Source organism: Actinomadura sp. NPDC049382, from assembly GCF_040677125.1.
Taxonomy (GTDB): Bacteria; Actinomycetota; Actinomycetes; order Streptosporangiales; family Streptosporangiaceae; genus Spirillospora; species Spirillospora geliboluensis.
The window spans coordinates 1-51,454 of the sequence record NZ_JBFARO010000054.1 but is presented as its reverse complement, the minus strand read 5'-3'; the positions used below and the strand labels follow the sequence as shown (position 1 = coordinate 51,454).

The following is a 51,454-nucleotide window of genomic DNA, read 5'->3' as shown; positions in this document are numbered from 1 at the left end:
GGGATCCCGGTGTTCAAGCTGACCGAGGAGGAGTCGACCCGGCTGCTGCGCATGGAGGACGAGCTCCACAAGCGCGTCATCGGCCAGGAGGACGCGATAAGGGCGCTGTCGCAGTCGATCCGCCGCACCCGCGCCGGGCTGAAGGACCCCAAGCGTCCCGGCGGCTCGTTCATCTTCGCCGGCCCGTCGGGGGTGGGGAAGACCGAGCTGTCCAAGACGCTGGCGGAGTTCCTGTTCGGGGACGAGGACGCGCTGATCCAGCTGGACATGTCGGAGTTCATGGAGAAGCACACGGTCTCGCGGCTGTTCGGGTCCCCGCCCGGCTACGTCGGGTACGAGGAGGGCGGCCAGCTCACCGAGAAGGTGCGGCGCAAGCCGTTCTCGGTGGTGCTGTTCGATGAGATCGAGAAGGCGCACCAGGACATCTTCAACAGCCTGCTGCAGATCCTGGAGGACGGTCGTCTCACCGACGCCCAGGGGCGTGTGGTGGACTTCAAGAACACCGTGATCATCATGACCACGAACCTGGGGTCCAAGGACATCTCCAAGGGCGTGTCGATGGGGTTCGCGCGGCAGAACGACGAGCAGGGCTCGTATGAGCGGATGAAGGCCAAGGTGTCGGAGGAGCTCAAGCAGCACTTCCGGCCCGAGTTCCTCAACCGTGTCGATGACACCGTGGTGTTCCACCAGCTCACCCCGAAGGAGATCATCCAGATCGTGGATCTGATGATCGCCAAGGTCGACGAGCGGCTCCGCGACCGCGACATGGGCATCGAGCTGCGGCAGGAGGCCAAGGACCTGCTCGCCCTCCGCGGGTACGACCCGGTGCTGGGGGCGCGGCCGCTGCGGCGCACGATCCAGCGGGAGATCGAGGACACGCTGTCGGAGAAGATCCTCTACAGCGAGCTCAAGCCCGGCCAGATCGTGATCGTGGGCACCGAGGGCTTCGACCCCGACAACCCCGACACGGCCGAGAACGCCAAGTTCACCTTCAAGGGCGTGCCCAAGCCCACCGGCGTCCCCGACAGCCCGCCCCCCATCGAAGGCGCGGTCAACTTCAACAAGGACTGACCCACAATCGCATAGCCCAACGCGCAGGGGCCCGTAGCCGGAACCAACCGGCTGCGGGCCCTTCCGCATGCAGTCTGTCAACGGCCCGCATGTACGGAGGCCGCGCGGGAAGAAGTACCCGCCTAGCCGGCAGATCCGAGACATGCAGGAGCAGTCGTGAGCCCCTCCCCAGGCATAGCCTTGTCCGCCCCCGTCCTGGACGCCCCGGACCCCCACGCATTGGCCGGCTTCTACCAGCGCCTCCTGGGCTGGACGGTCGTCCAGGAGCACGCGGACTGGGTGAAACTGCGCCCGCCCGGCGGAGGCACTGGCCTGTCCTTCCAGACGGAGCCGATCTACCGGGCTCCCACCTGGCCGGCCGCCGATGGCAGCCAGCAGATCATGGCCCATCTCGATTTCGAGGTCGACGATCTGGAGGCCGCCTGCGAGCGCGCGAAGGCCGCCGGTGCCGTCCTGGCGGATTTCCAGCCCGAGGACGACGTCCGCGTCTTCCTGGACCCGGTCGGCCACCCGTTCTGCCTCTTCCTCCCAGAACCCGAAGCCCCACCGGCGCCCGCCTGAGAACGCGCCCACCGCCTCGGACGGCCTCCGGCCCCACACCGGCCGCATGACGAGAAGCCGCAGGCGCGGACGAACACCGACACCCGGCCCATGTCCCCGGTCTCGGCCGCTGCTCGTCCACCGGCTGTCCACAGAATCCGATTCCACCTCCCGGCGCTCCCGCCGTCCCGGACGATTCCAGTGGACGCCCGGAGATGTCGGAGGCGAGGCATAGTGTTCGAACATGCGATCGAATATGGTCGGGGCGGCGGCGGAGTTCCGGCGGCGGCGAGCGCAGGCGCCGACCGCCGAGGCGCGCATGGCGGAGGCGTTCCGGCGCGACGTGCGGGCACGAGCGCCGGACCGCCTCCCGATCTTCCGGTCTCGGCTGCAGGGCGAACTGCTCGCGCGCCTGCTGCTGGGGCCGGTCCGCGAAATGTCGATGCTCGACCTCGCGGTGATGCTCCGCACCGACCTCGCGTCCGTGATGCGCGAGGTCGAACGCCTGGCGCGAGCGGGCATCCTCACCCTCCGCCGCACCATGGCCGGACGACTCGTGACGCGCGACACGACCAGCCCCCTCTACCAGCCGCTCGCCCACCTCCTCATGCTGACGTTCGGGCCGGCGGCGGTGGTGGCGGAGGAGTTCGGCAAGCTCTCACCCGTCCGGGAGCTCTACCTGTTCGGCGCTTGGGCCGAGCGCTACGAGCACCCGGCCGGTGAGCAGTCCGGTGACGTAGAAGTACTGGTGATCGGCGACCTTCAGCCGGACGCCGCATTCGACGCGGCCCAGGAGACCGCCGCCAGGCTCGGCATCCCCGTCCACCCGGTCGTCCGCACTCCCACCCAGTGGGCGGACGACACCGACCCTTTCCTCCGCGAAATCCGCACCGGCCCCCTCCACACGATCCCGACCGAACACTCCCCGTCCCGTCCAGGCCCCACCCCCTGACGACGGCCCCAGGCGTCGACCCACCAGCCGTCCAACCACCACATGACCCCAGATCAGCCGACCGTGAGCAGACGACGCCGCCGGGCATGTTGTGCGAGAACGGCAGGTCAACCGGTGCCCCCCTCGCGCCTGCCGAGACGGTGAACCAGCGGGCGGCGAGCCAGGGCCTGCTGGGACGGGGCCTGTGAGCGGCGGTGTCGGGAGGTCATGGCGTGTCGTGCCCTGGAGCGGGGCGGCGGCCGGTGCGCCAACAGATAGTGCGGGTTCGGCGGGTGGTGGGTTGACGGGCGGTGGGACGGCGCTGGTAGGGGCAGCGGTCGGCGAGCGGCGGGGCCGGGAGGCCAAGGCGTGCCGTGCCCGACGCGGTGGCGGTGGCGGTGGCAGGGCCGGGGGCAGGTCTGTGCGTGGATGGTCGCGTTCCGCGGCTTGTTGGAGTGAGCGCCTCTATGAGACAGGTCTCATCGCCCAGTCGGGTCATCGCCTGCCACGCACCGGTGGTTTCCCCTGCGGGGCGGTGGTTTCTCCTGCGGGGCGGTGGCTTCCCCGCTGGGGTGCGGGTGTTGGGAGGGGGTGGTTAGGGGGGTGTTAGCCAGGTGGTGATGGCCTGGTGGAGGTCGGTTTTGGTGGTGGGTGGGGCGAAGGATGCGTCTACGGCTGCTTTGGCCAGGTCGGCTAGGGCGTGGTCGTTGTAGGCGAATGTGTCGCGGACGTGGGTGTACTCGGTGGTCAGGGAGGTGTCGATCAGGGCGGGGACGTCGGTGTTGAGCGTGACGATCAGGCCCGCGTCTCGGAGGCGGGGGAGCGGGTGCTCCTCCAGGGATGGGGCGAAGCCCAGGGCGACGTTGGAGGTCGGGCACACTTCGAGGGGGATTCCGCGTTCCCTGACCTCGGCCACGAGATCGGGGTCGTCCAGGATCCGGATGCCGTGGCCCAGGCGTTCGGCGCGGCCGGGGCCGAGGGCCTGGCGGATGCTGGCGGGGCCCTCTCCCTCGCCGGCGTGGTGGACGACGTGCAGGCCGGCGTCGTGGGCGGCGGCGAACACCTCGGTGAACGGGTCTCCCGGGTGCGCCTCGTCGCCCGCCAGGCCGATGGCGACCACGCGGTCGTGGCGCCGGGCGAGGTCGAGCGTCCGCCAGGCGCGCTCGACGGAGCGGCGCCGGGAGTGGTCGAGGATGAGGCGGCACTCGATTCCGAATGCGTCCTCCCCGGCCTCCAGGCCCTCCAGGACGGCCTGGAGCGGCATGGCCAGGTCACCGAGCCGCTCGCCGTGTCCGGCGGCCGTGAACGAGACCTCCGCGTACCGGACGCCCTGTGCGGATTCGTCCGCGCAGAACTCGTAGGCGATCCGCCGGAAGTCGGCGGGGTGCCGCAGGCAGGCGCGGACGAGATCGTTCTGCGCGAAGAAGGAGGTGAAGTCGCCGAGCGCCGCCGTCTGGTCGGGAACGTCCACGCCGTTGGCCGCGCCGATCTCCCGGAGCGTCCCCCACCGGACGGTGCTCTCCAGGTGGACGTGGAGGTGTGCTTTGGGAAGGCTCAGCAGATCGCGCACGGCGGTACGCTACGGCCCCCCACGGCGAGCTGACCAACGATTATCCGTGGGGTGGCGGGGAGGCTGGGATGTCCGGTCCTTGCTCAGGTGCGCAGGTGAGCTGGTGGTCTCGTTGGGGTGGTTGGTTCGTGGCTAGGCTTGCGAGGTGAAGGTCCGATCTCTTGCGTTTCGCACGGATCTGTTGATCCGCCGCTTGGCCGGCTCCGTCATCGTTGATCACCCGTCCCACCAGGTGGTGCGGACGCCCGCTAACCCGAATTTCTGGTGGGGCAACTTCGTGCTCGTCGCTCCCGACGCGCTCACGGAGGCTCCCGAGATCTTCGCTGCGGAATTCCCGGAGGCGTCTCACCTGGCGATCGGTGTGGACGGGACCGAGGGCGAGGCGGGCCGTCGCCCGGAATGGGAGCGGTTCGGGATCGGTGTCGAGGCCGATGCGGTGCTCACGGCTTCCTCGCTTCGAGCCCCCGGATCGGTGGCGCCAGCGGTTCTGCGTCCGTTGATCGATGACGACTGGAAGCAGGCGGAACGGCTGCGGCACGCGTGCGATGAGTCGGAGCCGTCGGAGGAGAACGCGGCGTTCGTGATGGCGAAACTCGCTGAGGAACGGCGCATGTGCGAGGTGGGCGACGCCACCTGGTTCGGCGCGTTCGTGGACGGCGAGATGCGCGCGGGGTTGGGTGTCGTCCTCGATGGCCGAGGGCTCGCCCGGTACCAGCATGTCGAGACCCATCCCGAGTTTCGTCGACGCGGTCTGGCCTCCGCGCTCGTCCACTTCGCCGGGGTGGAGGCCATGTCCAAGGGAGCACGGACGCTCGTGATCGTCGCAGATCCGGAGGGCGAGGCGATTCGGATCTACCGATCACTCGGATTCGTCGAAACGGAACGCCAAGTCAGGCTCCAGCGCGCGGCTGATGATGCGACATAGGGTCTTGGTGCGTTGACTTGAGTGGCCGATTGGGTGCCGTGCTTGGAGCTTTAGTGGGTTCGATGTGAGTGTTGGTCGGCCATTGTTGTTGACCGAGGTGGGCGGCGGGCAATCGTGGTCCGGCTCGTGAGGTCGGTCTTTTTGTTTCGGGTGTTCGCCCTTGTTGGTGGCGCTCGGGCTCAGCTTGTAGTTGAGGAGTTCTTGAGGTGCAGCGGATCTATCGGGTTGAGGACGGGCGGCGCATCGATGGTGTTGCGCGGCCCGTTTTCATCCACAACATGTCGTACCACCTGACCGACCTGCTCGTGTTCGCGGACGGCGCGATCAACTGTTGGGACTGGGTCGATCTGGACGGCCTGCGGGAGAAGCTCGACTCCGGCTGGGTGGTGACGGAGGTTCCCGAGGGCGGCGAGATCAGCGCGTTCGAGCTGGGGCGCTGGAAGGCCGCCGAGCCGATGTTCGGTCTCACGGCGGAGATGCTGCTCGGCGAGGTGGCGGACGACATCGAGCGGCTGAACGGACGTCCCGACTCCACCGGCCGGTGCCTGGCCGTGCTGGACCGGTATCTGGAGTCGCGTGACGAGGCCGATCGGCTGGCGTTGCGGGAGGCTTACCTGGCGATCCCCGCGCACAAGCGGCACTACTCGCTGGGGGACATGGACAACAAGGATCGGCCGCTGGTCTACCTCTGCACCGATATCGGTGAGTCACCGATAGGCGGGTGGTTCAGCGATGACGAGGTCACCGAGGCCAAGCGAGAATGGGCGCTGGAGTATTTCGCCAGAAGGGGCCGTGATCGCGCGGAGTATGCGGCCAAGCGGCCGGCGGACGACCCGGTGGAGCCGGTGGCGGGGCCGTTGCACTTCGGTGGGCGCGTGTATCCGAAGGGGTTCCCGGAAGACGCTGGAATTGATGTGCTCCAGAACGATTACCCGCGCCCGATCGAGGTCGGCGGTGTTGTTTATCCGTCTGTTGAGCATGCATACTGGGCACTTTCCACCGACGATGCTGGTGCTCGCGAGCTGATTTGTGCGGCTGAGCGGGGTTATGGTGCCCGGAAAGCCGCTGAGGAGGCGCCGCGCGTCCAAGGGTGGGCGCAGGCGCGGACGGCGGTGATGGCCGGTCTCCTGCGCGCCAAGTACGCGCAGCATCCGGATCTCGCGGAGATTCTGGTCGGTACCGGTGATGCGCCCCTGGCCTACAGCGGGACGGATTCCGACCACTGGAACACGCGCGGCGGGGCAGGCCGCAATTGGGTGGGGCGGCTGCTCGAACTCGTCCGGTCCGAACTGCAGGCGGAGCGGGCCGGGATCGGGCTGCCCTGACGCTCAGTGGGGCAGGGCGTAGCGGCCGTCGTCCAGGGGGTCGACCAGGCCGTCGGCGATGAGGGCGTCCAGGGCGCGTTCGCGTTGGACGGCGTCCGACCAGACGACGTCGAGGGCCGGCTTCTCGACCGGGCCCTCGGCGTCCCGCAGGACGGCGAGGATGCGGCCGCGGCATTGGCGGTCGGTGCCGGCGTACGTCTGGCCCCGGCGCGGCGGGCCGTCGTAGGCGGGGCGTCCGGCCGCGTGCCAGGCGCACTGGTCGAGCACCGGGCAGTCGACGCAGCGGGGCGTGCGGGCGGTGCAGACGAGCGCACCGAGTTCCATGGCGGCGACGGCCCAGCGGGCGGCGGTCGGCGCGTCGGGCGGCAGGAGGCTCTCCGCCAGCTCGACCTCCGCCCTGGTCTGCGACTTCGGCGGGTACTCGGTGCCGGAGACCAGCCGGGCCAGGACGCGCCGGACGTTGGTGTCGAGGACGGCGTGCCGCTGCCGGAACGCGAAGCTGGCGACGGCCGCGGCCGTGTACGCGCCGATGCCGGGCAGTGCCAGCAGGTCGGCGTGGGAGGACGGCACCTCGCCGCCGTGGCGTTCGGTGATCGCGCGAGCGGACTCGTGGAGGCGCAGGGCCCGGCGCGGGTAGCCGAGCCGCCCCCACGCCCGGACGGCCTCCCCGGACGGTTCGGCGGCCAGCGCGGCGGGAGTGGGCCAGCGGGCCATCCAGGCGTCCCAGACGGGCAGGACGCGCGACACCGGGGTCTGCTGGAGCATGATCTCGCTGACGAGGACGCCCCACGGGGTCGCGTCCGGGGCCCGCCACGGGAGGTCCCGGGCGTTCGCCTCGTACCAGGCGAGGATCGGGGCGGTGTAGACGGAGTTCAGGTTCATGGCGCGCGGCCATTGTGGCATGCGGCGGGTCGTCCCCTAGTTCTGGTCTCGCGAATGCATACTGCCCGTATGTTTCCGAATACTGGGCGTCACTCGGGTGGTTCTGGGTTGGACCAGTACTGGCGGCGTCGGGCGGTGGCGTTGGCCGCCGTTCTGGGCGCGGTCGGCCTGCTGGCCTGGGCGTGCGCCGGGACGGGCGGGAGCGAGCAGGTCCGGAACGCGGGCGCGGCGGAGAGCGCGAGCCCGCCGCCCCCGCCCACCGCGATGCCGACGGTCACGGTCACCACGACGACCACGCCCGAACCGGACCCCGAGAAGGACGGCGGCCCCTGCGACGACGATGACCTGGTCATCAACATGTCCGCCTTGCAGAGCACCTACAGCGGCTCCGCACGGCCCGAGTTCAGGGTCACGGTCGTCAACACCGGCCAGGGTTCCTGCAAGTTCGACACGGGTGGGCTGGACGTCCGCATCACGTCGGGCTCGGATCGCATCTGGTCGTCCGCCGGCTGCCGGCGAGGCGCCGCCCCGAAGGAGACGCTCCGCCGCGGCATCCCGTTCGTCGACAACGTCACGTGGGACCGCACCCGGGGCTGCAAGGGCAAGGTCAGCGTACGTCCAGGCACCTACGTGGCCCAGTTGAAGGGCACGAAGGTCGAGAAGCAGATCTTCCGGCTGCGCTGAGGCGCGCGGGTCAGACGTAGCGTTCCAGGATGGAGGATTCGGCGAGGCGGGACAGGCCCTCGCGGACGCTGCGGGCGCGGGACTCGCCGACGCCGCCGACGGCCTGGAGGTCGTCGATGCTGGCGGCGAGGAGCTTCTGCAGGCCGCCGAAGTGCTCGACGAGGCGCTCGACGACCATGCTGGGCAGCCGGGGGACCTTGGCGAGCAGGCGGAAGCCCTTGGGGCTGACGGGCAGGTCGAGGGCGTCCGGGCCGGCGAAGCCCATCACCTCGGCGACCGTGGACAGGTCGAGGAGCTCGTTGGCGGACAGGGTGTCGAGGGACGCCAGGATGGCCCCGACGCCGCGGGCGCGGGTGTCGTCGGACGGGTAGTCGCGGACGATCAGCTCCCGGTCGGCGTCGACGCCGGAGACCAGCTCGTCGAGCTGGAGGGACAGCAGCCGGCCGTCGGTGCCGAGCTCGACGACGTAGCCCTCGATCTCGTCGGCGATGCGGCGCACCATCTCCAGGCGCTGGACGACGGCGCTGACGTCGCGGACGGTGACGAGGTCCTCGATCTCGAGGGCGGAGAGCGTGCCGGACACCTCGTCGAGCCGCAGCTTGTAGCGTTCGAGCGTCGCCAGGGCCTGGTTGGCCTTGGACAGGATGGCCGCCGAGTCTTCGAGGACGTAGCGGATGCCGTCGAGGTACAGCGCGATGATGTGCATCGACTGGCTGACGGAGATGACGGGCAGGCCGGTCTGCCGGGCGACGCGCTCGGCGGTGCGGTGCCGCGTGCCGGACTCCTCGGTCGGGATGGTCGAGTCGGGCACGAGGTGGACGGCGGCGCGGACGATGCGGCTGTGGCTGTCGTCGAGGACGATGGCGCCGTCCATCTTGGCGAGTTCGCGCAGGCGGGTCGCGGAGAACTCGACGTCGAGCTCGAAGCCGCCCGTGCACAGCTCCTCGACCGCCTTGTCGTAGCCGAGCACGATCAGGCCGCCGGTGTGGCCCCGGAGGATCCGCTCCAGTCCGTCGCGGATCTGGGTGCCCGGGGCCACCGCTGCCAAGGTGGCGCGGCGTCGTTCGTCATGACCCTTGTCGTGTGATGGCACCTGACCCCCGGAGGTCGCTGGACGGCGTCAGTTTACCGAGGAGGGCCGCGCACTGGTTCCTCCCCAGGTCGCAAGCGTGCGTTGTGTGGAGTAATACTCTGGCGTGACCCGTTTCACGGGGCCGTAAACGCGACCTGGAGCGCCTGTTTCAGGCTGTCGACCTCCATCACCTTCATGCCCTCGTAGCTGCTGAGCTGCGGGTCGGCGCGCTTGAGCGGGGACCCGTCGGCGAGTTCGAGGGAGCCGCGCGGGACGACGGCGTGCTTGAACCCGAGCCGGGCGGCCTCGGCGAGCCGCCGCTGGACGCCGGGCACGACGCGGACCTCCCCGGCGAGGCCGACCTCGCCGAGCGCGATCAGGCTGGTGGACAGGGCCTGCTCGACGGTGGAGCCCGCGACGGCGAGCGCGAGGGCGAGGTCGACGGACGTCTCGTTGAGCCGCACCCCGCCGACCGTGGAGACGTACACGTCCTGCTCGTGCATGGAGATCTTGCAGCGCTGCGCGAGGACGGCGAGGACCATCGCGACGCGGGAGGTGTCGAGGCCGGACGTGGCCCGGCGCGGCGCGGGCAGGTGCGACTTCGCGACGAGCGACTGGACCTCGGCGACGAGGGGGCGGCGGCCCTCCAGCGTGACGGTGACGCAGGTGCCGGGGACGGCCTCGTCGCGGCGGGTGAGGAACAGGCCGCTCGGGTCGGGCAGCCCGACGATGCCGACCTCGGAGAGGTCGAAGCAGCCGAGTTCGTCGGTCGGCCCGTAGCGGTTCTTCACGGCGCGGATCATGCGGAGCCGGGAGTGCCGGTCGCCCTCGAAGTACAGGACGACGTCGACGAGGTGCTCCAGCAGGCGCGGCCCGGCGATCGCGCCCTCCTTGGTGACGTGGCCGACGAGGACGACGGTGATGCCGCGCTCCTTGGCGACCCTGATCAGGTTGGCGGCGACCTCGCGGATCTGGGTGACGCCGCCGGGCGCGCCGTCGACCTCGGACGTCCCGATCGTCTGGATGGAGTCGACGACGAGCAGCGTGGGCTCGACGGCGTCGATGTGCCCGAGGATCGCCGACAGCTCGGTCTCGGCGGCGAGGTAGAGCCGGTCGGTGATCGCCCCGACCCGGTCGGCGCGCAGCCGCACCTGCTCGGCCGATTCCTCGCCGGTCACGTACAGGACGTTCTTGGCGGGGGTGTCGCCGTTGCCCTCGGGGCCGGTGGAGGCGAGCGCGGCGACCTCCAGCAGCAGCGTCGACTTGCCGATGCCCGGCTCGCCCGCGAGCAGCAGGACGGCGCCGGGCACGATGCCGCCGCCGAGCACCCGGTCGAGCTCGTCCAGGCCGGTGGGGCGGGTCTTCGCGGACCGGACGTCCACCTGCCCGATCGGCCGGGCGGGCGCGCTGACCGGCCCGGCGGTCACGACCCGCGCGGGGGTGGCGGACGCCGCCTCGGTGACCGTCCCCCACGTCTGGCACTCGCCGCAGCGCCCCACCCATTTGGACGTCTGCCAGCCGCACTCCGAGCACCGGTAGGCCGCCTTGGCCGTCTTCGCCTTCGCCATGGGACGGAAGCGTAGAGCCCGCCTGCGACAGCGGGCCCGCGGCGGCGCGGGTCAGGTGTTCTTGCGGGCCCGTTCGATCAGGTCGCCGAGGTGGTCGGAGACGACGCCGGGGCGCTCCATCATGGCCATGTGCCCGGCGGTCGGGACGACCTCCAGCCGGGCGGACGGCACGCACGAGGCGATCTTGAGGCTGTGCTCGATCGGGGTGAGCATGTCGTTCTCGCCGCCGAGGACGAGGGTGTCGGCGCCGCCGAGGGCGGCGCAGTCGCTGATCACGTCGGTGGTGATCATCGAGCGCAGGAAGGCGGCGAACGCGTCCATCCGGGTCTCGGTCATCATCTGCTCGGCGAACGCGACCGCGGCGGGGCTCGCGTCGGGGCCGAACGCGACGAGGTCCTCGACGAGGGTGGCGGCGTCGCGGCCGAGGTGGCGGACCCGCTCCACGGCGCCGGAGCCGGCGCCGAACGCGTCGAGGGCGCGCGGCAGGACGCGGTGCGTGGTGCGCGCGAGCAGCGCGGGCATGCCGAGGGTGATCTCGCCGAGCCCGCCGGACGAGGTGCACAGCAGCCCGGCGGCGAGGATCTTGCGGCCGACCAGCTCCGGGTGCTCGTCGGCGTACCGCATGATCGTCATCCCGCCCATCGAGTGGCCGACGAGGACCACGGGCGTGTCGGCGGGGACGGTCGCCTCGATGACGGCGGCGAGGTCGGCGGCGAGCCGCGGGATGGCGTAGCCGTCCCGGTCGCCGCCGTCGGAGCGGCCGTGGCCGCGCTGGTCCCAGAAGACGAGCCGGCCGAGGCCGCGCAGCGCCTTGCGCTGGAAGTGCCAGGAGTCCTGGGTGAGCGTCCAGCCGTGCGAGAACACGACGGCGAGGTCGGTGCGGTCGTCGCCGTCGATCTCGGCGTACAGCCGGGTGCCGTCGTCGGCGCGGACGGGGACGGGCCGCCCGCGCAGGGAGCCGAACGGCTCGCCCGCGAACGGGTCGGGACGCAGCTGGAGGCGGCGCATCGCGCGGCGCTGGGCGACCAGCCCGGCGCCCGCGCCGGCGGCGCCGGCGGCGGTGGCGGCCAGCAGCCCGCCGAAGGCTCTCCCGGCAGTGACACGGCCCATGTCGGTCCTCCCGTATGACCAACTAGTCAGTAACTCAGGGGCAACGCCACCACAAATTCACGGCATAGTCCACCTCCAGGCCCGGATGCTCGCGCAGGCAGGCGTCGGCGAGGCCGGGCGGGAACTCGATCCGCAGCACGGCGGCGAGGTCGTCGCGGCTCTGGAACGCCCACCGGATCGTCAGCGGCTCGCGGGCGTAGCCGCGGCGCGTCCAGAACCGCTCGACGGCCTCCGGGTCGTACTTCGGCAGGCTCCGCCGGAACCAGCGGCCGAACGTGGAGCGGGTGGCGTCGTTGTCGATGATGAACACGGCCCCGCCGCGCCGGACGACCCGGTCGAGTTCGGCGAGGCCCGGTTCGCAGCCCGGCCCGAAGAAGTAGGCCCACCGGGCGTGCACGACGTCGACGGAGGCGTCCGGGAGCGGCAGCGCCTGCGCCGCGCCCACCCGCACGGTGACGTTCGGCAGGTCCCGGGCCCGGCGGGCGGCGGCCGCGGCGAGCCGGGCGTGCGGCTCCACGCCGACCACCCGGTGCGCGTCGGCGGCGAAGAACGGCAGGTGGAAGCCCGTCCCGCAGCCGACGTCGAGGACGTCGGCGCCCTTCCACGGGCGGATCGCGCGCATCGCGTCGGCGAGGACCCCGTCCGGGTCGACGGCGCGGTTCTCCAGCTCGTAGACCTGCGGGGAGTTCCAGATGTTGGGGCTCGGCACGGCGCCCGGCGCGATATCGGCCACGGAGACAGAGCGTAACCGCCGCCGGGCGGGCGATGCGGGCCGTCGCGCGGCGACGCGTCCAGGATCACTCCGGCCGGTTGTTTCATCGGCGGCGCCGCCGCATAGGCTTTGCCTTGCGAACCTGATGAACATCGTCGAGCGATCATTCCTGGCGAGGAAGCCTTGACCCCGCAGCACAACGGCGTCAGTACACCGGCTCTTCGGGTACCGGACGCGCCGATCACGCTCTCCACCGCGTCGGTCTACCCGGAGAAGGTACCGAGCGCGTTCGAGATCGCCGCGCTGCTGGGCTACGACGGCATCGAGGTCATGGTCTCCACGGACGCCTCCTCCCAGGACCTGAACGTCCTGCGCCGGCTGTCCGACTACCACCAGGTGCCGATCAAGTCGATCCACGCGCCCTGCCTGCTGCTGACCCAGCGGGTGTGGGGGCGCGAGCCCTGGGGCAAGCTCGTCCGCTCCAAGGAGGTCGCCGAGGAGCTGGGCGCGGAGGTCGTCGTCGTCCACCCGCCGTTCCGCTGGCAGCGCGACTACGCCAAGGAGTTCGTCGAGGGCCTCGCCCGCATGCAGGACGAGACGGACGTCCTGTTCGCGGTGGAGAACATGTTCCCGCTCAAGGCGCGCGGCGCCGAGGCCGGCATGTACCTGCCCGACTGGAACCCCGTCGACCAGGACTACCCGTACGTCACTCTCGACCTGTCCCACACCGCCGTGTCGGGGTCGGACGCCATCGACATGGCCGGCAGCCTGGGCGACCGCCTGCGGCACATCCACCTCGCCGACGGCGTGGGCATCACGAACAAGGACGAGCATCTCGTCCCGGGGCGGGGCAACCAGCCGTGCGGGCCGATGCTGGAGAACCTCGCCGAGGGCGGTTTCCGTGGGCACGTCGTCCTCGAAGTGAACACGCGGCGCGCGTCCAGCCGGGTCGAGCGGATGGAGGACCTCGCCGAGGCCCTGGCGTTCGCCCGGCTGCACCTGGCCGCCTCCGCGCACACCTGGGAGGTCACGCCGGCCGGGGAGATCACCCGCCGGGGCGTGCGGTGACGGAGGCCGCGCGGCGCGGCGGCCGGGGCCCCGGGCGGCGCCCCGGCCCGACCGAGACGCGGGAGAAGATCCTCGCCGAGGCCCGCGAGCTGTTCGCCGAGAAGGGCTACGACGGCGCCTCGCTGCGCGCGATCGCCCGCGCCGCCGGGGTGGACCCCGCGCTCGTCCACCACTTCTTCGGCAACAAGGAGGGCGTGTTCATCGAGGCGATGCGCTTCCCGGTGGACCCGTCCGTCATCCTGCCGCGCATCATGGCGTCCCCCCGCGACCGGCTCGGCGAGACGATGGTCCGCATCTTCCTGGACGTGTGGGGCGACGACGAGCGCCGAGCGCCGATGCTGGCGATGCTGCGCTCGGCGATGACGAACGAGCGCGCGGCGGCGCTGGCGCGCGAGTTCGTCACGGTCGCCCTGTTCGGGCGCGCCAAGCAGGCCACCCAGGCGCCGCCGCTCGGCATCCAGGCGGCGGCCGGGCAGATGATCGGCCTGATGATCCTGCGCTACGTGCTGCGCATCGAGCCGATGGCCTCCGCCACGGAGGACGAGCTGATCGCCCTGGTCGCCCCGACCCTCCAGCGCTACCTGACCACCTGACCGGCCGCCTCCGCGCTTCCCGCTAGCCTCCGCGCTTCCCCTGGCCTGCGCGTTTCTCCCGGCCTCTGCGTTCCCTTCGGGCCTGCGCGCTTCCGCCTCGGCGTTCCCTCGCCTTCGCCTTCCCTTCGGCCGGCCCGTCCTTTCGCCGTACGTCTTGACCGGGGGACGGTCGCGCGCCTAAATTCAACACATGATGAGTTTCAGCCCGGAGGGCGCGGCCGAGCCGGCGGTGCGGGTGCGGGACCTGCGGGTCGTGCGCGGCGGCCGGGAGGTGCTGCACGGGCTCTCCTTCGACATCCCGCGCGGCTCGATCGTGGGCCTGCTCGGCCCGAGCGGCTGCGGGAAGACCACGCTGATCCGGACGCTCGTCGGCGTCCAGATCGTGGCGGGCGGCACCGTGACCGTGCTCGGCGAGCCCGCCGGGTCGGCGGGGCTGCGGCACCGCGTCGGGTACGCCACGCAGTCGCCCGCCGTGTACGCCGACCTGACCGTCGCCGAGAACCTGCGCTACTTCGCGTCCGTCCTGCGCGCGCCGCGCTCGGACGTCGACCGCGTCATCGACGAGGTGGGGCTCGGCCGGAGCCGCGACCAGACGGCGGGGACGCTGTCCGGCGGGCAGCTCAGCCGCACCAACCTCGCCGTGGCGCTGCTCGGGTCGCCGGAGCTCGTCGTCCTGGACGAGCCGACCGTCGGCCTCGACCCGGTGCTGCGGCAGGAGCTGTGGGAGCTGTTCCGGGAGCTGGCCGACCGCGGCGCGACCCTCGTGGTGTCCAGCCACGTGATGGACGAGGCGGGCCGCACCGACCGGCTGCTGCTGATGCGCGAGGGCGTCGTCCTCGCCGACGGCACCCCGGACGGGCTGCGCGCCCGCACCGGCGCGCCCGACCTCGAGGCGGCGTTCCTGCATCTGATCACCGAGAAGGCCGGGAGTCCGACATGAGCACGGCGATCACCCTCGCCACGACGCGGCGCATCCTGGCGCAGCTCAAGCACGACCACCGCACGCTCGCGCTGCTGATCGGCGTGCCGACGCTGCTGATGATCCTGCTGCGGTACGTGTTCGACCAGCCGATGGTCTTCGACCGGATCGGCCCGATGCTGCTCGGGCTGTTCCCGTTCACCGTCATGTTCGTCGTCGCGAGCGTCGCCACCCTCCGGGAGCGGACGAGCGGCACCCTCGAACGGCTGATGACCATGCCGCTCGGCAAGCTGGACCTGCTGCTCGGCTACGCGCTCGCGTTCGGGCTGATCGCGCTGGTGCAGGTCGCGGTGGTGCTCGCGATCTCGCTGACCTGGCTCGGCCTCGACCTGAGCGGCTCGCTCGGCTCGCTGGTGCTCGTCTCCCTGCTGGACGCGCTGCTCGGCATGGCGCTCGGCCTGTTCGCCAGCGCGTTCGCGCGGACCGAGTTCCAGGCCGTGCAGTTCATGCCCGCGTTCGTGCTGCCGCAGACGCTGCTGTGCGGGCTGATCGTCCCGCGCGAGGACATGGCGTCCTGGCTCCGGGCCATCGCGGACGTCCTGCCGCTGTCGTACGCGGTGGAGGGCATGCAGGAGATCAGCGCCCGCCCCGACTTCACCGGCACCCTGGGCGTGGACGTGGCCGTCATCGCGGCCTTCACGGTCGCCGCCCTGGTCCTGGGCGCCGTCACGCTCCGCCGCCGCACGGCCTAGCGCCCGGCGCCGCACGACCCCCCGCGCCGCCCCACCTGGTCCAGCCTCAACCGGACAGGTGGGGCAAAGTGGTCTATCCCCGGTCGATCCTGCTGATAGCTTCTGCGCCATGACCGCGCCAGAACATCCCGGGTCGCACGGGCCCCACGCAGCGCCGCCCGCGCCGCGGGGCGAGGGTGCGCCGCCGCAGGCGGGCAAGGGCGAGAGCGACGACGCGTTCTGGGCCGGCCAGGACGGCACGGAGCGCAAGCGCAAGCGGCGGTGGCCGCGCGTCCTGATCGCCGTGGGCGTGTTCTTCGCGCTGCTGGCGGCCGGGATCGCCGGCCTCGCATGGCAGCGCCAGTCGTCCTACCTCGGCAACATCGACCGGGCCAAGGGCGTCATGCCGGGCGAGGGCGCGAACCGGCCGGGGCCGAACGTGGAGGGCACCGAGAACTGGCTGCTCGTCGGGTCCGACTCCCGCGAGGAGGGCGCCACGACGGGGGAGGGCGGCGACGTCTGGAAGCCGGGGCAGCAGCGCACTGACACGATCATGCTGCTGCACCTGCCGGCGGACCGGAAGAAGGCGTACATCGTCTCGTTCCCGCGCGACTCGTGGGTCGAGATCCCCGGCTACGGCAAGCAGAAGATCAACGCGGCGTTCTCGTACGGCGGGCCGAAGCTGCTGATCGAGACGATGGAGAGCCTCACCGGGATCCGGATCGACCACTACGGCGCGATCGACTTCGAGGGCTTCAAGACGATGACGGACGCGCTCGGCGGCGTCACCGTCAACATCAAGCAGAAGGTGTACGACCCGGCCCGCAAGAAGGCGTGGGAGGCGGGCCCGCAGAAGCTGAACGGCGAGGAGGCGCTGCTGTTCGTCCGGCAGCGCTACAACCTGCCGAACGGCGACTTCGACCGGATCAAGCGGCAGCAGGCGTTCCTCGGCGCCCTCGCCAGGCAGGCCACCGACCGCGGCACGCTCACCAACCCCCTCAAGATGGACCGGTTCCTGTCCGCGCTCACCAAGTCGATCAGCGTGGACGAGGGCGTGTCGGGCGGCCACCTGCGGTCGCTGGTGCTGAGCATGCGGAACGTCCGGGCGTCGGACGTGAAGTTCATGACGCTGCCGTTCAAGGGCACCGGGACGCGCGCCAAGCAGAGCGTCGTGCTGCTGGACGGGGCCAAGTCGAAGCAGCTGTTCGAAGCGGTCAAGACCGCTCGCATGGCCGATTACGTGCGGCAGCACGGGGGCGGGAACAACCTCGGCACCGTGTCGTGATCGCCGGGCGGCCGCGGGCTTAACCTGGGACGCGGGGGCACGGACGAGAACCGGGGGTGCGCAGAGTGCTTCGTCAGGCGTTGCTCGCCGCGTCGCGCAGTGGCGGCGCGCGCAGGGTGGTGGAGACCGCGCCGTTCACCGGCGACGTCGTCCGGCGCTTCATCGCGGGCGAGACGATCGAGGACGCGGCGCGCGTCACCGAGCGGCTGACCGGCGAGGGCCTGCTCGTCACCCTGGACGTCCTGGGGGAGTACACGCACGACAAGGGCCGCGCCGAGGTGAACGTCCAGCGCTACGTCGATCTGCTGGAACGGCTGGGCGACGCGGCTCTCGGTGTACGTGCCGAGGTGTCGCTGAAGCTGTCCGCCGTCGGGCAGACCCTTGACGAAGACCTTGCCTTGGAGAACGCCAGGCGTGTCTGCGCGGCCGCAAAGGACGCCGGTACGACGGTGACGCTCGACATGGAAGAGCACACCACCGTCGACTCGACTCTCCGGATCGTCCATGAACTGCGGCGCGACTTCCCGGACGTGGGCGCCGTCATCCAGTCGTACCTGCGGCGGGCAGAGGAGCACTGTGCGGAACTGGCCTACGAGGGGTCGCGCGTAAGGCTGTGCAAGGGCGCGTACGCGGCCCCTGCGGCGGTGGCCTTCACCGACAAGGAAGAGATCGACAAGTCGTACGTCCGCTGTATGAAGGTCTTGATGGCGGGCAAGGGCTACCCGATGCTCGCCAGCCACGACCCCCGGCTCATCGAGATCGCCGAGGCGCTGTCGGTACTGCACGACCGCGACCCGGGCACGTTCGAGTACCAGATGCTCTACGGCGTGCGCTCGCAGGAGCAGCGCCGGTTGGCCGCGCAGGGCGCGCAGGTGCGCGTGTACGTCGCCTACGGGCCCGAGTGGTACGAGTACTTCATGCGCCGCCTGGCGGAACGTCCCGCCAACCTCCGCCTCTTCGTGCGGTCCTTCACCCGGCGGTCCTGACCCGGCTCGCCGGGCGGTCCTGACCGGTCCGCGGCGCGGGCGCGCCGCTAGGCTGGACCGGTCGTTACGTCCCCACGTCAAGGTTTGCCGATGATCGCGATTCTGGGTGCCGGGAAGATGGGCGAGGCGCTGCTGTCCGGGGTGCTCCGGGCCGGCCGCCGCCCGTCCGAGCTGATGGCGACCGCGCGCCGGGAGGAGCGCGGCGCGCTGCTGCGCGAGCGCTACGGCGTGGCGGTCGTGCCGAACGCGGAGGCGGCCGCGACGGCGGAGACGCTGATCCTCGCGGTGAAGCCGCAGGACATGGGTGCCCTGCTGGAGGAGATCGGCGGGCACGTCCCGGCCGGCCGGCTGGTGATCTCGATGGCGGCGGGCATCACCACCGGGTTCATCGAGGCCCGGCTGCCGGAGGGCGTCCCGGTCGTCCGGGTCATGTCGAACACGCCGGTGCACGTGGACGAGGCGATGAGCGTGATCTCGCCCGGCTCGCACGCGGCGGAGGAGCACCTGAAGCTGGCCGAGGAGTTGCTGTCCCCGGTCGGGAAGGTGCTGCGCATCCCCGAGTCGCTGCAGGACGGCGCGACGGCCCTGTCCGGCAGCGGCCCCGCCTACTTCTACTACCTGGTCGAGGCGATGGTGGACGCCGGCATCCTGCTCGGCATGCCGCGCGCCGCCGCGCTGGAGATGGTGATCCAGTCGGCGGTCGGCGCGGCGGTGATGCTGCGCGACTCCGGCGAGCACCCGGTGCTGCTGCGCGAGGCGGTCACCTCCCCGGGCGGGACGACGATCTCGGCGATCCGGGAGCTGGAGCGGCACGGCGTCCGCGCCGCGGTGCTGGAGGCCATCGAGGCGGCCCGCAACCGGGGCCGCGAGCTCGCGAGCGGCTGAGGACGGCCGCCTCCGGGCCCCTTCGGCGGCTTTCTCATGGAAAGTTCATCTTTGAACATTGAGCCGGCGGCGGGGGTGCGCTCGTGTTAGGGGTATGGGACTCCTACTCCGCCTGATCGTCGCCGCCGGGCTGGCGGCCGACGCCGTCGTGCACTGGATGTTCGCGCCCGACATGGCCTACGTCGAGGGCGGGTCCCTCGGCGGCGACGACCTCTTCCGGATCCAGGCGGCGGTCGCCGCCGTGGCCGCCGTCATCGTCCTCACCTACGCGTCCCGCTGGGCGTACGCATTGGCGTTCCTCGTCGCGGCGAGCGCGGCCGGCGCCGTCGTCCTCTACTACTACGTCGACCTCGGGCCGGTCGGCCCGCTGCCCGACATGCACGAGCCCGTCTGGTACCTCGACAAGACGATCAGTCTGGTGGGGGAGGCGGGCGCCGCGCTCGCCGCGCTGGCCGGGTTCTTCGTGGCGGGCGGCCGGCGCCGGCCGGAGGAGGAGGCCCTGGAGCGCGAGTCCGCGGGCCGCCTCTAGCCGGGCCGCCCCGGACGATCAAGATCGTCGTTTCCGCCGCGACGCCGCCCCCGCCCGGTTACCCTCCAATTGATCTTGGAACTCGGGGGAGGAACAGGATGGAACAGCGGCGCGAACGTCCGGCCGGGACGCCGATCCCGGCGTTCGCCCTGCACAGGGCCCTGCTGAAGGCGCGTGTCCCGCGCTTCATGGCCGACCACGCGGCGGCGCTCCTCGCCGGGCTCACCCGGCGCGGCGGCCGGCGGGACGGCCGCGACTAGGCGGCCTTGGTGCGGCCCTTCGACCGGCCGGTGACGGACTGGATGAAGCGGGCCGCGTCGGTCATCGCCTCGCCGGCCTCGGGCAGGACGCGGTTCAGGATCTGGAAGACGTGCATCTGGCCGTTCCAGACCTGGAGTTCGCAGTCCCCGCCGGCGTTGCGCAGGGCGTCGGCGAACGCCTCGGCCTCGGTGCGCAGCACCTCGGCGCCGCCGACCTGGATGAGGACGGGCGGCATGTCGGTCCAGGCGCAGGTGAGCAGGGCGAGCCGCGGGTCGTCGAAGCCGGCCGGGCCCACCACGAGCCGCGCGATCCGGCGCGCCGACGCGGCGCTGATGTAGGGGTCGCGGGCGCGCTCCTGCGCCTGGATGGACAGCTCGCAGGTCAGGTCCACCCAGGGCGAGAACAGTGCGATGCCGGCGGGGTTCGGCAGGTCGAGCCGGCAGATCTCCCCGGCGAGCACGGCGGCGAGGTGGCCGCCGGCCGAGTCGCCCGCGATGACGATGCGGGACGCGGGCACGCCCCGCGCGAGCAGCCACCGGTAGGCGGCGACGGCGTCCTCCAGCGGCGCCGGGAACGGATGCTCGGGGGCCAGCCGGTACCGCAGCGCGAGGACGGGCAGCCCGGTGTCGTGCGCGAGCCGCGACGTCATCGGCCGGTGGGTGCGCGGCGAGCAGGCCACGTAGCCGCCGCCGTGCAGGTAGAGCACGGCTCCGCGGGGCCGCCTGCTCTTCGCGGCGGCGTCCCGAGGGGCGACCCACTCGCCTCTGACCTGGCGCTCCTCGCCGTCCTCGTCCTGCCGCTCGTCCAGTCCCTCGATCCGCACACCGGGGTGGGGCCGCATCAGTAATGACGCGGCGTCCACGGTGGAACGGGCGGTCCGGAGCCCGGTGGTGTGGCCGGGGAGGTACTGCAGGAGAGGCCGGACGCCCAGGCGCAGAGCGCTGCTGATCGCTCGGCTGCGAACGCTCGGGCTGTCCATGGACCCCCCTTTGATGTTTTCGTGTCGTGTGATCGGTATGCCCGTTTTTGGCGGGTAACTCACGTCACAGTGCCGGAACCGGGCCGGGAGCGCCCGGCGGGCGTCCCGGCGGACGGCGGACATGTGAGCCAGGCCACGTGATGCTCGCGATACCGTGAGGTCATGAGCGGTCCCGATTCGTCCCCATCCTCCGATCCCGAGAACTGCGGGCTGGCGGTCTTCTGGGACGAGCGGCTCATCTCCTACGACTTCGGTCCCGGGCACCCCATGAACCCCGTGCGCGTCGAGCTGACGATGGCGCTGGCGCGCGAACTCGGCGTCCTGGACCGTCCCAACGTGCGGGTGTCGCCGTTCGAGGCGGCCGACGACAAGCTGCTGCGGCTCGTCCACGAGGAGTCCTACATCGCGGCGGTCAAGCACGCCGGCGCGACCGGGCTGCCGGACGGGCGGCACGGGCTCGGCACCACCGACAACCCGATCTTCCTCGGCATGCACGACGCGTCCGCCCTGGTCGCGGGCGCCTCGGTCGCCGCCGCCGAGGCCGTGTGGACGGGCGCGGCCGAGCACGGCGCCAACATCTCCGGCGGCCTGCACCACGCGCTCCCCGGCGCCGCCAGCGGCTTCTGCGTCTACAACGACCCGGCGATCGCGATCGCGTGGCTGCTGGAGAACGGCGCCGAGCGCGTCGCCTACGTCGACATCGACGTCCACCACGGCGACGGCGTCCAGGCCGCGTTCTACGACGACCCGCGGGTGCTGACGATCAGCCTGCACGAGTCGCCGCGCACGCTGTTCCCCGGCACCGGCTTCCCGGACGAGACGGGCGCCGAGGGCACGGCCGTCAACATCTCGCTGCCGCCCGGCACCGGCGACCGGCCGTGGCTGCGCGCGTTCGACGCGATCGTCCCGCCGCTGCTGCGCCGGTTCCGGCCCGACGTCCTCGTCACCCAGCAGGGCGCCGACGGGCACGCGCTCGACCCGCTCGCGCACCTGATCCTCAGCGTGGACGGGCAGCGGACGGCCTACGAGCGGCTGCACCGGCTGGCGCACGAGACCGCCGGCGGCCGCTGGGTGCTCACCGGTGGCGGCGGCTACGAGCTGGTCCAGGTCGTCCCGCGCGCGTGGACGCACCTGCTCGCCGAGGCGGCGGGCGGGCGGATCCCGCCGGACACCGCGACCCCGGAGACGTGGCGCGACTTCGTCCGGCTGCGGACCGACGAGATAGCCCCGCGCCGGATGACGGACGGGACCGACGTGGTGGAGTACGGCAGGTGGGGGGACGGCTACGACCCGGCGAACCCGGTCGACCAGGCGATCCTGGCGACGCGGCGGGCGGTCTTCCCCGAGCACGGCCTCGACCCGATGACCGACGAGTGAGGCCGAGGACCATGGAGACGGCACCGAGCCGGGGCGAGCTGCGCGCCCATCTCGTCCGGACGATGATCGCCGGCGAGGTGGCGACGCCGCGCCAGAACAACCTGCTGCACTACCGGCGGATGGCCGCCGGGAACCCGTACTACCAGTTCGGCCTGGAGCTGAAGCCGTCGTGGACGGAGCGGACCGTGCTGGAGATGATGGTCGAGCGCTGCGGCGTCGACCCGGACCCGGCGCACCTGTTCGGGGACGACACCATCGATCCCGACATCACGATCGACATGCTGGAGGCGATGGGCGAGCGCATCGGCCTCGCCGCCCGCCGGCGGGAGAACGTGGTCGTCGCGACGGGCCATCCGGCGACGCTGACGCCGCTGTACCAGGCGGTCGCGCGGGCGCTGGCGGCGGCGGGCTGCCGGGTGCTGACGCCCGCGGCCGGCTGGACGTACGAGATCGAGACCGGGTACGGCGGCTCGGACCTGCGCCGCATCGTGTACGCCGAACCGGGCGTCGCGATGCTGGAGGGCGACGACCGGCGGACGCACCACACGCACGACCCGCACCCGATGGAGGCCATGCTCCGGGAGCTCTCCTCCGGGGCCGCCACTAGCGCTTCCGCGGGTCCTGCGGAAGCTAAACCTGATATCTGGCCGGATCTGGCCATCGCCGATCACGGCTGGGCCGGCGCCGCCGGCCAGGCGGGCATCGACACCGTGGGGTTCGCGGACTGTAACGACCCGGCGCTGTTCGCCGGCGCCGCCGAGGGCAAGATCGACGTGGTCGTGCCGCTCGACGACGGCGTCTCCCCGCACCACTACGCGCCGCTGACCGCCTACATCCTTGATCGCGCCGGCCTTCTCCCGCCGGCCTGAGTCCCCTTACCAGCGGGCTGGACGGAGCTGGCGCCCGCTTCACCTGTCACGCGGTGTGACAGGGCGGCCGTAGCGGGGCGCATGGGCTTGCGCGGCGCCATCGGTGACTGCGGAACCGCAGGTCAAAGCGTGGTCCTGGTTGACAACCGTTCGTCGTGACACGGTCAGTGCCGTCGCGTCCACGCTGCGTGCGGGAGCAGCACTGTCACCCGGCGGTCAGGTCGGGGACGGAAATGTGCGGAACTCCCCTCTTGCGACTCCCGATACGCGATTTACGCTGGAGAAGTACACGTGCGTGATCAAAGTCACCCGAAGGGCCGGTGCGCGGCACGTGTGGAAGAGGGCGTCCGATGACCTCAGGCGAGCGACCTCTGAGCGAGGTCAGGTTCCTGACCGTGGCCGAAGTGGCGGCGGTGATGCGGGTGTCCAAGATGACCGTCTACCGCCTCGTCCACTCGGGCGAGCTTCCCGCGATCCGCGTGGGCCGCTCGTTCCGGGTTCCCGAGCAGGCCGTCCACGACTACCTGCGCGACGCGTACATCGAAGCCGGATAGCGGGTAAGGGCGGGGCATGAGCCACGACCCCGCCGCGAACTCGACACCCGGCCGCGCAGGGGGCGTCGGGGCGATCCTCGCGGATCGTCCCGGAGCTGGGGAAGCAGGACGAGGACCGGCCGGCGGCCGCACCGCGGCCACCGGAGCCGGCGTCCGGGGAACGGGGGCGAGCGGCCCCCGCGCTCCGCGATCCGGCGAGACGGTCCGGACACCGAGCGGGACGGGCGGCAGGTCCGCCCGCCCCGGCGGAACGGTGCCCGGCGCCGTGCGACGCGCGGTGCCGGACGCCGCGGTCGCCGCGCCACGCACGCGACACGTCCGCGACGTGCCGTGCGTCCGACACATGCCATGCGTTCGACACGTGCCATGCGTTCGACACGTGCCATGTGTGCGGGAGAACGGGGCGCCGGCGTGCGCCGCGGCGGGGCCGGCGGGACCGGTCCCGGGCATCGCGGCCCGCGCCGCGGGTGGGGTGCGGCATGATCTCCATCTGTTCGGCGGTACCCTTGGGCGGCGGACCGTGCGCGCTCACCGAGCCATGCTCGCTTGCGGCGCGGTCGCCTCCTGCACAATCCCGATACGCCGAGCGAGGTCCCGTGGGCTCTGTCATCAAGAAGCGTCGCAAGCGCATGGCGAAGAAGAAGCACCGCAAGCTGCTGAAGAAGACGCGCATCCAGCGCCGCAACAAGAAGTGATCACACCGGCAGCTCAGCCGTAAGGGGTGGGGCGCACAGTGTCCTCCATGCCCACCGCCGCGGCCCGTGTCGTCCTCGTCACGGGCGTGTCCCGTTTCCTGGGGGCGCGGGTCGCGAACGCGCTCCAGGCGGACCCGGGCATCGAGCGCGTCATCGGCGTGGACACGGTGCCGCCCACCGAGGGCCTCGGGCGCACCGAGTTCGTCCGCGTGGACATCCGCACGCCCGGCATCGCGAAGATCATCGCGTCCGCCGGGGTGGACACCGTGGTGCACCTCAACCTGGTGACCTCCTCCTCCGCCTCCCGGGCGAAGGCCAAAGAGCTCAACATCATCGGCACGATGCAGCTGCTCGCGGCGTGCCAGCGCTCGCCCGACATGCGCAAGCTCGTCGTGCGGTCCTCGGCCGCCGTGTACGGCTCGTCGCCGATGGACCCGGCCGTGTTCACCGAGCGGGACGAGCCCGCCGAGCCGCCGCGGTCCGGCTACGCCAAGGACGCGGTCGAGGTGGAGGGCTACGTCCGCGGGCTGATGCGGCGCCGCTCCGACCTGACCGTGTCGGTGCTGCGGTTCGCGAACTTCCTCGGCCCCGGCGTCGACTCGCCGCTCACCCGGTACCTGCACCTGCCGGTCGTCCCGACCGTGCTCGGGTTCGACCCGCGGCTGCAGTTCGTCCACGAGGACGACGGCGTCGAGGTGCTGCGCCGCATGACCACCGAGGACCACCCCGGCTGCTTCAACGTCGCCGGGGAAGGGGTGCTGCTGCTGTCCCAGGCGCTCCGCCGGGCGGGGCGGCCGTACCTGCCGGTCCCGTCGCCGTCCATCTCGGTGCTCGGCGACATGGGGCGCCGCTTCGCGGGCCTGTCCGGGTTCTCGCCCGAGTTGCTGCGCTGGCTGACCTACGGCCGGGTCATCGACGTCACCGCCCTGGAGACCGAGCTGGCGTGGCGTCCCAAGTACAGCTCCGAGGCCGCGTTCGCCGACTTCGCCGCCGCGCAGGGCCTCGGCCACGGCCGCCTCACGCATCTGCTCGGACGCGCCTGAAAGGGAGGCCCGGATGATGAACGCCCGCCACCTGGACGACGACGACGAGGGCGCGCAGGTCATCCCCCTCGACACCGGCCGCCGCGACACCGGCGACGGGCCGGCGGGCGGGACGGCCGACGGAGCGGCCGGCGGGGCGGACGCCGGCTCCGGCGGGAACCCGCTGGAGCGCGGCATCACGTCCGGGCTGGCGTTCCTGCGCCGCCGGCTCGCCGGCGAGTACGAGGTGGACGAGTTCGGCTTCGACCCCGACTTCAACTCCACCGTCCTGCTGCCGTTCGCGCGCGCCCTGTACGAGCACTGGTTCCGCGTCGAGCTGGTCGGCCTCGACAACGTCCCGGACGGCGGCGCCCTGCTCGTCGCCAACCACTCGGGCACCGTCCCGGTCGACGCGCTGATGCTGTCGGTCGCGCTGCACGACAACGTCGACCGCTGCGTCCGCCTCCTCGGCGCCGACCTCGTCTACCAGATCCCGGTGCTCGGGCACCTGGCCCGCAAGGCGGGGCACACCCTCGCCTGCCAGGCCGACGCGGCGCGCCTCCTCGCCAAGGGCGAGCTCGTCGGCGTCTTCCCGGAGGGCTTCAAGGGCGTCGGCAAGCCGTTCAGCGAGCGGTACAGGCTGCAGCGCTTCGGCCGCGGCGGCTTCGTCGGGACCGCGCTGCGCGCCGGCGTGCCCATCGTGCCCTGCGCCATCGTCGGCGCGGAGGAGACCTACCCCAAGATCGCCGACCTGCGGCCGCTGGCGCGGCTGCTCGGGCTGCCGTACTTCCCGATCACGCCGACGTTCCCGCTGCTCGGGCTCGGCGGGCTCGTCCCGCTGCCGTCCAAGTGGGTGATCCAGTTCGGCCCGCCGATGGCCTTGGACGAGTACGGTCCGGACGCCGCCGACGACCCGATGACGGTCTTCGAGATCACCGACCACGTCCGCGAGAAGATCCAGCACATGCTGTACGAGGCGCTGCTGCACCGCGGCCCCGCGTTCCTCTAGCCAGGGCTCGACCCGAATCAGCCGACCGGGGTCAGCCGGTCGTGAACCCGCGCAGCTTGCCCGGGTTCAGGACCCACAGCAGCCGGTCGACGCCCGCGTCCGACGCGCTGATCGCCAGCAGCGCGAACGGGGTGCCGTCCCGCGACACGAGCGCCGCCGGGCGGCCGTTCGCCTCGACCCACGCGACCGTCGCGCCCGGCCAGAACCGGGGCGCGAACGCCACGACGAACTTCGCGACCCGCGCGCGTCCGGCCACCGGGATCCGCGCGGCGCCGCGCACCGCGCCGCCGCCGTCGCTGTAGCTGACCGCGTCCTCGGCGAGCAGTTCCTCCAGCGCGTCGAGATCGCCGGTGCGGGCCGCCGCGATGAACGCCTCCAGCAGCCGCCGGTGCTCGGTCCGGCTCACCGGGGTGCGGCGCTCCGCCGCGATCCGCCGCCGCGCCCGGCTGGCGAGCTGCCGCGCGTTCGCCTCCGTCACCCGCAGGATCGCCGCGATCTCGGCGAACGGGTAGTCGAACGACTCGCGCAGCACGTACGCCGCCCGCTCCGGCGGGGACAGCCGCTCCAGCATCAGCAGGACGGCCAGCTCCACGTCCGCGGCCTGCTCGGCGCCCGCCTCCGGGCCGCCGCCGGTGTCCACGGGCTCGGGCAGCCACGGGCCCACGTAGTGCTCGTGCCGCTTCCGCGCGGACCGCACCACGTTGATCGCCAGCCGGGTCGCCACCGTCACCAGGAACGCGGCCGGGTCGCGCACGTCCGCGCGCTCCACCGTCTGCCAGCGGAGCCAGGTCTCCTGGACGACGTCCTCCGCCTCGGTGACGCTGCCGAGCATCTGGTACGCGATGCCGAACAGCCGGGGCCGCATCTCCGCGAACACCGACGCGGCGTCGTCGAGCGAATCGTCCGTGGTGGTCCCCTCCGCCGCTCCGGCCCCGACCGCCCCAGTTTATTTCGCCCGGCTCCGGGAGCACGCCCGGCCCGCTCGATTCTCCGGCGCGGGCGGGCCGCCGCTCTAGGGTGAGCGGATGCCGTCGATCCGCACCCGGATGGTTCCGCGCGACCTGGCCGAACCGCACCGCGCGTCCAGCCCGCTGGAACTGCTCTTCGACCTGACCTTCGTCGCGGCCGTCTCGCAGGCCGCCGGACGGCTCGCCCACGCGATCGAGCAGGGCCACGCGGGGGACGCCGTCGCGCCGTTCCTCGCCGTGTTCTTCGCCATCTGGTGGGCGTGGATGAACTTCACCTGGTTCGCGTCCGCGTACGACACCGACGACGTCCCGTACCGGGTCATGACGTTCGTGCAGATGGCGGGCGTCCTGCTCCTCGCGGCGGGGGTGCCCGCCGCGTTCGACGGCGACTTCGCCACGGTCACCTTCGGGTACCTCCTCATGCGGGTCGGCCTGGTCGGCCTGTGGCTGCGCGCAGCGGCCGCCCATCCGGAGGGGCGCGCGACGGCGCTCCGCTACGCCGTGGGCGTCTCGCTCGTCCAGGTGCTGTGGGTGTCCCGGCTCGCGCTGCCGGGCGGAGGGCCGTGGTGGGTGTTCCTCTTCCTCGTCCTGCTCGACCTGTCCGTGCCGCCGATCGCCGAGCGCAGCGGCATGACGACCTGGCACCCGCACCACATCGCCGAACGGTACGGGCTGTTCACGATCATCCTGCTCGGCGAGAGCGTCCTCGCCGCGACGAACGCCGTGCAGGACGTCGTCGCGCACGGCCTGCACGCCGACCTCGTCACGATCGCGCTGGCGGGCCTCGCCATCCTGTTCACGCTCTGGTGGATCTACTTCTCCGAACCCGCCGGCGAGGGGCTCGCGGCCCGCCGCGACTGGTGCTTCGTCTGGGGCTACGGCCACTACCTGATCTTCGCGGCGCTGGCCGCGCTCGGCGCCGGGCTGGAGGTCGCGGTCGCCTCGGCCGGGGAGGCGCACGTGGACGAGCAGACCGCGGTCGCCGCCGTCGCCGTCCCGATCGCCGTGGTCCTCGTCATGCTGTGGGCCCTGCACGCGCCCATGCGGCGGACCGTCCTGCGGCCCGAACTCATCGGGATCACGGCGGTCCTCGTCCTGCTCACCGCGTTCGCCGCCCCCGGCATCGGCGTCGCCGGCGGCGTCATCGTGATCGCGGCCCTGCTCGTCCTGCTGCTGGCCGCCACCCTGGCGCGGCGCGCACAATGAGGAGTCCGTGCATGATCGAGCGGCCCTGAGGTGGAGGCGCCATGGACGTCCCGTTCGACCCGTTCGCCGGTCCGGGACCGGCCGGGCAGGCCCATCCGCGCCTGGACGAGCTGCGCGAGGCGCATCCGGCGTTCCGCAGCACCGCCGGGCGGGGCTTCTGGGTGCTGACCCGCCACGACGACGTCCTCACCGCGTTACAGGACCCGGCGACGTTCTCCAGCCGCGCGATCGCCGTCAGCGACCCGAACCCGCCGTACCAGTGGATCCCGGTCATGCTGGACCCGCCGCTCCACACGACCTGGCGGCGCCTGCTCCGCCCGTTCTTCACCCCGGTGGCCGCCGCAGCCCTCCGCGACCGCATCACCCGGCACTGCGCCGGCCTGATCGACGGCCTCGTCGCCAAGGGCTCGTGCGACTTCGTCACCGACTTCGCCCGGCTGTATCCGACGACCATCTTCCTGGAGCTGATCGGCCTCCCGATCGAGCGGTTCGAGGAGTTCCTGGCCTGGGAGTACGCCATCCTGCACGCGCCGCCGTCCAGCGGCGGGCGGGCCGCGGCCATGGCGGAGGTGGCCGCCTGCTTCACCGAACTGATCGCCGACCGCCGGGCGCACCCCCGCGACGACCTCGTCAGCGCCGCGACCTCCTTCACCGTCGACGGGCGTCCCGTCACCGACGAGGAGCTGCTGCAACTCTGCACGCTGCTGTTCCTCGCCGGGCTCGACACCGTCGCGGCGCAGCTGTCCTACATCTTCTGGCACCTGGCCGGGCACGACACCGACCGGGCCCGCGTCACCGCCGACCCGGACGCCGTCCCCGACATGATCGAGGAGATGCTCCGCGCCTACGCCATCGTCCTGCCGGCGCGCAAGCTCACCCGCGACGTCGAGCTGCACGGCTGCCCGATGAAGGCCGGGGACATGGTCATGCTCCCGCTCGCGATGGCGAACCGCGACCCCCGCGCCGTGCCCGCCGCGCCGTCGTCGGTCGACCTGGACCGTCCGCCGACCCGCCACCTGGCCTTCGGAGCCGGCCCGCACCGCTGCCTCGGCACCCACCTCGCGCGCCTCGAACTGCAGGTCGCGCTGACCGAGTGGCACGCCCGGATCCCCGACTACCGGATCACGCCCGGGGAGCGTCCGCTCGAACACGCCAGCCTCGTCCTCGGGCTGGACACGCTGCCGCTCAGCTGGTGAGGCCCGCCTCAGTAGGGGAAGTCCTCCGCCTCGTCGACGTAGCGGGCGAGCCACGGCGCCACGTTCGGGCGGGGGAACGCCTCCAGGTCGTTGAGGTAGTGCTCGGGCGCGAGGAGCTGGTCGTCGGGGAACGGGCCGTCGCCGTAGTCGTAGCTCACGGTCGCCTCGCCGCGGTCGGTGACGGTCAGCACCAGCCGCCACCAGGGCCCGGCGGGCATCTCCGCCGCGGCGAGCCGCTGGTCGCGGACGAGCACGGCGACCGGCTCCGGCACCGGCGCGACGACCGTCCGCCGGCGGGACGTGAACCGGAGATGGGCGATCTCGGCGGACACCGTGAACGCGAACTCCGCGCGCAGCCACTCCCATCCCGGCGGCCCGAGCATGGCCAGTTCCTGCACGATCGGCTCGATCAGCCGCGCGGCCCGCGCCGCCTCCGCGCCGCCCGCGCCCGCCGCGCCGCCCGGCTCGGGGCCGACGACGGTGAACTCGCCGGCGGCCGGCCCGTCCTGGTCGCCGTCCTGCTCCAGCCAGCGCACGAACTCGGCCATGTACTCGTCGGCGTCGAGCCCGGCGCGCGGGGGCCACGTGTCACGCGGGGGCCGCGGGTCGTTCCCGGACTGGACGGCGCGCTCCCGCGCGGTGAACTCGTCCTGCGCGACCTGCGGCGGCACCGACGACGACACCTCCTCGACGCGGCCGGAGTCGCCCACAAGGAACACCGACCGCCCCACCGGGAGGTCGAGGAACGCCATCGGGTCGCTCTCGTCGACCTCCACCGGCGCGTACACGCTCCAGCCCGCCGCGAAACGGTCCGCCGCCAATCCGGTCGTGGGGTAATCCAGGCCGTGCGAGCGGATCCATTCCACCACGAGGGAAATCGCTTGCGCGGCGTCCATTCGTCCGGCCTCCTGCGTGTCGTTCAGGTCACCCTATGTGGTGAGCCGGTCGCACGGAAGCGGCCCGGCGATACCGGAGCGCGGAGGCGCATCTCACAGCGCGGGCCCTTTCCCGGCGCGGCACGGAAGGACCACTCTGAACCGATGGAGGCGACCATCGCCGGTGACCACATCCTTTTCCAGCGGTACGGCTTTCGGGGGGCCACGGTCCACCCCGCCGGGATGATCACGCGTGAGCGGATCCGCGACGCCGACTGGAAGGCCATGCGACCCGAGATCCGGACGACCTCCGGCGAGACCCTGTTCCTCTCTTGGCGGCAGCAGGCCGAGCTTGAACGGTTCTGCGGCCGCAACGGCGTCGTGAGGAGATTCCGCTTCGACGTCTGGGGAGATCTCCTCGAACCGTTCCTCGACACCCGCTTCGAGCCCGAACAGGAACGCGCGACCCTCGCCCGATTGGGCGGCGCCGGATTCTCCTCGCGGGAGGTCGCCGAGATCCGGCGGCGCCTCACTCCGCTGATGCACGCCTACAACTTCGACGCCATGGTGTGGGAGTGGGCCTATCTCGGCTTGTTCGACCTCCTCAACGCCGCGAATGCGCCCGTCGTCGACCAGGGCATCCGGGACGGGCTCGGTGAACCGGCGGCGTTCTACGACTGGACAATGGCGATCGCCGACCGGCCGCGTTCGTCCGAACTCGGAATCGAGGGAAGCGAAGCAGATGCATCCTGAGCGCGCGCCGTACGAGACGGGAATGCTCGATGTCGGTGACGGCGAGCGGGTGTACTGGGAGGTCAGCGGCAATCCCCGGGGAAAGCCGGCGCTGGTCGTCCACGGCGGCCCCGGGTCGGGGCGCAGCCCCGGCATGCGCCGCTTCTTCGACCCGGAGCGCTACCGCGTCGTCCTGTTCGACCAGCGCGGCTGCGGGCGCAGCACCCCGCACGCGAGCGACCCGGAGACGGGCCTGGAGCACAACACCACCTGGCATCTTGTCGCCGACATGGAACGGCTCCGCGAGCACCTCGGCATCGAGCGCTGGCTGCTGTACGGCGGTTCGTGGGGTTCGACGCTGCTGCTCGCCTACGCGGAGGAGTACCCGGAGCGCGTGTCGGAGATCGTCATCGCGAGCGTCACCACCACGCGGCGATCGGAGATCGACTGGCTCTACCGGGGCGTCGGACGCTTCTTCCCCGAGCAGTGGGAGCGGTTCGCCGCGCGCGCACCCGGTGCCCGGACCGGCGGCGAGATCACCGCCGCCTACGCGCGCCTGATGGAGCATCCCGACGCCTTCATGCGGGAGCAGATCGCGGCCGACTGGTGCGCCTGGGAGGACGCCGTCCTGTCCGGGGAGACGAAGGGCGCGGCGAACCCGTACGGCGATCGCCCGCCGGCGGCGCGGTTGGCGCTGGTGCGCATCTGCGCCCACTACTTCTCGCACGGCGCGTGGCTGGACGAGGGAGTGCTGCTGCGGAAGGCGAGCCGGCTGGCGGGCATTCCGGGCGTGCTCGTCCACGGGCGGCTGGACATGGGCGGGCCTCTCGGCACGGCCTGGGAGCTCAGCCGGGCCTGGCCCGGCTCGGAACTGATCGTCGTGGAGGACGCGGGCCATCTGGGGAGCGCGGCGGTGCGCGGCCATGTCGTCAGGGCTCTCGACGCCTTCGCGGCGGGAGCGGCGTGATCCCCGAGGACGCGATTTAGCCGGAACCGGCCACGGCTGCGAGGTTTGAGCAAGGGCGCCGCGGGTGAAGCGCCGGGGTCCGCCGGTGGCGCGGCTGCGTGACCTGGGGCCGTCAGTGCGTCCTGACAGCGCTTTCACCGGCGGCGTCATACCGGCGTTGGTCCACTGAAAATTGCGATGGTTGCGCCGGGAATAGGACTTCTGCAAGATCATGGCTGGTGTACTCCGCGCGTCCGGGAAACCGCGGCGCGCGGCGGGACCTCCGTCACCGATCGCCTCCGGTCAGCGGACGGCAGGACTGGAGCAAGCCTTGCCCGAGGGCGCCAGCTCAACGCCGGCGGAAGGAAAGCGAGAGCGGCAGGAACGGTTCGCCAGGGACCTGCGGGCCCTGCGCGCCGCCGCGGGCAACCCGTCGTTCCGCACCATGGCCGGCAAGTCGGGCACCGTCAGCCACACGACGCTGCACGAGGCGGCGAAGGGCATCCGCTTCCCGAGCTGGCTGACGACGAAGGCGTTCGTCGAGGTGTGCGGCGGCGACGTCGAGGAGTGGCGCGCCCGCTGGTCCGCCGCGCTCGGCACCGAGGAGGCCCCCGAGGCCGAGGCTGGCGTCGAGGCGGAGCCGGTCGCGGCCGCGGACGACCCGGACGAGCACCGGGACATCGTCGAGGTGCCGGGTGACGGCCCCGGGAGGCCGGTGCGCAGGTACGTCGTCGTCGGTGCGGCCTGTTGCGGGCTGCTGATCGCCGGGGCGGCGTCCTGGTACCTGCGGCAGGCCGACGATGACGTGCGTCCCGGGACGCGCGCCACCGAGGCCCGGGAGACGCCGCCGCCCAGCCCTCTCATCAGCGGCGACAGGAGCACGTTCGTCGGCGACGTCACCATTCCCGACGGGACGTCGGTGAAAGTCGGCCGGCGGTTCGTCAAGACGTGGGAGATCAGGAACAGCGGGACCGCGCAATGGCACGGACGATTCCTGCAAAGGGCGGATCTGCCGGCTGACAACGGAACCTGCTCAACGCCCGGAAAGGTCCGGGTCCCCGACACCGCGCCCGGAAAGCGAGTACGGATCAGCGTCCCCGTCGTCGCGCCGAGCCGTCCGGGCTCCTGCTGGGTCGGCTGGAAGATGGTGGACGGCCGCGGACAGCAGTTCCTCCCCGGTGCCAGACCCATCTACTTCGTGGTCAACGTCGTCGAGTAGCAGGTACGCCCGTCCCACGGCTGTCAGACAATGTCACGCCTTGTCAGGTGCCATACCGGACAACACCGCCCACTGCGAGTCTGGGGCCGTCCGCGCTCGAACGGACCCCGAACAGAAGGGCGATCGACGTCATGAACCTCGCCAAGACGGCCCTGGCCGGCCTCCTCGCCGTGCCCGCGGTCGTGGGAATTCCCGCCGTCGCCAACGCCGAATCCGCGCCCGGCTGCTCCGGCACCGTGCAGATCGGCAGCACCGCGCACATCTACTCGGGCGGCCAGACCTTCGCCTCGGTGAAGCAGTTCAAGGGCTGCGGAAAGAACTGGTCCTACGTGTACGTGTGGGAGGGCTACCGCAATTCGCACAGTTCCTGGAACGCGTGCGCCGCCGTCGGCGACAACAACACCAGGACGCTCGAAGGCACACAGTGCCGGACCAAGGCCAAGGAGGTCTGGTCGCTCGGTACCAACACCCTCGCGCACTGCACGCAGGCCATCGGCTGGATCCCGAACGGCGCGTCCGCCAAGACGAGCGAGCGCTGCTGAGAAGAGGAACCCGCCGTGGGCGGTGCCGGCGGCACCGCCCACGGGGGCTCTCACAGGGTGAGCATCGTGCGGGTGGCGATGGCCCCGTCCTGGAGCGGTTTCAGGGCCAGGCGCATCAGGACCAGCACGTTGTCGTCACCGGCGATGCGGTTGGCGCTGACCTTCTCGCAGGTCTGGCACTGATGGATGATCATCCACTCGCCGTCGGAGCGCGCGGACAGCGTCAGCGGCTCCATGCGCCGGCGGCACGCGGACGCCCGGTCCCCCGGAACGCGGTGGTCCACGTGCAGGCTGACCAGGCAGTTCGGGCAGTGGTTGCGGTGGGCGCTGCCCGGCGCGTCCAGGGACACGTCGAGCCGGCACCCCACGCAGCGGAAGGCGCCGGCGCGCCCGCCCTCGAGGTGCAGGACGTCCTTGTGCCGCTGGGGCCGCCGCCCCCGCGGGCTCTTTCGCCGCGGCATGTCAGAACGACCCGAACGGTTCGAGCGGGAACGGCGGCTGCGCCAGCGGGCGCACCGCCATGCGCATGAGGATGAGCTGGTTGTCGTCCGAGCACACCGGGTTGGACGTGAGCAGGTCGCAGCCCACGCAGCGATGGATGACCATCCAGTCGCCGGTGCGGAGCACCGCGATGGCGATGGGCATCATGCGCGAGCGGCAGTCGCTCCGGCCGCCTTCGATGTGGTCGGTGACGTGCTCTGAGTGCAGGCACGCAGGGCAGTGGTTGCGGCGCGTACCGTCGGACGCGCGGACGGTGACGGTCAGACCGCATTTGATGCAGAGAAAGGTGTCGGACACCCGGATGCTCCTTGCTGAGAGTCGTCAAAAGACAGCAAGAGGCGGCCGAGCGGTCTCGGCGAAACGGCTACGGAATGCGCCGAGTAACGCTCGGCACGGGCCGGGACATAAACCCTCTTCCTAAGGCACAAGGCCAGGTACATGCGATCTGGTCGGCTCACCAGCGTAGACACCGCCCCACGCCGCACGCGACTGGTTTTCCCGGCCCTCCGTGTCAGGTCAGCGCTGCGATGGCGGTGTCAACGTCGGCTTCCGTTGTGTAGAGGTGGAAGGCCAGGCGTGCCGCGCCGTTGCGGACGGATGCCCGGATGCCCGCCGCCGCGAGCCGCTCGGCCGCGTCCGGGCGGGTGACGGTGGCGATCGCGCTGTCGCCGGGCGGCAGACCGAGGCCGCTCCGGAACCGGTTGGCCATCCGCAGGTCATGGTCGTGGATCGGGCCTATGCCGATCTCCAGGAGCAGTTCCAGCGCGGGGGCGGCCGCGACGTAGGAGAACCAGGGCGCGGCGATGTCGAACCGGCGGGCGTCCTCGGCCAGCCGCAGCGGCGGGCCGTAGGAGGCGTCGCCGTCACCGGCGTACCAGTTGGCGGCGAGCGGCCGGATGCGGTCGCGCACGGCCGGGCTCACGTAGCAGAAGGCGGTGCCGCGCGGGCACATCAGCCATTTGTAGGCCGAGACGGCGAGGACGTCGAAGGACGTCGCGTCGACCGGGAGCCAGCCGACCGCCTGGGTGGCGTCGGCGACCACGAGCGCGCCGTGCGCGCGTGCTGCGGCGACGACCTCGGCCGCCGCGGCGACCTCGCCCGTCGCGGACTGGACGAGGCTGAAGGCGACCGCGTCGGTGCGCTCGTCGATCGCGCGGGGCAGGTCGGCGGGCGGCACCGTGCGCACGTCGAGGTCATGCACGAGCCAGGGGAACAGGTTCGAGGTCTGTTCGATGTCGGGGACGACGACCCGCGAGCCGGGCGGCAGCGAGGCCGCGACCGGGGCCAGTACCTGCGAGGCGGAGGCGCCCACGGCCACGTCGCCGGGCGCGACGCCGACCAGGCGCGCGAACGCGGTGCGCGCCCGACCGGTGGACCGGTCCCATTTGTCCCAGCCGGTGGCCCCGCGGCGCCACTCGGCCAGCGCGCTCTGCAGCGCGTCGAACGCGGGCGCCGGCGGTACGCCGTAGCTCGCGGTGTTCAGCCATCCCGGCTCCAGGTCCCATAGATGTACCGCGTCAGCCAGATTCACCCTGGTGAGCCTAAAAGGGGGCAGAGAGGCAGCCCGCAGTGGGTGCGCGGGCGAGTGGCCCGGCGCTTGCGGGTGCCGGGTCGCGAAACCTTGTGAAGCCGGGGTGAAAGCGAGGTGAAGGCGGGGAGCCGCAGTGTTCTCCGCATGGCGATAGAGGCGAGGCAGACGGCCATCTCGGTGGTCGGGCTGCGGAAGGCGTTCGGGGAGAAGACCGTCCTCGACGGGCTGGACCTGGAGGTGGCGCGCGGGACGGTGTTCTCGCTGCTCGGGCCGAACGGAGCGGGGAAGACGACGGCGGTGCGGATCCTGTCGACGCTGATCCGGGCGGACGGCGGCGAGGCGCGGGTCGCCGGGTGCGACCTGATGCGCGACCCCGACGGGGTGCGCAGGGCGATCGGTGTCACCGGGCAGTACGCGGCGGTGGACGGGCTGCTCACCGGGCGGGAGAACCTCATCCTGATGGCCGACCTCCACCATCTGGGGAAGGCCGCCGGGCGGCGGGCCGCCGACGAGCTGCTGGAGCGGTTCGACCTGGTGGAGGCGGCGGGCCGGACCGTCGCGACGTACTCGGGCGGGATGCGGCGGCGGCTCGACATCGCGATGACGCTGATCGGGAGCCCGCAGATCATCTTCCTGGACGAGCCGACGACCGGGCTCGACCCGCGCAGCCGCCGGACGACCTGGGAGATCGTCCGCGGCCTGGTGCGCGGCGGCGTGACGATCTTCCTGACCACGCAGTACCTGGACGAGGCCGACCAGCTCGCCGACCGCATCGCGGTGCTGGACGGCGGCCGGATCGTCGCCGAGGGGACGTCCGAGGAGCTGAAGCGGCTGGTGCCGGGCGGGCACGTCCGGCTGCGGTTCGCCGGGCCGGGCGAGCTGGACGCGGCGGCGCGCGTGCTCGGCGAGGCCGCGCGGGACGACGACGCGCTCGCGCTGCAGGTGCCGAGCGACGGCGGCGTCCGGTCGCTGCGGGCGCTGCTCGGGCGGCTGGAGGACGCGGCCGTCGAGGTCGGCGAGCTGTCCGTGCACACCCCCGACCTGGACGACGTGTTCCTCGCCCTCACCGGCCAGAAGGAGCAGAAGGAGCAGAAGGAGCAGGTCGCACGATGAGCGCGCTCGCACTGGCGATGACCGACTCCGCGACGATGCTGCGCCGCAACCTGCGGCACGCGCTGCGGTACCCGTCCCTGACGCTCGCGGGCATGATGATGCCGATCTTCATCATGGTGCTGTTCGTCGGCGTGTTCGGGAACGTGCTCGGGGACGGCGTCGGCGGCGCCGCCAAGGGCGACTACATCAACTACGTGGCGCCGGGGATCATCCTGATGGGGATCGCGTCCGGGTGCCTGCAGACGTCGGTCTCGGTGTGCGTCGACATGACCGAGGGCATCGTGGACCGGTTCCGGACGCTCGGCATCGCGCGGGCCTCCCTGCTGACCGGCCACGTGATCGGCAGCATGGTCCAGACGCTGCTGAGCACGGTCGCGGTCGTCGGCGTGGCCGTCGCGATGGGGTTCCGGGCGAGCGGGAGCGTCCTCGACTGGCTCGCCGCGGCGGGGCTGCTGGTGGCGCTCACGTTCGCGCTGACGTGGGTGGGCGTCATGCTCGGGCTGCTGGCGAAGAACCCCGAGGGCGCGAGCAACACGCCGATGATCGTGCAGTTCCTGCCGTTCTTCGGCAGCGCGATCGTCCCGCCGGAGTCGATGCCGGCCGGGGTGCGGTGGTTCGCCGAGTACCAGCCGTTCACGCCGATCAACGAGACGCTGCGCGGCCTGCTGACCACGTCGCCGGACGGGGCCGACGCGACGGCGGCCGCGGCCTGGTGCGCGGGGCTCGCCGTGGCCGGCTACACGGCGTCGAAGGTGCTGTTCAACCGGAAGGCGCCTCGGTAGCGAGCGCCCGCGCGGCGTTCCAGAGGCCCTCCCGGGAGAGGCCGGCGTACTCCGCCGCCGCGGCGCGGTACGCCGGCTCGTCGGCGTCGAGGGCGGCGCGGCGGGCGGCGGCGGGGGACATGGTCGGCTGGAAGGACCGGCTGAAGTGCATCCGCTCCGCCAGCGCGATCCGGCGCGCGGCGCGGGTCCGGTCCTCGTCGATCATGGCGAGGGCCAGCAGGAGCGCGCCGCAGATGGGCAGGTCCATGACGGCGGGCGGCAGCGGGTGCGCCGCCTCGGCCAGCAGCGCGGACAGCTTGCCGGGCAGCCCTTCGGCGAGGTCTTGGACGAGGTCGAGCCGCCCGTGCCGCGCATGGGCGACGACGGTGACGCAGTGGGTGTCCACCGTCCACGGGTCGAGGCCGAGCGCGGGGGCGGGGAGTTCCTCGTCCGCGAGGCGCGACGCCGCCTCCCGCCACAGGCGCAGGCCCGTCTCGACGTCGCCGCGCCCGAACGCGATCTCCGCGCGCGCGCCGAGGCTGAAGGTGGCCATGCCCGGCGAGTCGTAGGGACCCTCGGAGATGGACTGCTCCAGCAGCCGCTCCGCCTCGTCGAGCCGGCCGAGGTGGAGGTGGACGGCCGCGAGCGCCCACAGCAGCCCGAACATGTCGGGCCAGCCGTAGCGGTCGAGGAAGTCCAGCGAGGCCCGCAGGTGGTGCGCGGCCTCCGCCGGCCGGTCGACCTGCATCAGCAGCTCGCTGAGCCGCGAGTGGGCGATCAGCCGCAGCCAGGGCGAGGGGGCGGTCTCCGCCGCCTCCGCCATCGCCTCGGTGGCCTCCAGCGCGCCCGGCAGGTCGCCCTCGTGCTCGCGGATGTAGCCGGTGACGCAGTCCGCGAGGGCCGCGAGCAGCGGCCGGTCGCCGGCGCGCATCCGGTCGAGCGCCGCGCAGTCGGGGCCCAGGATCTCGGGCGCCGACCCGACCAGGACCGCCAGCGCCCGGACGAGGCCGTCCGGCTGCACGGGCGGGAGCCGGCGCAGCGCGACGAGCGCGCGGGTGACCCGCGGCCCCTTCAGCATGACCGTGGTGAGGACGCTCAGCGCCAGCGCCGTCCGGGTGACGCCGACGTCCCGCGGGCCGGGGCGGAACCGGCTCAGCACGCCGGCGGTCTCCTCCACCACCGTGATCATCCGGCTGAAGGCGGACTCCAGCGTCCACAGGCCGCCCAGCACCGCCGTGGCCGCCGCGACCGCGGGGCCGTCCCGCCGGGCGAGCCCGTGCCGGAGCGCCTGGAGGAGGTTGTCCTGCTCGGCGCGGACGCGGTCCAGCGGCGCGACGGGATCGGCCCCGAACAGCTCCTCGTGGTGCGCCGCGCCGAACTCGCGCGCCCAGGCGAGCAGCCCGTCCACCGCGCGCTCCGTCTCCCCTTCGGCCTCGCGGTGGGACGCGCTGAACTCGCGGACGCTCTCCAGCATCAGGAACCGCGTGCCCGCGCCGTCCTCGGCCGTGGCGAGCAGCGATTGGCCGACGAGGTCGTCCAGGACGTCGAGCGCGTCGCCGTCCAGCAGGTGGCGGGCCGCGTCCAGGGTGAAGCCGCCGGAGAAGATCGACAGCGCCCGCATCGCGGCGCGCCGGGACGGCGACAGCAGGGCCCAGCTCCAGTCGACGACGGCGTGCATCGTCCGGTGCCGGGACGGCGCGTCGCGGGCGTTCCCGCGCAGCAGCGCGAACCGGTCGTCCAGCCCGCGGGCGATCTCCGGCACCGACATGACCCGGACGCGCGCCGCCGCCAGCTCCACCGCGAGCGGCAGCCCGTCGAGGTGCCGGCACAGCTCCTCGACGGTGCCGGGCGCCAGGCGCACGCCGGGACGCGCGGCCGAGGCCCGCTGCCGGAACAGCTCGACCGCCGCGTCCAGGCCGAGCGCGGGCAGCGGGTACACCGACTCCGACGACAGGCCCAGCGGCGCGCGGCTGGTGGCCAGCACCCGCACGTCCCGCGTCATCGACACCAGGGCGCCGACCAGGGCGGCGACGCCGTCGACGACGTGCTCGCAGTTGTCCAGGACGAGCAGGACCGGGCCGGGGCCGAGCGCGTCCACGATCCCGGGGAGCGTCCCGCCGGGGCGGCGCGGCGCCCGCCGGGCCTCGCCCACGCCGAGCACCGACGCGACCTCGCCCTCCACGTCCCCGTCCCGCGCGACGCCGGCCAGCGTGACGACGTGCACCGCGCGCTGCGGCGCGTCCCGCGCCACCGCGTGCGCCAGCCGCGTCTTGCCGAGCCCGCCCGTGCCCACGATCGAGGTGACGCGGGACGTGCGCAGCAGCTCCAGGACGGCGGCGAGGTCGCCGTCGCGGCCGAGCAGCGGGTTCGGCTCGTGCGCGACACCGCGCCGGACCACCGGGGCCTCGTCGCGCAGCAGGTCCTCCTGGACGCCTTGCAGGGCCGCGCCGGGGTCTGTCCCGAGCGAGTCGCGCAGCGAGCGCCGGTAGGTCTCGTAGCGGGCCAGCGCGGCGGACGGCCCCGCCGTCGCGGCCTCGCATCGCAGCAGCTCGGCGAGGACCTCTTCGTCGCGCGGGTACTCGTGCGCGACAGCGCGCAGCGCGTCGAATCCCTCCTGATGCCGTCCGAGCCGGGCCAGCGCAAGCGCGCGCGCACGGCGCAGCGTCCCGTAGGTCGAGGTGCGCTCGGCCCGCAACACGGAGAGGGGGTCGCTGCCTTCATCCGGTGTCGGCGGCCCGTCCCACAGTGCGAGCCCTTCCTCCGCATGCGCCAGCGCCGCTGCGTGGTTCCCGTCCCGGGCGGCCTGTGCACTCGCCTCCGCAGCGAGCAGCACGGCGCACGCGTCCACCTCGGACTCGTCGAGCCCCAGCCGGTACCCGGTGGGCGTGCTCTCGATGACGTCCGCGCCTAGCTGCGACCGCGCGCGCGACACCACGACCTGGAGCGCCTTGGCCGGGTTCTCTGGACGATCGTCCGCCCAAAGCCCTTCGACCAGTCGCGCAACGGACGCACCGCCCCGCGCTTCGGCGGCGAGCAGCGCGAGCAGCCCTCGCACCCGTGGGCTCGTGACGTCCCGCCCCCGGCAGGCGACCCGCGACAGCAACGTCAGTTCCACGGGGACAGCGTAGGGCGTACCCGAAAAACGCGATAGGTCTCGACTTCGCGCCCGGGCGCGGACGAGGAGGGCGCGGGTCAGGCGCGGTAGTGGCGGCGCAGGGCCACGCCGGCGGCGACGCCGCCGGCCAGGGCGCCTGCGCCCGCGGCGGCCGGGAGGGCGATCATGGTGACCTTGCGGCCGGTGCGGAAGTCGTGGATCGGCCAGCCGTGGTCGCGGGCGTGGGCGCGCAGCTCGGCGTCGGGGTTGACGGCGTGCGGGTGGCCGACGGCGGTCAGCATCGGCAGGTCGTTGATCGAGTCGCTGTAGGCGGAGCAGCGGGCGAGGTCGAGGCCCTCCCGGGCGGCGAGCGCGCGGACGGCCTCCGACTTGGCCGGGCCGTGCAGCAGGTTGCCGACGAGCCGGCCCGTGTAGACGCCCTCGCGGGTCTCGGCGACGGTGCCGAGCGCGCCGGTGAGGCCGAGGCGGTGCGCGATCGTGCGGGCCACCTCGACGGGCGTCGCGGTGACGAGCCAGACCTGCTGGCCCGCGTCCAGGTGCCCGAGGGCGAGGGTGCGGGTGCCGTGCCAGATGCGGTCCGCCATCACCTCGTCGTAGATCTCCTCGCTCAGCCGGACGATCTTGTCGACCCGCTGCCCGGCGACGAAGGCGAGCGCGGCCTCCTTCGCGCTGCCGATGTGCTCGGAGTTCTCGCTGCCGCGCAGCCGGAACGCGGCCTGCCCCCAGGCGAACATCGCGAGGTCGCGCATGGTGAACAGCTTGCGGGCGGCGAGCCCCCGCGCGAAGTAGTAGATGGACGCGCCGCGCATCATCGTGTTGTCCACGTCGAAGAACGCCGCGGCGGCGGGGTCCGGCACGGGCAGCGGACCGGGCGGGGCCGCTGCCGCCGCGGCGGCCTCCCCGGCGCTCTTGTGGTCCACGTCGCGTTGCCAGAATCGCCGCATGAGGCGAAGCCTAGTCAACCGCCTCCCCGCGCCCCTCCTCCCGGCGGCGGTTGCGGCACTCTTCATCCCGGTCGCCCGCGGCCGCCACCAGCCGTTCACGCAGTACTTCGCGGAACCGCGGATCCGGCCCCGTCCCCCCGCCCGCCCGCAGCCGGGCGAGCACGTTCCCCTGCTCGATGGTGCTTCCTCGTCTCGTCTTCACAGCCCGGTTCTCATCGGCCGCTCCCTCGCGGTGTGCCGGGCGCGCCTGCGCCTCTGACCGGAGAAACGATCGGGCGGTGGGCCGGGTTACGGCCCACCCGGCGCGTCAGCGGCGCAGATCGTCGGGGAGCATGCGCGCGAGGGAGCGGACGGCGCGGTACTGCAGCGCCTTGATGGCGCCCGGCTTCTTGCCCATGACGAGCGCGGTCTCGGCGACCGACAGGCCGTGCAGGAACCGCAGGACGACGCATTCCTGCTGCTCCGAGCCGAGCCGCCGGACGGCGAGCAGCAGCGTCCGGTTGGTCAGCGCGTCGAGGACGGTCCGCTCCGGCCCCTCGTGGTGGCGGGCCGGCTCGATCAGCTCGGCGGTGCAGACCTCCAGCCGGTAGCGGCCGGACTTGAAGTGGTCGGCGACGAGGTTCCGGGCGATCGTCACCAGCCAGGCGCCGAAGTCCTTGCCCTGCCAGTGGAAGTCGCAGATGCGGCGGAGGGCGCGCAGGAACGTCTCGCTCGTCAGGTCCTCGGTGAGGGAGTGCGTCCCGACCCGGTAGTAGATGTACCGGTAGACGAGCTCGACGTAGTGGTCGTAGAGGGAGCCGAACGCGTCGGCGTCGCCGTCCCGGGCGCGCAGGACCAGCGCCTTCAGGACCTCCGCCCGGTCGGATCCGGGCTCGGCGCGCCGGGAACGCCGAGGAAGCGGGATGACCCCGGCATCGAGGGACAAGCTGCTCATGCAGTTCTCCTCGGGGCGTACGCGACCTCCGGCGTGATCTGCCACTCTAGATACCGGAAGGTACGGGAAGCAATGGCCGGTTTCGTGGGGCCTTTCCCGCTCTTCGGCGGCGCGGTTACCCGTCCGCTCGCGGCATCGGGCACCATTAGGCGCGATGGTCTCCGCTCTTCTCGCGCTTCTGGCGACCCTTGGCGCCCTGGCCGCCACCGGGTTGCTGGTTCAGCGCGCCCACAAGGACCGGCTGCTCTACCTCATCGCGTGGTCCTTCACCCAGGTCGGGCTGACGCTCGCGCTGCTGTGCATGGCCCTCGGCTTCATGATGGGGTTCAACGGCCCGCTGTTCCGGGTCATGGAACTCGGCGCCGCGCTGATCGGGCCGGTGTGGCTCGCGCTCGGCATGGTCGAGCTGATCGCGCGCTACGTGCAGGTGCGGTTCGCGGGATGGCTCTTCGCGATCTCCTACACGGTGGTCGCGATCGTGATCCTCATCCTGGACCCGCTCAAGGGCTCGCTGTCCAAGAGCCTGCCCAAGCCGGGCTCCACCTACGACGCGCTGCCGCTGCTGCTGATCGACGGCGCGCACGTCGTCGCGGTGGTGTCCCTGGCCGCGTGCACCGGCGTCACCGCGTGGCTCGCGAGCAAGCAGGACCAGGAGGCCGCCGAGCTGCTGATCCCGGTCGCGCTGGTCGCGCTCGCGGGCGTGCTGGTCGTCAGCGGCACCCGCGGGTTCCTGCCGGCGCCGCTCGCGGTGATCGCGCTCGGCGCCGCGGTCGGGCTCGTCTGGTACGGCGCGATGCGCACGATCCCCGTCTACGACGAGGACGGCGACTACGACGAGTACGAGGGCTACGACGACCAGGACGGCTACCGGCCCGCGACCGGCTACGAGGAGCAGCCGTACGCGGCGAAGCCCGAGCCCGTCCCGGCGCCGACCCCCTCGCCCGAGCCGCGGCGCGGCGAGCTGCGCTTCCCGGAGCCGTCGGTCGAGGAGCTGCGCTTCTCCGACAACCCGGCCGGGCCGACCGCCGTCGACGGCCTGGGCGGCCCCGCCGGGCTGCCCGGCCTGCCGGGCGCCCCGGTGCCCGCGCCCGGCGGTGACCTGGCGAACGCGTGCGGCCAGATCACCGTCTACACGCTGCTGGACGGCCGCGAGGACGCCTTCGACCGGCTCGCCGCCGACCTGGTGAAGGCCGCGCTGGCGGCCGAGCCGGACACGGTGATCTTCGCCTGCCACGAGGTGGTCGGCGGCCCCACGCAGCGGATCTTCTACCAGCTCTTCCGGGACGAGGCGGCGTTCGCCGCGCACCGGGGCCAGGCGCACCTGCGCCGGTTCCTGGCGGAGTCGCGCACGCACGTGCTGGCCACGAACGTGATCGAGTTGAAGCTCGGCCCGGCCAAGGTGCCGCTGCCGGCGCCGGGGGTCCCCGGGAGGTGACATGCCGGACGAAATCATGATCACGCTGCTCGGCAAGCCGGGCTGCCATCTGTGCGACGACGCCCGCGCGGTGATCGAGCGGGTCGCCGGCGAGCTCGGCGTCGCGTGGGAGGAACGCGACATCACGAAGTCGGAGGCCGACTACGAGCGGTACTGGGAGCAGATCCCGGTCACGCTGGTCAACGGCGTCCAGCACGACTTCTGGCGGGTCGACGAGGACCGGCTGCGCGCCGCCGTCGGCAAGCTCCGCTGACCGGCGAAAACCCGCCGGGGGTGTCGGGTCGGTCACATCCGAACGACATTCGGGTTGTGGGCCCGTAGGCTGGAAGGCCCAGTGGGGCGGCGTTTCCGCGCGTCCGCCCGGCCCGTCCGACCGGGGGGTGACTTTGTGCGCGTGTTCACAAAGGCTTAACCTGGTGGCCAGCCCTGGGGGCGGTCGGGCCGCGGTCGTCAGGCCGTTACCGAGCCGCGCAGGCCGGGGCGAGGGGGCCATCCGGCGCCCCGTCCCCAGCGTCGAGCTTGAAGAGCAGGCCGTGACACCTCGACAGAACCGGCACCGCGACCGCGCGGGCCGCGGCATCCCCGAAGCCACCGTGGCGCGGCTCCCGGTGTACCTGCGGGCGCTCACCGGGCTCCAGGAGCGCGGCGTCGCGACCGTCTCCTCCGAGGAGCTGGCGGCGGCGGCCGGCGTGAACTCGGCCAAGCTCCGCAAGGACCTGTCCCACCTCGGCTCCTACGGCACGCGCGGCGTCGGCTACGAGGTCGAGTACCTCGTCTACCAGATCTCCCGCGAGCTCGGCCTCACCCAGGACTGGGTGATCGCCATCATCGGGGTCGGTAACCTGGGCCGTGCGCTGGCCGGCTACGGCGGTTTCGCGTCCCGCGGCTTCCGCGTGGCGGGCCTGCTGGACGCGGACGAGGCCATCGTCGGACAGGAGATCTCCGGCATGACGGTGGCGCACATCGACCGGCTGGAGGACATCATCGCGGGCCACGGCGTGTCCATCGCCGTGATCGCGACCCCTGCGGGCGCCGCCCAGGGAGTCTGCGATCGCGTGGTGGCCGCGGGCGTGACCAGCGTCCTGAACTTCGCCCCCGGCGTGCTGTCGGTGCCCGACGGGGTCGACGTGCGCAAGGTCGACCTGTCGATCGAGCTGCAGATCCTCGCGTTCCACGAGCAGCGCAAGGCCGGCGGGCCGGACGGCTTCGCCCCGCTGGCCGCGGGCGACGCGCCGCCCGGGACTTCGCAGTACGTAGAGACGGTTGAGGCATGAGCGCGGTCGAGCGGGGGACCGGAACCGGAACGGCGGCGGGGCGGGCGTGAGGCGGGCGATCATGAGCGAGGACGCGGCATGAGCATTCTGGTGGTGGGTCTCAGTCACCGCAGCGCGCCCGTGGCGGTGCTGGAGCGGGCGGCGGTGGCCGGGGACGACCTGGCCAAGCTGCTGCACGCGGTGCACGACTCGGCGAACGTCGTCGAGGCCGCGATCGTCTCGACGTGCAACCGGGTCGAGATCTACGCCGTGGTCGACAAGTTCCACGGCGGCGTGTCCGCGATCTCCGAGCTGCTGGCCCTGCACTCCGGCGTCCCGATGGACGACCTGTCCCGGCACCTGTACGTCCACTACGAGGAGCGGGCCGTCCAGCACGTGTTCGCGGTGGCGTGCGGGCTGGAGTCGATGGTCGTCGGCGAGGGCCAGATCCTCGGCCAGATCCGGCAGGCGTTCAAGCTCGCGCAGGACGAGGGGACGCTCGGCCGCGACCTGCACGACGTCCTGCAGCAGTCGCTGCGGGTGGGCAAGCGCGCCCACCACGAGACCGGCATCGACAAGGCCGGCGCTTCGCTGGTCAGCGTGGGCCTGGACGTCGCCGCCCGGCACCTCGGCCCGCTGGACGGGGTGCGCGCGCTGGTGGTCGGCGCCGGGTCGATGAGCTCGCTGGCCGCGGCCACGCTGAGCCGCGCCGGGGCGGGCGAGGTGGTGATCGCCAACCGCACGCACGCGAACGCCGTCCGCCTCGCCGAGTCGCTGGACGCCCCGTCCCGCGCGATCGACCTGGCCGACCTGGACGACGCGCTCGCCGGCGCCGACCTCGTGGTGTCCTGCACCGGCGCGACCGGCCTGGTCCTGACGGCCGCGCAGCTGGCGGCGCGCGGCGTCGGGGACGACGGCCGGCGCCGCTTCTTCCTGGACCTGGCGCTCCCGCACGACATCGAGCGGTCCGTCCGCGAGCTGCCCGGCGTCGAGCTCGCCGGGCTGGACGACCTGCGCACCGCGCAGGAGGCCGCGAGGGCGATCGGCCCGGCGGCCGTCGAGGCGGTCCGGCGGATCGTGTGCGAGGAGGTCGAGGCGTTCCTCAGCGCCGCCCGCGCCGCCGCCGTCGCGCCGACCGTGGTCGCGCTGCGCAGCAAGGCGGCGAAGGTGGTGAACGCGGAGCTGGCCCGGCTGACCGGCCGGCTGCCGGAACTGGACGACCGGGACCGCAAGGAGATCGAGCAGACCGTGCGGCGCGTGGTGGACAAGCTGCTCCACGCGCCGACCGTCCGGGTCAAGGAGCTGGCGGCGGCGCCGGGCGGCGACTCCTACGCCGACGCGCTGCGCGAGCTGTTCGACCTGGACCCGAAGGCCCCCGAGGCGGTGGCCCGCGCCGACATGCGCGAGGACGAGCCCGCGGCCGAGATCGCGCCGGAGTGCGCGGAGGCGGACTGCGTCAGCCCCGCGCCCGTGTCGGCGAACACCGTGGCGAGCGCCGTGCCGCCGGACGGTGTCAACGTGGAGACGGTGAACGCCCAGGCCGCGAGCGTCCGGGCGGTCAGCGCCCGGCACGCGGCCCCGGGGCGTGAAGGAGACGAGACGTGACTACTGGCAAGGGCCGCGCGCTGCGGCTCGGCACCCGCAAGAGCCTGATGGCGACGACGCAGTCGCAGGGCGTCGCGGACGCGTTGACCCGGCTGACCGGGCATGCCGTGGAGCTGGTCGGGGTAACGACGCAAGGTGACGTCTCCAAGGCCCTGCTCGCCCAGATCGGCGGCACGGGCGTGTTCGTCAACGCCCTCCGCGACAAGATCCTGTCCGGTGAGGTGGACTTCGCCGTGCACTCGCTGAAGGACCTGCCGACCTCGGAGACGCCGGGCATCGCGCTGGCCGCGACGCCGCGCCGCGACGACCCGCGGGACGCGCTGTGCGGGCCGTCCAAGCTGGCCGACCTGCCGCGCGGCGCCCGCGTCGGCACCGGCTCGCCGCGCCGGGTCGCGCAGCTGCGCGCGCTCCGCCCGGACCTGGAGATCGTGCCGATCCGCGGCAACGCCGACACCCGGCTCCGCAAGATCGCCGACGGCGAGCTGGACGCCGTGGTGCTGGCGCACGCGGGCCTGAAGCGCATCGGCCGGCTGGCGGAGGTCGGCGAGGTCTTCGACCCCGACCAGATGCTGCCCGCGCCCGGCCAGGGCTCGCTCGCCCTCGAATGCCGCGCCGACCGCACCGACCTGCTGGAGCTGCTTGGAACGGTCGACGACGCCCCGACCAGGCGCGCCGTCACCGCCGAGCGGACGATCCTGGCGGTGCTGGAGGCGGGCTGCTCCGCTCCCGTGGGAACATACGCTGCCGAAGTAGATGAAGAGCTGCATCTGACCGCGACCGTCGCCGCGTACGACGGGAGCCGGCAGATCAGGCTGTCCGCAAGCGGCCACCCGGATGCCGCCGAGCAGATCGGCCGCGACCTCGCGGCCCGGCTGCTCGCGCAGGGGGCCGACCAGTTGATGGGGGAGCGCGATTGAGCCCCGCCGCGAAGAGCACCGCCGCCGAGAGCAGGGCGGGCGAGAGCAAGGCCGCCAGGAGCACCAAGGGCGCGGCCCCGGGCGCGTCCCCGGCGGCGCGCCGGACGACGGAGCCGGGGACGGTCGCGATCGTCGGCATGGGCCCGGGTGACCCGGGGCTGCTGACGCTGCGCGCCGCCGCCGAGCTGGAGCGCGCCGACACCGTCATCGTCAGCCGCGCGCACTGCCCCGACGACGTCCTCGCGCACTGCCGCGCGGACGCCGAGATCGTCGACACCGCCGAGGGCGACCCGGTGAAGATGGCCGTCCGCGCCGCCAAGGCCGGCCGGCGCGTGGTCCGGATGTTCGCCGGCGACCCGGGCGTCGCCTGCGGACTGGCCGCCGAGGGCGCCGCGCTGCACAAGGCGGGCGTGCCGTTCGAGGTCGTGCCGGGCGTGTCCGCGGTGACCGGCGTGCCGGGCTACGCGGGCATCCCGCTGACCGACCCCGAGCACCGCGAGTTCCGGTTCGTGGACGCCTCGTCCGGCGGCGTCGACTGGGAGGCGTTCGCGAGCGACTCCGCGACGCTCGTCATCACCGGCGCGGAGGGCGCGGTCGCCGACGTGGCCAAGGGCCTGGTCGCGGCCGGGCGCCCCGACTCCACCCCGGCCGCCATGACGAGCCTCGGCACCACCACCGAGCAGGAGACGGTCGTCTCGACGCTGAGCAGGCTCGCGGCCGACACCAAGGGCATGGAGTCGCCCGCCATGATCATCGTGGGGGACGTCGTGGCCTGGCGCGACCGGCTGTCGTGGTTCGAGACCAAGCCGCTGTTCGGCTGGCGGGTGCTGGTGCCGCGCACCAAGGAGCAGGCCGCGACCCTGTCGGACCAGCTCCGCGGGTACGGGGCCGTCCCGGACGAGGTCCCGACGATCTCCGTCGAGCCGCCGCGCACCCCCCAGCAGATGGACCGTGCCGTCAAGGGCCTCGTCACCGGCCGCTACGAGTGGGTGGTGTTCACCTCCACCAACGCGGTCAAGGCGATCCGGGAGAAGTTCGTCGACTACGGCCTCGACGCCCGCGCGTTCGCCGGGCTGAAGGTCGCCGCCGTCGGCGAGCAGACCGCGGCCGCGCTGGTCGAGTTCGGCATCCAGCCCGACCTCGTCCCGGCCGGGGAGCAGTCCGGCGAGGGCCTGGCCCGCGAGTGGCCGCCCTACGACGAGGACCTCGACCCGATCAACCGGGTGCTGCTGCCGCGCGCCGACATCGCCACCGACGTGCTGATCGCCCGGCTGACCGAGCTCGGCTGGGAGTGCGAGGACGTGACCGCCTACCGGACGGTCCGCGCCGCGCCGCCGCCCGCCCCGATCCGCGAGGCGATCAAGGGCGGCGGGTTCGACGCGGTGCTGTTCACCTCGTCGTCCACGGTGAAGAACCTGATCGGCATCGCCGGCAAGCCGCACAACGTGACGGTGATCGCGGTGATCGGGCCGCAGACCGCCAAGACCGCGCAGGAGTACGGGCTGCGCGTCGACGTGATGGCGGAGAAGCCGTCGGTATCGGCCCTCGCCGAGGCGCTCGCGGAGTACGGTGCGAACCGGCGGGCGGCCCAGATCGAGGCGGGGGACCCGCTCCGCAAGCCCAGCCAGATGCGCCGGGGGGCCCGGCGCCGGAAGTAGACCATCCAGAGGAACCCATGTCCGCACAGTTTCCCGTCGCCCGGCCGCGGCGGCTGCGCCGCACGCCCGCGCTGCGCCGGCTGACCGCCGAGACGCGGCTCGCGCCGGCCGATCTCATCCTGCCGATGTTCGTCAAGGAGGGGATCACCGAGCCGCAGCCGGTCGCGTCCATGCCGGGCGTGTTCCAGCACACCCGCGACAGCCTGCGCAAGGCCGCGCACGAGGCGGCCGAGGCCGGCGTCGGCGGCATCATCCTGTTCGGGATCCCGGCGGTGAAGGACGGCACCGGCTCCGGCGCCGACGACCCCGACGGGATCGTCCAGCTCGCGCTGCGCGACCTGGCGGCCGACCTCGGCGACGCCGCCGTCGTCATGACGGACCTGTGCCTGGACGAGTACACCGACCACGGGCACTGCGGCATCCTCACCGACGCGGGCGAGATCGACAACGACGCGACGCTGGAGCGGTACGCCTCGATCGCGGTCGCGCAGGCCGCGGCGGGCGCGGCCGTGGTCGGCCCGTCCGGCATGATGGACGGCCAGGTCGGCGCGATCCGGGGGGCGCTGGACGCCGCCGGCCACCCCGACGTCGCGATCCTGGCGTACTCGGTGAAGTACGCGTCGGCGTACTACGGCCCGTTCCGCGACGCCGCCGAGTGCGCGCCGCAGTTCGGCGACCGCTCCACCCACCAGCAGGACCCGGCGAACGCCGACGAGTCGATCCGCGAGGTGCTCCTCGACCTCGACGAGGGCGCCGACATGGTCATGGTGAAGCCAGCGGGCGCCTACCTCGACATCGTCCGCCGCGTCCGCGACACGGTGGACGTGCCCGTCGCCGCCTACCAGGTGAGCGGCGAGTACGCGATGATCGAGGCGGCCGCCGAGAAGGGCTGGATCGACCGCGAGCGCACCATCATGGAGTCGCTGGTCTCGATCCGCCGCGCCGGCGCCGACATGGTCCTCACCTACTGGGCGACCGAGGCCGCCAGGATGGCGTCCTGACGCAGGCCAGGACGGTCCCTAGTTACTTAGGGTCGTTTTCTGGGGGTTGCCGTGTCTGGGCGTGACACGTACGGGCATCATCGGTAACCAAGGAACCCACGCGCGACCTTGGGCTATTGGGGGGCGAGATGCTGGCGGTCACTGGGCACAGGCGGCAGAAGGCGGCACGGAACAACCGGATGGCCGCGGTCGCGCGGGAGTACGCGGAGCTCGGATGGCCGTGCTATCCGGGCGCCCACGTCGGCGCCGACCGGGCGTGCTCCTGCGACCGGATCGGGTGTCCCGACCCGGGCGCGCATCCGGTATCGGCGGCGTGGGCGCACCAGGCCAGCGTCGACCCCGACGTGATCGCGCGCTGGTGGGAGAAACGCCCGCAGGCCAACATCATCCTGCCGACGGGCCGGGTCTTCGACGTGTTCGACGTCCCGGCCGCCGCCGGCGCCATCGCCCTCGACCGGATCGAGCGGGACGAGCTTCCCGTCGGTCCGGTCGCGTCGTTCGGGGGCGAGCGGTACCTGTTCTTCGTCGCGACCCGCGGCGCGCCCGTCGACGAGGACGAGTGGTGGTCGTGCCACCTCGACACCCTGCCGGAGGACGTCGCCGAGACGCCGGGCATGCGGTGGCACTGCCGCGACAGCTACGTGGTCGCGCCGCCGTCCGTGCTGCCGTACGGGCGCGAGGTGGCCTGGGTGCGGCCGCCCGAGCGCGACTCGCTGCCCGACCCGCTGCGCCTCCTGGAGGTCCTCGCGGACGCCTGCGAGGGCGCCTGACCCAGCGCGGCGCCTGACTCGGCGCGGCGCCTGACTCGGCGCGGCGCCTGACTCAGCGCCGCGCCCGACACAGCGCCGCC

At 72.6% G+C, this 51,454-nt stretch carries 51 protein-coding genes and 1 pseudogene; 37 read left to right on the top strand and 15 right to left on the bottom strand.

The genetic code is table 11. The features are described from left to right. From AB0K34_RS27285 to AB0K34_RS27275, 3 genes are all read left to right on the top strand, one after another. Positions 1-1,071 (top strand): AAA family ATPase (locus tag AB0K34_RS27285; RefSeq protein WP_364551719.1); only part of this gene is annotated, 1,071 nt, incomplete at its 5' end. A 156-nt stretch (positions 1,072-1,227) separates the two neighbouring features. Further along, complete coding sequence (locus AB0K34_RS27280) at positions 1,228-1,632, top strand: VOC family protein (RefSeq protein ID WP_301176830.1); 405 nt, start codon at positions 1,228-1,230, stop codon at positions 1,630-1,632. Positions 1,633-1,855: 223 nt separating this feature from the next. Continuing rightward, the gene (locus AB0K34_RS27275) at positions 1,856-2,563 is read left to right on the top strand and encodes a hypothetical protein (RefSeq protein ID WP_364551716.1); all 708 of its coding nucleotides are present in this window, start codon (positions 1,856-1,858) and stop codon (positions 2,561-2,563) included. A gap of 574 nt (positions 2,564-3,137) precedes the next feature. Here AB0K34_RS27275 and add read toward each other — a convergent pair. Next, positions 3,138-4,112, bottom strand: a complete 975-nt coding sequence (add, locus tag AB0K34_RS27270; RefSeq protein ID WP_364551714.1) for an adenosine deaminase — start codon at positions 4,110-4,112, stop codon at positions 3,138-3,140. Between the two features lie 145 nt (positions 4,113-4,257). On the opposite strand from add, the gene AB0K34_RS27265 reads away from it, so the two are divergent. Together AB0K34_RS27265 and AB0K34_RS27260 are read left to right on the top strand one after the other, a co-directional pair. Then, a complete protein-coding gene (locus tag AB0K34_RS27265) occupies positions 4,258-5,037 on the top strand; it encodes a GNAT family N-acetyltransferase (RefSeq protein WP_364551711.1) in 780 nt (259 codons plus the stop codon). Between the two features lie 206 nt (positions 5,038-5,243). Further along, complete coding sequence (locus tag AB0K34_RS27260; protein WP_364551709.1) at positions 5,244-6,362, top strand: NADAR family protein; 1,119 nt, start codon at positions 5,244-5,246, stop codon at positions 6,360-6,362. A gap of 3 nt (positions 6,363-6,365) precedes the next feature. On the opposite strand, the gene AB0K34_RS27255 is transcribed toward AB0K34_RS27260, so the two are convergent. After that, positions 6,366-7,244: an A/G-specific adenine glycosylase gene (locus AB0K34_RS27255; protein ID WP_364551706.1), complete on the bottom strand. Its 879-nt coding sequence runs from the start codon at positions 7,242-7,244 to the stop codon at positions 6,366-6,368. A gap of 135 nt (positions 7,245-7,379) precedes the next feature. Between AB0K34_RS27255 and AB0K34_RS27250 the strand changes: the two genes are divergently transcribed. After that, positions 7,380-7,928: a hypothetical protein gene (locus AB0K34_RS27250; protein WP_364551703.1), complete on the top strand. Its 549-nt coding sequence runs from the start codon at positions 7,380-7,382 to the stop codon at positions 7,926-7,928. 10 nt (positions 7,929-7,938) lie between these two features. Here AB0K34_RS27250 and disA read toward each other — a convergent pair whose 3' ends face one another. The 4 genes from disA to AB0K34_RS27230 form a co-directional block, all read right to left on the bottom strand. Beyond that, positions 7,939-9,021, bottom strand: coding sequence for a DNA integrity scanning diadenylate cyclase DisA (gene disA / locus AB0K34_RS27245; protein ID WP_138635325.1), 1,083 nt, complete (start codon positions 9,019-9,021; stop codon positions 7,939-7,941). 113 nt (positions 9,022-9,134) lie between these two features. Next, positions 9,135-10,568 (bottom strand): DNA repair protein RadA, encoded by a 1,434-nt coding sequence (radA, locus tag AB0K34_RS27240; RefSeq protein WP_138635326.1) that lies wholly within the window; start codon positions 10,566-10,568, stop codon positions 9,135-9,137. A gap of 51 nt (positions 10,569-10,619) precedes the next feature. Further along, positions 10,620-11,678 (bottom strand): alpha/beta hydrolase, encoded by a 1,059-nt coding sequence (locus AB0K34_RS27235; protein WP_364551700.1) that lies wholly within the window; start codon positions 11,676-11,678, stop codon positions 10,620-10,622. A 34-nt stretch (positions 11,679-11,712) separates the two neighbouring features. Then, positions 11,713-12,411, bottom strand: a complete 699-nt coding sequence (locus AB0K34_RS27230) for a class I SAM-dependent methyltransferase (protein ID WP_364551698.1) — start codon at positions 12,409-12,411, stop codon at positions 11,713-11,715. Between the two features lie 162 nt (positions 12,412-12,573). On the opposite strand from AB0K34_RS27230, the gene AB0K34_RS27225 reads away from it, so the two are divergent. From AB0K34_RS27225 to AB0K34_RS27185, 9 genes are all read left to right on the top strand, one after another. Continuing rightward, a complete protein-coding gene (locus tag AB0K34_RS27225; RefSeq protein ID WP_138635329.1) occupies positions 12,574-13,458 on the top strand; it encodes a sugar phosphate isomerase/epimerase in 885 nt (294 codons plus the stop codon). Beyond that, a complete protein-coding gene (locus AB0K34_RS27220) occupies positions 13,455-14,051 on the top strand; it encodes a TetR family transcriptional regulator (protein ID WP_138635330.1) in 597 nt (198 codons plus the stop codon). The genes AB0K34_RS27225 and AB0K34_RS27220 overlap by 4 nt, the downstream gene beginning before the upstream one ends. A 190-nt stretch (positions 14,052-14,241) precedes the next feature. Beyond that, entirely contained in the window at positions 14,242-14,991 is a 750-nt protein-coding gene (locus AB0K34_RS27215) for an ABC transporter ATP-binding protein (protein WP_138635331.1), read from the top strand. Further along, a complete protein-coding gene (locus AB0K34_RS27210; RefSeq protein ID WP_138635332.1) occupies positions 14,988-15,722 on the top strand; it encodes an ABC transporter permease in 735 nt (244 codons plus the stop codon). Before AB0K34_RS27215 ends, AB0K34_RS27210 begins: the two co-directional genes overlap by 4 nt. A gap of 109 nt (positions 15,723-15,831) precedes the next feature. Further along, on the top strand, positions 15,832-16,986 hold the full coding sequence (locus AB0K34_RS27205) for an LCP family protein (protein WP_138635333.1): 1,155 nt from the start codon (positions 15,832-15,834) through the stop codon (positions 16,984-16,986). Between the two features lie 65 nt (positions 16,987-17,051). Further along, positions 17,052-17,972: a proline dehydrogenase family protein gene (locus tag AB0K34_RS27200; protein ID WP_364551695.1), complete on the top strand. Its 921-nt coding sequence runs from the start codon at positions 17,052-17,054 to the stop codon at positions 17,970-17,972. 90 nt (positions 17,973-18,062) lie between these two features. After that, positions 18,063-18,857 (top strand): pyrroline-5-carboxylate reductase, encoded by a 795-nt coding sequence (proC, locus tag AB0K34_RS27195; RefSeq protein WP_138635335.1) that lies wholly within the window; start codon positions 18,063-18,065, stop codon positions 18,855-18,857. A gap of 94 nt (positions 18,858-18,951) precedes the next feature. Further along, positions 18,952-19,386, top strand: coding sequence for a hypothetical protein (locus tag AB0K34_RS27190; RefSeq protein WP_364551693.1), 435 nt, complete (start codon positions 18,952-18,954; stop codon positions 19,384-19,386). Between the two features lie 98 nt (positions 19,387-19,484). Further along, positions 19,485-19,646: a hypothetical protein gene (locus AB0K34_RS27185; RefSeq protein WP_364551691.1), complete on the top strand. Its 162-nt coding sequence runs from the start codon at positions 19,485-19,487 to the stop codon at positions 19,644-19,646. On the opposite strand, the gene AB0K34_RS27180 is transcribed toward AB0K34_RS27185, so the two are convergent. Next, entirely contained in the window at positions 19,643-20,626 is a 984-nt protein-coding gene (locus AB0K34_RS27180) for an alpha/beta hydrolase (RefSeq protein WP_138635337.1), read from the bottom strand. The two genes, AB0K34_RS27185 and AB0K34_RS27180, sit on opposite strands and share 4 nt — an antisense overlap. A 162-nt stretch (positions 20,627-20,788) precedes the next feature. Between AB0K34_RS27180 and AB0K34_RS27175 the strand changes: the two genes are divergently transcribed. The 6 genes from AB0K34_RS27175 to AB0K34_RS27150 all read left to right on the top strand — a co-directional run bounded on the left by AB0K34_RS27175 (position 20,789) and on the right by AB0K34_RS27150 (position 26,152). Further along, on the top strand, positions 20,789-22,003 hold the full coding sequence (locus tag AB0K34_RS27175; protein WP_364551689.1) for an acetoin utilization protein AcuC: 1,215 nt from the start codon (positions 20,789-20,791) through the stop codon (positions 22,001-22,003). An 11-nt stretch (positions 22,004-22,014) separates the two neighbouring features. Then, on the top strand, positions 22,015-22,872 hold the full coding sequence (locus tag AB0K34_RS27170) for a phosphatase (protein ID WP_138635339.1): 858 nt from the start codon (positions 22,015-22,017) through the stop codon (positions 22,870-22,872). Positions 22,873-23,222: 350 nt separating this feature from the next. Beyond that, positions 23,223-23,426, top strand: a complete 204-nt coding sequence (locus AB0K34_RS27165) for a helix-turn-helix domain-containing protein (RefSeq protein ID WP_021591693.1) — start codon at positions 23,223-23,225, stop codon at positions 23,424-23,426. A 596-nt stretch (positions 23,427-24,022) separates the two neighbouring features. Beyond that, positions 24,023-24,121: an AURKAIP1/COX24 domain-containing protein gene (locus tag AB0K34_RS27160; RefSeq protein WP_018654693.1), complete on the top strand. Its 99-nt coding sequence runs from the start codon at positions 24,023-24,025 to the stop codon at positions 24,119-24,121. A 47-nt stretch (positions 24,122-24,168) separates the two neighbouring features. After that, positions 24,169-25,164 (top strand): NAD-dependent epimerase/dehydratase family protein, encoded by a 996-nt coding sequence (locus tag AB0K34_RS27155; protein WP_138635340.1) that lies wholly within the window; start codon positions 24,169-24,171, stop codon positions 25,162-25,164. A 13-nt stretch (positions 25,165-25,177) separates the two neighbouring features. Then, positions 25,178-26,152, top strand: coding sequence for a lysophospholipid acyltransferase family protein (locus AB0K34_RS27150; protein ID WP_356948783.1), 975 nt, complete (start codon positions 25,178-25,180; stop codon positions 26,150-26,152). A gap of 31 nt (positions 26,153-26,183) precedes the next feature. On the opposite strand, the pseudogene AB0K34_RS27145 reads toward AB0K34_RS27150, so the two are convergent. Next, positions 26,184-27,032: pseudogene (locus AB0K34_RS27145) on the bottom strand (RNA polymerase sigma-70 factor); the annotation flags it as partial. Between the two features lie 145 nt (positions 27,033-27,177). On the opposite strand from AB0K34_RS27145, the gene AB0K34_RS27140 reads away from it, so the two are divergent. Then, positions 27,178-28,326, top strand: a complete 1,149-nt coding sequence (locus tag AB0K34_RS27140; RefSeq protein ID WP_364551686.1) for a low temperature requirement protein A — start codon at positions 27,178-27,180, stop codon at positions 28,324-28,326. Between the two features lie 41 nt (positions 28,327-28,367). Further along, positions 28,368-29,522, top strand: coding sequence for a cytochrome P450 (locus AB0K34_RS27135; protein ID WP_364551684.1), 1,155 nt, complete (start codon positions 28,368-28,370; stop codon positions 29,520-29,522). Between the two features lie 8 nt (positions 29,523-29,530). Here AB0K34_RS27135 and AB0K34_RS27130 read toward each other — a convergent pair whose 3' ends face one another. After that, positions 29,531-30,418 (bottom strand): hypothetical protein, encoded by an 888-nt coding sequence (locus AB0K34_RS27130; RefSeq protein ID WP_205719132.1) that lies wholly within the window; start codon positions 30,416-30,418, stop codon positions 29,531-29,533. Between AB0K34_RS27130 and AB0K34_RS27125 the strand changes: the two genes are divergently transcribed. From AB0K34_RS27125 to AB0K34_RS27110, 4 genes are all read left to right on the top strand, one after another. After that, on the top strand, positions 30,404-31,150 hold the full coding sequence (locus tag AB0K34_RS27125; RefSeq protein WP_364551682.1) for a hypothetical protein: 747 nt from the start codon (positions 30,404-30,406) through the stop codon (positions 31,148-31,150). The two genes, AB0K34_RS27130 and AB0K34_RS27125, sit on opposite strands and share 15 nt — an antisense overlap. Continuing rightward, a complete protein-coding gene (gene pip / locus AB0K34_RS27120; protein ID WP_364551680.1) occupies positions 31,140-32,096 on the top strand; it encodes a prolyl aminopeptidase in 957 nt (318 codons plus the stop codon). The genes AB0K34_RS27125 and pip overlap by 11 nt, the downstream gene beginning before the upstream one ends. 310 nt (positions 32,097-32,406) lie before the next feature. Continuing rightward, the gene (locus tag AB0K34_RS27115) at positions 32,407-33,294 is read left to right on the top strand and encodes an NBR1-Ig-like domain-containing protein (RefSeq protein WP_364551677.1); all 888 of its coding nucleotides are present in this window, start codon (positions 32,407-32,409) and stop codon (positions 33,292-33,294) included. Positions 33,295-33,425: 131 nt separating this feature from the next. After that, entirely contained in the window at positions 33,426-33,836 is a 411-nt protein-coding gene (locus tag AB0K34_RS27110) for a hypothetical protein (protein ID WP_138635346.1), read from the top strand. Positions 33,837-33,886: 50 nt separating this feature from the next. On the opposite strand, the gene AB0K34_RS27105 is transcribed toward AB0K34_RS27110, so the two are convergent. The 3 genes from AB0K34_RS27105 to AB0K34_RS27095 form a co-directional block, all read right to left on the bottom strand. Then, positions 33,887-34,297, bottom strand: coding sequence for an RNHCP domain-containing protein (locus AB0K34_RS27105; protein ID WP_364551675.1), 411 nt, complete (start codon positions 34,295-34,297; stop codon positions 33,887-33,889). 1 nt (position 34,298) lies between these two features. Beyond that, positions 34,299-34,634: an RNHCP domain-containing protein gene (locus tag AB0K34_RS27100; protein ID WP_176200462.1), complete on the bottom strand. Its 336-nt coding sequence runs from the start codon at positions 34,632-34,634 to the stop codon at positions 34,299-34,301. A gap of 214 nt (positions 34,635-34,848) precedes the next feature. Next, positions 34,849-35,868: an aminotransferase class V-fold PLP-dependent enzyme gene (locus tag AB0K34_RS27095; protein ID WP_364551672.1), complete on the bottom strand. Its 1,020-nt coding sequence runs from the start codon at positions 35,866-35,868 to the stop codon at positions 34,849-34,851. A gap of 144 nt (positions 35,869-36,012) precedes the next feature. Between AB0K34_RS27095 and AB0K34_RS27090 the strand changes: the two genes are divergently transcribed. Beyond that, entirely contained in the window at positions 36,013-36,981 is a 969-nt protein-coding gene (locus AB0K34_RS27090) for an ATP-binding cassette domain-containing protein (protein ID WP_138635350.1), read from the top strand. Then, on the top strand, positions 36,978-37,763 hold the full coding sequence (locus AB0K34_RS27085) for an ABC transporter permease (RefSeq protein WP_138635351.1): 786 nt from the start codon (positions 36,978-36,980) through the stop codon (positions 37,761-37,763). Before AB0K34_RS27090 ends, AB0K34_RS27085 begins: the two co-directional genes overlap by 4 nt. On the opposite strand, the gene AB0K34_RS27080 is transcribed toward AB0K34_RS27085, so the two are convergent. The 3 genes from AB0K34_RS27080 to AB0K34_RS27070 all read right to left on the bottom strand — a co-directional run bounded on the left by AB0K34_RS27080 (position 37,741) and on the right by AB0K34_RS27070 (position 42,735). Further along, positions 37,741-40,857, bottom strand: coding sequence for a BTAD domain-containing putative transcriptional regulator (locus tag AB0K34_RS27080; protein ID WP_364551668.1), 3,117 nt, complete (start codon positions 40,855-40,857; stop codon positions 37,741-37,743). The two genes, AB0K34_RS27085 and AB0K34_RS27080, sit on opposite strands and share 23 nt — an antisense overlap. A gap of 77 nt (positions 40,858-40,934) precedes the next feature. After that, positions 40,935-41,801, bottom strand: coding sequence for an HAD-IB family hydrolase (locus tag AB0K34_RS27075; RefSeq protein ID WP_301173984.1), 867 nt, complete (start codon positions 41,799-41,801; stop codon positions 40,935-40,937). Between the two features lie 307 nt (positions 41,802-42,108). Next, positions 42,109-42,735, bottom strand: coding sequence for a sigma-70 family RNA polymerase sigma factor (locus AB0K34_RS27070; RefSeq protein WP_138639350.1), 627 nt, complete (start codon positions 42,733-42,735; stop codon positions 42,109-42,111). A 154-nt stretch (positions 42,736-42,889) separates the two neighbouring features. Here AB0K34_RS27070 and AB0K34_RS27065 point away from each other — a divergent pair, with 154 nt between their 5' ends. The 8 genes from AB0K34_RS27065 to AB0K34_RS27030 all read left to right on the top strand — a co-directional run bounded on the left by AB0K34_RS27065 (position 42,890) and on the right by AB0K34_RS27030 (position 51,374). Next, a complete protein-coding gene (locus tag AB0K34_RS27065) occupies positions 42,890-44,170 on the top strand; it encodes an antibiotic biosynthesis monooxygenase (RefSeq protein ID WP_138639349.1) in 1,281 nt (426 codons plus the stop codon). A 1-nt stretch (position 44,171) separates the two neighbouring features. Beyond that, positions 44,172-44,423 carry a glutaredoxin family protein gene (locus tag AB0K34_RS27060; RefSeq protein WP_364551663.1) on the top strand — a complete coding sequence of 84 codons (252 nt, stop codon included), beginning with the start codon at positions 44,172-44,174 and terminating at the stop codon, positions 44,421-44,423. A 280-nt stretch (positions 44,424-44,703) separates the two neighbouring features. After that, entirely contained in the window at positions 44,704-45,444 is a 741-nt protein-coding gene (locus tag AB0K34_RS27055; RefSeq protein ID WP_364551660.1) for a redox-sensing transcriptional repressor Rex, read from the top strand. A 78-nt stretch (positions 45,445-45,522) separates the two neighbouring features. Next, on the top strand, positions 45,523-47,028 hold the full coding sequence (locus AB0K34_RS27050; RefSeq protein ID WP_364551658.1) for a glutamyl-tRNA reductase: 1,506 nt from the start codon (positions 45,523-45,525) through the stop codon (positions 47,026-47,028). A 47-nt stretch (positions 47,029-47,075) separates the two neighbouring features. Next, positions 47,076-47,945 (top strand): hydroxymethylbilane synthase, encoded by an 870-nt coding sequence (gene hemC, locus AB0K34_RS27045; RefSeq protein WP_240808271.1) that lies wholly within the window; start codon positions 47,076-47,078, stop codon positions 47,943-47,945. A gap of 128 nt (positions 47,946-48,073) precedes the next feature. Then, positions 48,074-49,603 carry a uroporphyrinogen-III synthase gene (locus tag AB0K34_RS27040; RefSeq protein ID WP_274704646.1) on the top strand — a complete coding sequence of 510 codons (1,530 nt, stop codon included), beginning with the start codon at positions 48,074-48,076 and terminating at the stop codon, positions 49,601-49,603. 17 nt (positions 49,604-49,620) lie between these two features. Then, entirely contained in the window at positions 49,621-50,604 is a 984-nt protein-coding gene (gene hemB, locus AB0K34_RS27035) for a porphobilinogen synthase (protein WP_364551656.1), read from the top strand. Between the two features lie 179 nt (positions 50,605-50,783). After that, positions 50,784-51,374 (top strand): bifunctional DNA primase/polymerase, encoded by a 591-nt coding sequence (locus tag AB0K34_RS27030; RefSeq protein ID WP_240808268.1) that lies wholly within the window; start codon positions 50,784-50,786, stop codon positions 51,372-51,374. Positions 51,375-51,454: the final 80 nt, after the last annotated feature.

Coding starts and splice junctions, on each gene's coding strand:
- AB0K34_RS27275 (WP_364551716.1), top strand. CDS start 1,856: ATGCGATCGAATATGGTCGGGGCGGCGGCGGAGTTCCGGCGGCGGCGA.
- AB0K34_RS27255 (WP_364551706.1), bottom strand. CDS start 7,244: ATGAACCTGAACTCCGTCTACACCGCCCCGATCCTCGCCTGGTACGAG.
- radA (WP_138635326.1), bottom strand. CDS start 10,568: ATGGCGAAGGCGAAGACGGCCAAGGCGGCCTACCGGTGCTCGGAGTGC.
- AB0K34_RS27235 (WP_364551700.1), bottom strand. CDS start 11,678: ATGGGCCGTGTCACTGCCGGGAGAGCCTTCGGCGGGCTGCTGGCCGCC.
- AB0K34_RS27215 (WP_138635331.1), top strand. CDS start 14,242: ATGATGAGTTTCAGCCCGGAGGGCGCGGCCGAGCCGGCGGTGCGGGTG.
- AB0K34_RS27210 (WP_138635332.1), top strand. CDS start 14,988: ATGAGCACGGCGATCACCCTCGCCACGACGCGGCGCATCCTGGCGCAG.
- AB0K34_RS27205 (WP_138635333.1), top strand. CDS start 15,832: ATGACCGCGCCAGAACATCCCGGGTCGCACGGGCCCCACGCAGCGCCG.
- proC (WP_138635335.1), top strand. CDS start 18,063: ATGATCGCGATTCTGGGTGCCGGGAAGATGGGCGAGGCGCTGCTGTCC.
- AB0K34_RS27190 (WP_364551693.1), top strand. CDS start 18,952: ATGGGACTCCTACTCCGCCTGATCGTCGCCGCCGGGCTGGCGGCCGAC.
- AB0K34_RS27185 (WP_364551691.1), top strand. CDS start 19,485: ATGGAACAGCGGCGCGAACGTCCGGCCGGGACGCCGATCCCGGCGTTC.
- AB0K34_RS27180 (WP_138635337.1), bottom strand. CDS start 20,626: ATGGACAGCCCGAGCGTTCGCAGCCGAGCGATCAGCAGCGCTCTGCGC.
- AB0K34_RS27175 (WP_364551689.1), top strand. CDS start 20,789: ATGAGCGGTCCCGATTCGTCCCCATCCTCCGATCCCGAGAACTGCGGG.
- AB0K34_RS27170 (WP_138635339.1), top strand. CDS start 22,015: ATGGAGACGGCACCGAGCCGGGGCGAGCTGCGCGCCCATCTCGTCCGG.
- AB0K34_RS27165 (WP_021591693.1), top strand. CDS start 23,223: ATGACCTCAGGCGAGCGACCTCTGAGCGAGGTCAGGTTCCTGACCGTG.
- AB0K34_RS27155 (WP_138635340.1), top strand. CDS start 24,169: ATGCCCACCGCCGCGGCCCGTGTCGTCCTCGTCACGGGCGTGTCCCGT.
- AB0K34_RS27150 (WP_356948783.1), top strand. CDS start 25,178: ATGATGAACGCCCGCCACCTGGACGACGACGACGAGGGCGCGCAGGTC.
- AB0K34_RS27140 (WP_364551686.1), top strand. CDS start 27,178: ATGCCGTCGATCCGCACCCGGATGGTTCCGCGCGACCTGGCCGAACCG.
- AB0K34_RS27135 (WP_364551684.1), top strand. CDS start 28,368: ATGGACGTCCCGTTCGACCCGTTCGCCGGTCCGGGACCGGCCGGGCAG.
- AB0K34_RS27130 (WP_205719132.1), bottom strand. CDS start 30,418: ATGGACGCCGCGCAAGCGATTTCCCTCGTGGTGGAATGGATCCGCTCG.
- pip (WP_364551680.1), top strand. CDS start 31,140: ATGCATCCTGAGCGCGCGCCGTACGAGACGGGAATGCTCGATGTCGGT.
- AB0K34_RS27110 (WP_138635346.1), top strand. CDS start 33,426: ATGAACCTCGCCAAGACGGCCCTGGCCGGCCTCCTCGCCGTGCCCGCG.
- AB0K34_RS27105 (WP_364551675.1), bottom strand. CDS start 34,297: ATGCCGCGGCGAAAGAGCCCGCGGGGGCGGCGGCCCCAGCGGCACAAG.
- AB0K34_RS27090 (WP_138635350.1), top strand. CDS start 36,013: ATGGCGATAGAGGCGAGGCAGACGGCCATCTCGGTGGTCGGGCTGCGG.
- AB0K34_RS27085 (WP_138635351.1), top strand. CDS start 36,978: ATGAGCGCGCTCGCACTGGCGATGACCGACTCCGCGACGATGCTGCGC.
- AB0K34_RS27075 (WP_301173984.1), bottom strand. CDS start 41,801: ATGCGGCGATTCTGGCAACGCGACGTGGACCACAAGAGCGCCGGGGAG.
- AB0K34_RS27070 (WP_138639350.1), bottom strand. CDS start 42,735: ATGAGCAGCTTGTCCCTCGATGCCGGGGTCATCCCGCTTCCTCGGCGT.
- AB0K34_RS27065 (WP_138639349.1), top strand. CDS start 42,890: ATGGTCTCCGCTCTTCTCGCGCTTCTGGCGACCCTTGGCGCCCTGGCC.
- AB0K34_RS27060 (WP_364551663.1), top strand. CDS start 44,172: ATGCCGGACGAAATCATGATCACGCTGCTCGGCAAGCCGGGCTGCCAT.
- AB0K34_RS27050 (WP_364551658.1), top strand. CDS start 45,523: ATGAGCATTCTGGTGGTGGGTCTCAGTCACCGCAGCGCGCCCGTGGCG.
- hemC (WP_240808271.1), top strand. CDS start 47,076: ATGGCGACGACGCAGTCGCAGGGCGTCGCGGACGCGTTGACCCGGCTG.
- hemB (WP_364551656.1), top strand. CDS start 49,621: ATGTCCGCACAGTTTCCCGTCGCCCGGCCGCGGCGGCTGCGCCGCACG.
- AB0K34_RS27030 (WP_240808268.1), top strand. CDS start 50,784: ATGGCCGCGGTCGCGCGGGAGTACGCGGAGCTCGGATGGCCGTGCTAT.